Source organism: Paraburkholderia sp. BR13439 (genome assembly GCF_040948805.1).
In the GTDB taxonomy this organism is placed as follows: domain Bacteria; phylum Pseudomonadota; class Gammaproteobacteria; order Burkholderiales; family Burkholderiaceae; genus Paraburkholderia; species Paraburkholderia youngii.
On sequence record NZ_JBFPKN010000021.1, the window covers coordinates 115,344 to 161,358 of the forward strand.

Sequence of the window (46,015 nt, forward strand, 5' to 3'; positions counted from 1 at the left end):
CTGGGGGTGTTCGCGTGCCAGGAATTGGGCGACGTGCAGGCGGCCAGCAAGCATCTGGCGCAGGAACTGCGCGTGATCCGGCAACTGGGTGCGCGCCGCTTCCAGGCGCAGAACCTGGAGATGCAGGGACGCCTGTTACTGGACCAGGGATGCCGCAGTGAAGCGGTGATGGCGCTGCGCGAAGCACTCGCCATCTCACGCGAGGTGGGCAGTCAGTTTTCCGGGCCAAAGACCTTGAGCGCGCTGAGCCGCGCGGTTGACGACAAAGACGAGCGGACGCGGCTACTGGCTGAAGGCGAGGCGCTGCTGCGCCTTGGCGCGGTCGGCCACAATCACCTGTGGTTTTACCGCGACGCCATCGAAGCGATGCTGGGGGCGGGCGATCCTGCCGGCATGCTGCACTACGTGGACGCACTCGAGGCCTATACGCAGCGCGAACCGTTGCCGTGGTCCGAGCTTTTCGCGGCGCGTGGCCGTGCGCTTGCGCTCGCGCTTCAGGCGCCGCTCACCGACACCACGCGACATGAACTGCTGCGGCTGCTCGAGGCGCTACAGCAGGCCGGCTTTCGCAACTACGTGAGCGCGGTCGAAACGGCCCTTGTGGCTTGAAACAGGCGCGGAGCAGATCGTCAGCGTGGCGCGGAGTCGTCGCGGGGCGGGTCCTTGTGGACCACCTCCATGTCGATGGTGCGGCCGTCGTCGTCGGGTGTGTCCGTGTGAACGACCTCCATGTCGACGGTGCGGCCGTCGTCGCCATACGCGGCCGCCTGCCGGCGCAACTTGCGCATCTTCCACCACAGATAGCCGACCACGACCGTGCCGACCGCGAACAGCACGGCGAACAGCACGATCGACAGCGTCGCGGCCACCACGAACAGGATCGCGCTCAGGGCGACGGTCAGCAACCGACCGAACCAGCCTGAGCCACCGATCCGGATCCCTTTCTCATATGTCACCCGCCGCGGCGGCGGTCTGTCGTTTTGCATCGTTCATCTCCCGGCCGCCGTCCGGCGGCTGATGCGGGTAAGTCCTAATCCGTCGTCATTATGCGGGATGTGAACCGCGAGCGTCGCCCGCGCGGGGCGGCTCGGCGTATAGTCGACTGATGCCGTTAAAGAAGGCCGCGCGTTTGCTCGTTTAACTTCGGTAGTAAGTTGCCGCTCGCCAAGAGTGACCGAGCGGCGTGGTTTTCAGTTACCCCGGTTGCCCGCGTGATCATGCGACGCCTGCATCTGCTCGAAATCGAAGACCAGCCGTGGTGCCCACGGGCCCTCCGTGACGGCGGGACGGATTGGCTGCATTTTCTGGCCAATTCCCACAAGGGCTTCAACGTGATCGCGGGTAAGCTGCGCGAGGCGATGCGCCGGGTCGGCAGCGACCGGATCGTCGATCTGTGCTCGGGCGGCGGCGGGCCATGGCAGACGCTTGCACCGTTGCTCGCGCTGTCCGGCCGCGTGATGGTGCAGTTGACGGACTTCTATCCCAATCGCGCCGCGTACGAGCGGATTTCAGCCGGGTCGACCAACTGTGTCACCTATGTGAGCGAACCGGTGGACGCGATGAACGTGCCATCGAGATTCGACGGCGTGCGCACGATGTTCAACTCGTTCCACCATTTTCGGCCGGACGATGCGCGCGCGATCCTCGCCGACGCTGTGACGAAACGCCGCGCGATCGTCGTCGTCGAGGGTGCGGATCACCGGCTGCTCGGCATCGTGTTCATCCTGGTGATGCCGCTGATGATGCTCGCGCTGACCCCGCTGATCCGACCGTTTCGCTGGTCGCGGCTAGCGCTCACCTATGTGCTGCCGGCGATCCCGCTGCTGTGTCTGTTCGACGGCATCGTGTCGATGCTGCGCATCTACAACCCGGACGAATTGCGTGAGATGGTCGCGAGTATTCCGGATCAGCAGAGCTTCGATTGGGACATCGGCACGTTGCCGGTGCAGGGCTCGCCGCTCGGTCTGACTTATCTTGTCGGCGTTCCGCGGCAAGCCGCAGGCTTGAACGCAAGCGCGCGCCGTCGGCAGCGGCGCGCGGATCACTTGCCGGCCAGATGCTCGGGTGCCTGGGTGTTGCCCGGCGGCAACTCGCCCATCGCCTGAAACAGCGTCGCCGTATCGGCCAGGCGCCGGCCGATCAGGCGGATTTCTTCCAGCCTCGCTGCTTCGTACTGCTGCTCGCCGCCGCGAGCGGATGCCGCGGGCAGTGCGCCGAGCCGGTGGCGTGACGTGGCATCGTCGAACGTCTCGCGTGCGTCGCGGGCGGCGCCGCTCGCGGCTTCGAGCGCCTGCGCGTCGTGCTCGAGCGACGCAAGCGTGTCGGCGACGTTCTCGAACGCGGCCAGCACGGTCTGCTTGTACTCGAACACGGCGGCCTCGTAGGTGTCGATTGCCGCGCGCCGCTGCGCGACGAGCGCGCCGCCATGAAACAGCGCTTGCGACATCGTCGCGGCGATGCTCCAGATCGCGCCGGCGCCCGACAGCGCGAGCGGCCAGCTGAACCCGCCTTGTCCCATCGAGGCGTTCAGCGTCAGGCTCGGAAAGAGTTGTGCGGTGGCGACGCCGACATCGTTCGCGGCGGCTTTCAGCGCCGCCTCGGCGGCCGCGATATCGGGCCTTGAGCGCAACAGGTCCGATGGCAGCACGACGGGCAGGTCTTGCGGCAAATGCAGGCTCGCCAGATCGGGCTCGGGCGGCGCCGCGTCGGGCGTGCGGCCGAGCAGCACCGCAAGCGCGTGTCGGGTCACGGTCAGCCGTTGCCGCAGATCGGCCACGCTGACCTGGAGCGCGGCGATGCTTTGCCGCGCATTCGACACGTCGCCGCGCGTGAGCGACCCGAGCTGGTAATGCCGTTCGGTATCGTGGGCCTGATCGCCCGCCAGCACGATCAGGCGCTCGGTCGCATCGATCTCGGCGCGCAGCATCGCCGCCTCGATCGTCGCCGTGACGATGTTGGTGGCCAGCGCGCGGCGCGCGGCTTCGCGTTGATACGCATCGATGTCGACCCGCGCGGAGCGCGCCGCGTTGGCCTTGCGCACCGCGCCGAACAGGTCGAACGTGTATTGCGCCTGGACCACGCCGATGAACTCGTTGTAAAGCAGCGTATTCGGCGCGCCGGGAACCGGAATGCCGAGATCGCGCCCGCGCGAGGCCTGCGCGACCAGATCGACCGACGGCAGCAGCGTGGCGCCGATCTGCGCGCGCAGTTGTTCGTGCGCGGCGGCCAGGTGCTTGTCGGCGGCGGCGAGCGTCGGGCTGTTGCGCAGGCCTTCTTCGACGAGGTCGTTCAATGTCGTCGAGCCGAACAGCCGCCACCATTGCGGCACCGGCTGCGCGCCGGTGGTGAAGCGCTGTGCGACACCGACCGCCTCGACCGTTTGCGCGGGCTGCGGCTCGGCGCCGTAATGGGCGGGCGAGGGCATCGCCGGCGGCTCGCCGCCAGGACCGAACGAGCATGCGCCAAGCGCGATCGTCGCGGCCGCGCCGAACGCCGCGCACCAGCGATGGCTCGCCACGGCCCGCGCTCGACGCGGCGCGAAAGTGAAATGCGGCGCGCTCGCCGGCCCGTCGATAGCGTTGCAGTCTGTGCGCACGATCAGCTCCACGTGTATTCGATTGTCGAGGACGCGGTTCGCACACCGCGTTCGAAGTGCCGCACCTTGAACGCGGTTGCGTAGAGCGCGGGAACGAAGAACAGCGTCAGCACGGTGGCGCCGGTGATGCCGCCCATCAGTGCGGTCGCCATCGGTCCGAAGAAGGCCGATTGCAGCAGCGGGATCAGCGCGAGCACGGCGGCCGCGGCGGTCAGCATGATCGGGCGGAAGCGCCGGACCGTGGCGCTTACGATCGCATCGAAGCGCCCCTGGCCCGCGGCGATATTGCGTTCGATCTGATCGACGAGAATCACCGAGTTGCGCATGATGATTCCGGACATCGCAATCACGCCGAGCATCGCGACGAAGCCGAACGGCTTGCCGAACAGCAGCAGTGCGGCGACCACGCCGATCAGCCCCAGCGGCGCGGTGAGCACGACCATCAGCACGCGCGCGAAGCTGCGCAGTTGAATCATCAGCAGCGTCAGCACCACCACGAGCATCAGCGGCAGCTGCGCGATCACCGACGCCTGCGCCTTGCCGCTGATCTCGCCCGCGCCGCCGGTCTCGATCCGGTAGCCGATCGGCAGCGACGCGCGCAGCGGCGCAAGCGTCCGATCGATCGCCTGGGTCACGTCGAGGTCCAGCGCGTTGCCGCGCACCTCGGCTTGGACCGTGATCGTCGGTTGACGGTCGCGGTCCCAGATCACCCCGTATTCGAGTTCGTTGTGCAGGTGCGCGAGCGTGCCGAGCGGAACCGGGCCGTTCGGCGTCGGCATCGCGAGGTTGACGATCTCGGCGGGATCGACCCGCTCACGCTGGGGCGCGCGCAGGTCGACGCTGATCAACCGGTCGCGCACCCGGTACTGCGTGAACGTATAGCCCGATAGCGTCATCGCGAGGAAGCTCGCCACGTCTTCCGACGTGACACCGAGCTCGCGCGCCTTCTGCTGGTCGATCTCGAAGCGCACCGAGCGTTCGCCGGGTTCGTCCCAATCGAAATGCACGCCCGTCGTGCGGGCATCGGCCTTCATCGTCGCCGCGACTTTTTCCGCGATTTCCCGCACGGTGGCGAGGTCGTTTCCGCTGACGCGAAACTGCACCGGATAGCCGACCGAGGGTCCCGTCTGCAGTGGCGAAACGCGCGCACGTACGGCGGGAAAGCTGTTTTGCAGCGTGCTCGCGAGCCAGCGTTCGAGCTTTTCGCGGTCGTCGACGGACCTGGCGGTGATCACGAGCTGCGCGAAGTTCGGCTGGGGCATCTGGACGTCGAGCGGCAGATAGAAGCGCGGCGCGCCCGTGCCGACGAAATCGACCAGATGATCGATCTCGGGCCGGCCGGCTAGCGTCTTTTCGAGGCGCGCGGCTTCGCGCAGCGTCGCTTCGAACGACGCGCCTTCGGGCAGCCGCAGGTCGACGAGCAGTTCGGGCCGCTCGGAGCTCGGGAAGAACTGTTGCGGCACGAGCGCGAAGCCGGCCAACGCGACGACGAACAGCGCAGCCGTGATGCCAATCACGACGAGGCGGCGCTTCACGCACCACGCGATGCAGTCGCGCAGGCGGTCATGAAAGCGGGGCGCGCGCGGCGCCGCCAGCGGGGCGCGGCGCGTCTGCGCGTCGTCGCGCCGGCGCAGCTTGCGAAGCGCGCGCCGGGGCGGTGTCTCGCGCGCGATGTCCTTGCGTTCGGGCAGCAGGTGATAGCCGAGCAACGGAATCAGCACGACCGCCGCGAACCACGAAGCAACCAGCGCAATCGCGGATACCTGAAAGATCGAGCGCGTGTATTCGCCAGTGGCCGATTTCGCCAGCGCGATCGGCAGGAATCCCGCCACCGTGACCAGGGTTCCCGTCAGCATCGGAAACGCGGTGCTGCTGTAGGCGAACGCCGCGGCCCTCGCGCGGCCCCATCCCTGTTCGAGCTTCACTGCCATCATCTCGACCGCGATGATCGCATCGTCGACGAGCAGCCCCAGTGCGAGGACCAGCGTGCCGAGCGAGATCTTGTGCAGGCCGATATCGAACCCATTCATGCATAGCGCGGTGACCGCGAGCACGACCGGGATCGAGATCGCCACCACCACGCCGGCGCGCCAGCCCAATGAGATGAGGCTCACGGCCAGCACGATCACGATCGCTTCGGCGGCGGCGCGCAGAAAGCCGTTGACCGAGTGCGAGACCGCGTGCGGCATGCTCGACACCTGGACGAGTTCGAGCCCCGCGGGCAGACGCGCGCGCAATTCGGCCGTCTTCGCGTCGAGCAGCTTGCCGAGCTGAATCACATCGCCGCCAGTCTGCATCGTGATGCCGATGGCGAGCACCGGGCGGCCGTTGGTGCGAACCTGCGAGACCGGCGGATCGTCGTAGCCGCGCTTGATCGTCGCAATGTCGCCAAGACGAACGAGGCGGTGATTGATGTCGATCAGCGTGTCGCTCATCGCCGTCAGGTCGGTGAACTGGCCGCTCGGACGCACGAACACGCGATCGAACACGGTGGTGAGCGTGCCGCTCGGCGTAACCGCGTTTTGCGCGTTGATCGCCCGCGCGAGCTGTTGCGGCGTGATGCTGAGCCGCGTCAATTGCGCGTTGGGAATCTCGATCGTGATGTGCTCGTCGGGGTCGCCGAAATAATCGACTTTCGCGACACCGGGCACACGGAGCAGCACGCCGCGCAGTTCGTCCGCATAGTCGTGCAGTTGGGCCGGCGAGAAGCCGTCGCCGGCTAGCGTATAGATGTTCGTGTAGACGTCGCCGAATTCGTCGTCGAAGTACGGCCCGCGCACGCCGGGCGGCAGCGTATCCGCGATGTCGCCGATTTTCTTGCGCACCTCGTACCACGTGTCGCGCACCTCGCGCACCGGCGCGGAGTCTTTCATCGTGAAGACGATCAGCGATTCGCCGGGACGCGAGTAACTGCGCAGATAGTCGAGATGCGGCGTCTCCTGCAGCTTGCGGCCGATCCGGTCGGTCACCTGCTCCTCGACCTGGCGCGCGGTCGCGCCGGGCCAGAAGGTGCGGATCACCATCGCGCGGAACGTGAACGGCGGGTCCTCGGATTGACCGAGCCGGGAATAGGCGAGCACGCCGAACAGCGTCGCGAGCACGACGGCGAAAAAGACGAGCGCCTGGTTGCGGATCGCCCACGCGGACAGATTGAAGCGGCCGGTGTCGTCCGCTGCTGGCCGCCGCGGTCCACCCGGTTCACCGGGGCCGCCCGCTCCGTCGGGCCCCTGGCCAAACAGCGCTCTCATGATGCGAAGTCCTCGGGATGCAACGGCGCGACCGCGCGCACGGTTTCGCCGGCGCTGACTGTGTGCACGCCTTGCAGCACGACGCGCTCGCCATCGGTGAGGCCTCGCGCGACGGAGATCGTGCGGTCGTCATAGCGGCCCACCTGGACCCGGCGCAGTTCCAGCGCCTCGTCGCCGGGCCGCACGACCCAGACGGCCGGCGCGTTGCCGTCGTGAAAGAGCGCGCTGGCGGGCAGCGTGATCGGGTCGTCCGCTTGCGCCTCGCCGGACGCGTCGGCGAAGGTGATGGTGGCCGTCATGCCGAGGCGGACTTCGGGGTCTGGCGCATCGAGCGTCAGTTTCGCGCGATAGGTGCGGCTGCCGGGGTCTGCTGCCGGCGACAGCTCCCGGACGTGCGCGGTGAAGCGTCGGTCCGTGACGGCCGGCAGCGATACCCTAGCCGCGCTGCCGACCGCCAGCGCGTTCAGCAGGCTCTCGGGCACGTCGCAGAGGATATCGACCTCGCCGGACCACGCGAGGTGGTAGACCGGCTGTCCCGCCGCGACGTTCTGCCCGGTATCGGCGTCTTCGGCGGTGACGACGCCGGCATGGTCCGCGGTGAGTACCGTGTATTGGGTCTGATTCTTCAGCAGCGCGAACTGCTGTACCGCCTGATCGCGCTGCGCGGCGGCCGCCACATACGCATCCTGGGTCTGCTCCAGCTGCGCCGTCGAGATCAGCTGTTCCTGCGCCTGCGCCCGGTCGCGATCGAGTTGCTGCTCGGCGAAGGTGAGCCGATGCTGCGCCGCCATCAATTGGGCCTGCGCGCTCGCGAGGCTGCGCTGCGCGTCGTCGGCATCGAGCCGCGCGATCACCTGGCCGGCCGTGACCGTATCGCCGAGCCGCACCTTCCGCTCGACCAGCTTGCCGGCGATGCGAAACGACAGCGGCGTCGCATAGCGTGCGTTGACTTCGCCCGGTAGCGTCGCGAGCACGGGCTTGCTGTCCCGATGCACGACCACGGCGATGACCGGGCGCGGCAGCGTCACCTCGGTTTCTTCCGCGTGACAGGCGGCGAGCGCGAGCGCGCCCGACACCGTCAGCATGATCTCGCGCCAGCGCATGCTCACGAGTGTTCCTCCAGCTCGCCGGCTTCGAACTGCGCCTTGGTCCGGCGGCGCTGCACCTTGCCGCTCGAAGTCCGCGGCAAGCTGCCCGCCTGCACGATCGCGACGTGACCGACCTGCAGGCCCGCGCATTCGGCGACCTTCTGCGCGATCGCACGGCGCAGCGCCGTGGCCTCCGCGGGCTTGCCCTCGGCGCAGACGACCAGCGTCTCCTCGCCGTCGCGCATCACGCTGAACGCGATCACGCCGCGGCTTTGCACGCTCGGCAACTCGGCCACCGCCCATTCGATGTCCTGCGGATAGAGGTTCGAGCCGTGAATCACGATCAGGTCCTTGCTGCGGCCGCAGATATAAAGCTGGTCGCCCGCGACGTAGCCGAGATCGCCGGTCTGCAGCCAGCCGTCGCGGTACGCATCGGCGCTCGCTTCGGTGAGGCCGTAATAGCCCACGGTGATGCTGGGCCCGCGCGTGACGATCTCGCCGACGCAGCGTTCGGGCAACGCCCGCCCGGATTCGTCGACGATCCGCAACTCGTGTCCGGGAAAGCAATGGCCGCAGCCGACCAGTTCGATCGTGCGCAAGCTGGTATCACGCGCGGCCGGTATCGCTCGACCGAGCCCGAGCGGAGCCGCATAGACGACGTCGGTGACGATCGGCTGGCCGTGGTCGTGAAACGTGATCGCGAGCGTTGCTTCGGCCATCCCGTAGCACGGCAGCAGCGCTTCGGCGCGAAAACCGGCCGGCTCGAAGCGCGCGGAGAACTGGCGCAGCGCTTCTGCGTTGATCGGCTCGGCACCGCAGCCGGCCACGCGCAGCCGACTCAGGTCGAGGCCCTCGAGGTCCTGGTCGCGGGTGCGGCGCGCGGCGAGCGCGTACGCGAAGTTCGGCGCGAAGCTGATCGTGCCGCGGTACTTCGCGATCGCCTCCATCCAGAGACCAGGCCGGCGCACGAATGCTTCGGTTGCTAGCAGCACGCTCGGCAAGTCGCAGATCAGCGCGCCCAGCACGCTGATGAGTCCCATGTCGTGGTGCAGCGGCAGCCAGCTCACATAGACGTCCTGCTCGTGCAGATCGATGCCGCGCGGTCCGAGGAACGCTGTCGCATTCGCGATCAGATTGCGATGCGTGACCATCACGCCTTTCGGCAGCGACGTGCTGCCCGACGTGTATTGCAGAAAGCACAGGTCATCGGGATGCAGCGTGGGTAAATCGCAGGCGGGCGGCTCGCCGTCGAGCAGCGCTTCGACGCTCACGATGCATTCGAGGCCGGTGTCGGCGGCCAGCACGTCCTCGATAGTCTCGCGTGTCGAGTTCGACGTCAGCAGCATCCGCGCGCCTGCCGAGCGCACGATGTGACTGACGGTTTCGGCGTAACGTGCGCGGGTTCTGAAGTTCAGGCTTCCGCGCGGAAAGATCGGGACGGGCACCAGGCCGGCGAACGACGCGCCGAGGAAACTCAGGATGAACGCTTCCGGGTCGAGGATCACGAGCGCGATACGGTCGCCCTTGTTCAGGCCGAGTGCCACGAGCTTTTGCGCACGCTTGCGTGCCTCGCGCTCGAGCGCCTCATACGGATAATAGTGCTCGTCGCCGTGCGAGGAGACAAAACGAAGGCCTCGAGCGTCGCCGCGCGGCAGCGCTGAAACGGCATCGACTAGCGTCAGGTTCATGGTGACGGCTCCCCGCTTACTTGGTCGAGATTCCGTGATCGAGCGAAGCAGCGGGCGACCAGTCGCGGATCGGCTGCAGACGGCGACGCAAGAGCGCGATCACCTCGTCGTCGCTGCGCACCGGCGCGCCCGGCAAGCGCACGAAATGCCTGGCGAGCTTGCGGTGCTGATGCGTGACGAGCAGCAGCCAGATCTGCGCGATGTCGATTCGATCGAACACGACCGCATCCTCCTGACCGTACTTCTCGAGATTCGCGGCGAACTCCTTCGTGAGCTCGCTGAAGTGCGTGCCTTTGCGGACGTGGTGGTAGATGTGATAACCGGCGTTGAAGACGCGCGCATTGAAACGCGAGTCGATCGTATTGGTGCTGCTCGTGTACGGGTTGTCTGGATGATCGGGGTCGATGAACGCGTGCTGGACCCAGTTGCCGATCATCATCATCAGCCGCACGAATACGAACGGAAACACGAACACGACGAGCGTCGCCCGCAGGTTCCAATATGCGGCGGCGGCAATCGCTGCGTAGAATGCGATTTCACCGACCAGCAGTTGCCGCATCAGCTTCGTATTGCGCGAGCGCCACAGATAGACGCTGAGCTCGACTGGCACCAGCGCGGCGAAGCGCAGGTAGTAATGCAGAAAGCCGATGACGCTATCGCGCTGAAACCGCATCGTCGAACTCAGGTCGCGTGGCAGGTTGTCGTCGATGTGATGCATGCCCATGTGATGGACATAGAACGTGCCCGGCGTCTGGCCGAAGAACGGGCACAGCACCCAGTCGAGCAGGATTTCGAGCGCGCGGTACTGCTTCCTGAAGAGGCGCCGATGCAGCGTGCAGTGGTAACTCATCGTGAAGCGGTCGCCGAACATATTCCAGACGAGCACATAGGCCACGCCCGCCCACCAGGGAAAGTGGCCGAGCCAATACAGCATGGCTGCGGCGGGGATGAATATCAGCGCGCACTCGATGTAGAGCCACAGATGCGGCAGGTCGCGACGATCGTTGAGCAGGCGGTACATGGCAGTTTCCTTCAGGGGCGGTTGCAGTGGTCAGTCAGGAAGTAGGGATTCGTTTCAGGTCGGCTCGGGCAGTTCGATCACGCCGCTATGGCCATCGACCTTGAGTTGCATTCCCGACTGCACGCGCGTGGTGAGGCCCGGAATCTGCACGACGGTCGGGATGCCGATTTCGCGTGCGACGATCGCGGCATGGGTCAGCGGACTGCCGCGCTCGATCAGCAGGCCGGTCGCCGACGCGAATACCGGGACCCAGCCGGGGTCGGTCCGATAGGTGACGAGGATGCCGCCGTCGAATTCGTTCGCTTCGCGCACGACCTTCGCGCGCCCTTCGGCGAAGCCCGGCGAGCAGGGCGTGCCGCGCAGCGTCGCGCCGGCCGCATGGGCGGGCGCCGCGTGCAGCGCGGCGAGGTTCGCCGGCTTGCTGAGCCAGGCCGCTACGGGGCCATGCGTGACGAAGCGTGGCGGCAGGTCATCCATCGCGCGATAGCTCGCGTCGTCGCGCTTGCGCTGCTCGATGAGCGGGCGCAGTTCGCGGTGGGACACGGTGCCTTCGAAGCAGCCGCGAATTTCGTCGAGACGCAGATGGAAGATGTCGCGGCCTGTGGCCAGCACGCCGTCGGCGGCGAGACCCTCGCCGATCGCGCGGAACATCCGGCGCGCGACCCCGAACGCGCGCGAACGGCAAAAGCGCACGGTCTCACGCGCCCGGATCGCGGCGCGCACGCGGCCGCGCGCGCGGGCAAAAATCCAGCGCTGCCGTGGATTAAGCCGCTCACGCAACAACGCGTCGATGCGCGTTTCGGTGGCGCTGCGATCGATTGTCGCGGCGCCATGCGCGAGCGAGGCCTTCAACATATCGAACAGCACGCCCGGGTCTTCGCGCAGATCGGGTTCTTCGAGCTTCAGCTCGTTGTTGCTGCGGTACGCGAAGTCGGCGAGGTAGCGCTCGACGTCGGCGACGATCTCGGGCGCGCCGCATTCGCGCAGCGCCGCATACGCTTCGGCTGACGGCGTGTTGCGGATCAGCGCTTCGACCCGCGGCTTCGACCGCACGGCTTCCGCCAGCGCGGCCAGCCTGCGGACCGGCTCGATCGACTCGATGTCGTCCATGCCGCCGATCACCGCCACTTCGAGCCAGTCGGGCGCATCGGGAATCCACCGCTTGATCAGGCGCCGGAGCACGCCGTAACTGAGACCGATCGCCGATTCGAGCACGATCATCATGCCCCAGCGTGCCAGCAGCGCCCGCTCGAAGCGGCAGTAGTGCGCATAGACGGCATCGGCGGGAAGCGAGCGATAGTCGAGCGCGTTGAACTCGTCGTAGACCGGATAGAAGAACGCGCGGAAGCGCTCCACGTTGCGCTCCAGCCGCGCGAAGTGCCACGCGAACTTCGTGCCGCTCACGGCGCGGATGCACGCGAGCCCAGCGCGCGAGCCGGCCTTGTACGGCGCGATCAGCTCGGCGAAGCTCGCCAGATCGAGCGGCTCGTCGACGCCCATCTGGACTTCCATCATCTTGCGTCCGAGGTCCTGGAACGGCGCGAGCCCGGACAGCTTGTACCAGTGCAGCAGGTTGTAGTACACGCGCCCGTTCAGGAACGCGAGCGTCGAGCCGAGGAAGCCGTCCATCTCGCGCCGCTGCTTGTGCGGAATCGCGAGCAGCCGGCAGAACTCGCGGAACACCTGCGCATAGACGTGCTGCGCGAAGGTGAAGGTCAGTTGCGTGGTCACGCCGGGATAGTTCTCGACGATGTTGGAGTTGTCCCACAGCTGGAATTCGCCGGTCCGCGATGCGGCCGGTGCGACCGGCGTGGTCACCGGGCGCGCCTGCAGAATCCACAACTGGTGCTCCGCGATACACCATTCGATGTCGAGCGGCTCGCCGAACCTGCTTTCGAGCGTGCGGGCCGCTGCCACGACGCGCTCGATCTCGTCGTTGGAAAGGGCCGCAGCATCGCGCAGCGCGGCCGGCACCTCGCGGATGTGGCGGCCGTCATGACGCTCGCGTTTTTCACCGATCACCACCTGCTTGTGCTGCCCGGTGTGGCGGTCCACGGTGATCGTGTCAGCGTCGACCGCGCCCGACACGAGTCCTTCGCCGAGCCCGTAGACGGCGCTCAGCACCAGCTCGTCGCGGTTGCCGTTGGCGGGGTTGATCGTGAACACGACGCCGCTCGTGTCCGCCTGAACGAGGCGCTGCAGGATCACGGCCATGCCGGCGCCGGCCATGTCGAGTCCGTGCTGATGCCGGTAGCGCAGCGAGCGCTCGGAATACGCGGAGGCCCAGCACCGGCGCACGTGTTCGAGTGTCGAGTCGAGCCCGCGTACATCGAGGAACGTGTCGAACTGGCCTGCGAACGAGAAGCTCGCGCTGTCTTCTTCGACACCTGACGAACGCACCGCGAGCGGTCCGTCTCCGATCGCTTCGTGCGCGCGTGCAATGTCGGCGCGCAACGCAGCGCTGATGTCGCACGTCAGCACGGCCTCGCAGATCCTGCTCGCGATCGCGGCGGCGTTGGCGGGCGTGAAGTCGCAGAGCAGCGTGGCGATGGTTTGATCGAGGCCGCCGTCGCGGCGGAACTCCGCAAAGCAGTCGGTGCCGAGGATCGCCCAGTGCGGCACCGCTACACCGAGGTTCGCCAGCCGATGGAGCGATCGTCCCTTGTTGCCGGCGAGCCGCTCGATGGCTTCGGCGGGACTTGCCGCGGTGAGGATCAAACGTGGCGATGCTGTTGGGCCGGCGCTGCTGCTTGCGTCGAAGCTCTCGTGCTGTGCGTAGCTCTTGCCCGCTTCGAATTCGCCGCATGCGCGCGCAATGGTGTCGAAATTCATTGAGGTCCCCGTTGCTCAGGTGCTCGACGAAGCGAGCAGGTCTCTTGCTTCCTCGGCGGTACCGCGCCCGCCGTGAGCGGTCTGCGGAAAGCGCGCGTGCAGATGCGCACCGAGGTTGATCCAGTCGTAGGCGGCGTGGATCGTGCCGCGCCAGCCCGACGCCGTATCGAAGCTCGCCGGAAACTGCGGGTCGCCGCCGAGGTTACGCAGACGCTGCGCGAGCTCATCGGCCAGCGCGACGTAACGCTCGGCATCCGGTGCCGATCCGATCGAGCACTGTTCGAGTTCGCGGATGCCGTCGATCAGCGCCGCATCGAGAGGCAGCAGCCGGATCGCGTCGAGCGTCGCTTCTTCCATCGTCGACTGCGGCGTCACGCCATGCGCGCCGAGCGTGACCATGCAGGCGGTTTGCATCATCCGTTGCAGCGCGTACTCGAGCACCTTCCATTGGCCGCGCCGCAGTGCGCCCTGGGCGTCCTCGCGCGCATTTTCGAGGCCGATGTTGGCCCAGACCATCTCGAGGCCCGCTTCGGCGAAGCGCCCGGCAGGCATCGGCAGCAACTGGGCACCGCTCGCGCGGCCGGCCGCGAGGCGTGCGCCGTCGATCGAGATCAACGGCGCACGGGACACCGGCGTCGAAGTCGCCTGCTGTCGTGCGTGGATTTCTCCGCTGCCCTTCCAGCGCAGGCTGACGAGACCCAGCCGGCTGAAGTCCGCGATCAGCGCGCGCTGCCGGCTCGCCGCCTGCGCGTCGCCACGGCTGGCGATGGCTGCGCATGGGGTGTCGAAGGTGATCGCACGCCAGGCCTGGGCGGCTTCGTCGTCGAGCGCAAAGACGTCGCTGCCTCGCAGCACATGGACCCGTTCGCCGATCTGCCAGGTCGTCGCGTCCTTGCCTGGGCCGATCAGCACGTTCTCCGCCACGAGGCTCACACCGCCGACGCCGAACTCGCGGAGCAGCGCGAGCCCCGCCGCGAGGAACGCGCTTTCGGCGCCATGCTCGCGCGGCGCGTGCAGCAGGTTCCACAGACGGCCGGCGAGACCCGCGTCGACAGCCGCGCGTTCGAGTTGCAGCGACAGCCATTTCGGGCTCATGTAGCACTCGCCGAGCCGCGCCACATGACTCTTCGCCGCATGAAACGCGGCGGTTCTGATCCAGGCGCGGGCGTAGTCGGGCTCGCCGAGCGCGAACATCGCGACCGCATAGCGGCCGGTCTGGCGCGCGAAATCCTCGAACCAAAGCGCCACCGCCTCGCAGAGCGCGTCGCGGCCAAGCTCCGCTTGCAGCGTTTCGATCAATGCCGGGTTGTCGATCGGCAGCGCGCCGATGAAGCGCTGGCACCGTTCGAGCAGATTCCACGACAGGCGCGCGACCGCGCGACGCCCTTTGCCGAGCGCTGCGCGAACCTGCGCGAGCTCGCGGCGCAGACGCGCCGGACTCAGCAACCTGACTTCGATGCGGCGGCCGTCGATGAACAGGATGTACGGCATCGTGGCCGGCTCCAGCCCGCTATCGACGATCGCGACGAAGTCGACATCGGAGCGCTCGTTGCCGAAACCTTCGGCGATCGAGCCTTCGAGAAAGACGGCGCTCGGTGCCCGCTGTTCGAACTGGGCGCTCAACGCGGTGCGCGCTTTTTGCCAAAGCTCGGCGAGCATCGGATCGGTCATCAACATGGTTAGGCTCCCTGAGCGTCAAGCCGTGCGCGGCACGAAGTAGCCCGCCGCGATCCCATAACGGAAGATCCTGCGCAGCAGCGTTTTGCCCGTCGCGCGAGGCAGGGCCGGCAGGATCGCGGCGGTCGCGTCGCGTGCGAAGCGCACCTGGCGCGTCAGGTACGACTCGTACAGCTTCACGACCTCGTCGTAGTAGCGCCGCTCGAGCGGCTTCATCGCGGCGGCGTCGAACACATGCCGCGGCACATAGCGAGGCACGTGAAACGACGGGAACTCCGCGCAGACGTCGTTGATTTCGCGCAGCGTGGTCGGCGCGCCCGAGGTCAGATGCAGCGTGCGTCCGCGCACCAGCGGGAACTTCACCAGTGCCTCGACGACGCAGTCGGCGACCCAGTCGATCGGCACGATGTTCAGCGTCGCGCCGTAGTCGCCGGGCATCGTGCGCACGAGTCCCGCGGCCGTCAGGCGCACGACGGTGTAGAGCGTGTCGAACTTGCGGATCACGCCGCTCGCCGAGTCGCCCACGATGATCGACGGGCGCAGCACCGCGGCCGGCAGACCGCTGCGCATCGCCGCTCGCACCGACTGTTCCGCGCGGTACTTGCTCTGCTCATACGGGTTGCCCAGCCGCTGGCCGAGGTCCAGATCGTCCTCGCTGAACACGCCGGGGCGCTCGCCGCAGACATAGGCGGTGCTCACGTAGAGCAGCGGAATCGGCGCGTCGTCGCGAGGTTGCGCGAACTCGACGATGCGCTCGGTGCCGCGAAAGTTGATCGCGTCGTAGACCTCGGGCTTGCGGCCGAAGCTGGTGAGCGCGGCACAGTGGACGATCGCGCCCGTCGTCGCGCGCAGCGCCTCGTAGGTGTGCGGGTCGAGCCCAAGGTGGGGTTCGGCGACGTCGCCCCGCACACATGCGAAGGTTCCGGCTGCAGGCGTGTGGCCGTCGTACGTGGTTGCCGCGAGCGGCGTGCCGTCGTTGCGGACAACCGGTCCTTCTGAGCGCAAGAATGCGACGACCGGGTAGCCCATTGCCGTGAGCCGGGCGATCACTTCGGCGCCCAACAGACCTCGCGCACCGGTGACGAGAACATGCTTATTCATCGTGGGTGACCATCCAGGGTTGCGTGTCATTTGAGGAGAATCTCGGCCAGCAGTCCGAGCTCGACGGCGACGATGAAGCGCGTGCCCGCCCAGCGTGGCCGGCCCGGCCTGCGCGCGGGGCCCGGCCAGCTCGCGTTGAGCCAGGCAAGCCATACGAGTGGCAGCGTCGCCGCATAGATCGAATAGGTTTGCGACAGGCCTGCGAGGCGCGACAGCGACACGTTGATGCCGAGCGCCAGCATCAGCAGGACATTCAGCGCGACGCGGATTTCGCGCGCCGACAGGTGATAGGGCTGCGGTGCGGTGGCGCCGACTTTGCGCGAGAACTTCCAGAATTCGTAGCCGGTCCACATCGAGCCCGCTACGCACATCACGACATAGAAGCTCAGTTCGCGGCCAGCCATGTCGCGCCACCAGAAATAGCCGTACATGAAGACCGCGAAGGGCGCCCCCTCGAATGCGGGAAAGCACAGCAGCGGGCGGCTCGGGAGCAGCCGCTTGAATACGAACGGCGCGGCGAAGGCGAGGGCGGTGGCGGCAGCGGCGGCCGTCCTCGCGTGCCCCACGCCGGTGTTCAGCGCAACGAGCAGCAGCGCGCTGGTCGCGAGGCTGGCGACGAGACGTGTGCGTCGTGCCTCGCGGCGCGCCAACTGCGCGTGCCCGGCGGGATAGTCGCGTTCGAGATCGTCGAGATCGTCGATCAAGCGAAGCTGAACGAACAGCAGGAGAAAGGACACGAGGCCGGCCAGCACACGCCAGCCCGGTTCAACGGCGACGCCGGCGATCCGTCCGTACAGCAGCAGCGAGCAGACGAACGCGCCGGCGATCGGCAGCGCCTCGGCGGCCAGCGGCAAGCCGCCGATCGTGCTGCCGAGCGCAGCTGCCGCGGCCGCAAGCCGGCCACGTCTTGCATGCGCGGTGGCCAGCGAAAGGCGCGGGCTCATGTGCGCATCCCCTCGTTGACGTCCACGCGGATGGCGGCGTGCCGGATGCACAGGTCCACGAGCGAGCCGACCGTGAAATACGTTTCGGCGTGTTCTTCGTTCAACGCTTCTAGCGGCAGACGCTCGATGCCGAACGCCTGCTCGACCGCGACCACCGCTTCGACGAGCGATAGCGAGTCGAGGCCGAGATCGGCGATCAGCGAACTCTCGAGGTGAATCTCTGCGTTGAAGTCGCGCTGATGCTCGCGGCAGACGCGCAGCAACTGCGTACGTACGATGCCGAATACGGTGTTGTGCAGCGACGCATTTTTCGATGTGCTGGCCATGCTGGGTTCCTTTCCGTTCACGCGTTGCTCGGCGCGGCGTAGCGCCACGGCAGAGTCTGGCCACCGGCCAGGATGCCCTGGGGATGCGCGAGCGCGACCGGCTCGATCGCCAGTTGCAGGCGGACGAGTGCGAGCGGTCGCTCCAACGCTTCTTCCCAGCGGTATGAGAGGGGAATGCGCGCGCGCTTGCCACGCAGCCAGGCGCGGTGCAGAAAACGATGGACCCAGAAGTTCGGCCACCACGGCGCGGTCAACGCGGTGCCGAGCAGACCGACGATGCGCGCGCGCATCGGTTCGAGGCCGCAGTCGAAGGCGAGAAGCGAGGTCTCGCCGGCCCAGTCCTGTCCATAGCCCGTCAACACGTGCAGCAGGTCATGAATGCAGCCGCTGCGCTCGATGAACCACTGACGGTCCGGGCCCGGGAGGATTTCTTCGAGACCGGCAGCCAGCCGGCTTGCTTGCAGCAGACCATCGGCGCTGTAGCCGCTGCGCTCCATCATCGCCATGTAGGCGCGGCCGAACGAGCCGGGCGGCAAGCGCAGCAGCGTGTCGGAATCAGCGAGCGTGTCGAGCAGCGACGGCTGCTCCGCCAGCAGCGCGCCGGCGCCCGGCTCGCTCAGAAAGCGCTGGTACATCGTCTCCATCTGACCGCCGTCGAGCGCGATCATCACTTCGTAGGCATGCTGAATATCGTCTACGTTCTCCCTCAACGCCTTGATCGCTCGCAACGCGCGCGGCCAATCGATGTGGCGTCGCGCCAGCGCGTCGTCCTTCAAAGTTGCTGTCATCTGCGGCTCCCGGCAAAGATCAAGAGGGCGGGTCACGAGTGGCGATCGACCGGTGCCACTTCTTGCGGACGCTTTTTGCAGGGTTCATGCCAGTCATCCGTTGGCACCACGCAAGTCGTCCTCATCCCCTGCAAGAACGGAACGAAGTGCCCAGATCTCAAAAGGCGGGGCGGGTATCGCGCGGATTGAAGCGGTGTCGGCGCATTGCCGACGCACGTTGGAGGAAAACCCCTCGCAGCTCTTGAATGTCGGTGCCGGGCCAACATCCGAAGGAGATCTGTTTGTTGCAGCTCGACTGCACGACGTCTGATACCGGCCCGGTTCACATGCCAACGTCCAAACATCTAAACGTTCGGATATATCGCCCGGCCTTTTGAAATCTGGCGGCCTGCTTGCGTCATTGCCTCTGACGGGGACTCACTTCGCGCAGCAAAAGAACGCCTGGCACGAACAGTGCACCAGGAGCGCGAACAACGGGTGGTGCCCTTTGGAATTCCTGGAACTCACGAGGACGGAGGTAGAGCAATGAATCAGGCCTGGAAGGCGAAAGCGGGGCAGTTCCTGCCGGGGGCGAATCTGACTGTGCTGCCGCACTGGGAGCGCGACGCGGTGCCGAGCTACGATCGTGCCGAAGTCTCGGTGCCAGGGCGCCTTCACTTCGCCGTATTCGACTTCATGCAAATGATGCCCGGCTTCGGCGGCGGCGGACTCGGCGTATCGACGAGCACGGTCGGACACCGGATCACCGTCACGAAGACGAACAACGGCGAAGGCGGCTGCGACGTGCCGAGCGGGCGGCACATGCTCGAGTTGTTCAAGCGAACGGTCGGCTACGCACGCGACGACATCCGTGTCGATCGGCTGCGCAGCATCCAGCATCAGCACAGCGGCTTCGGCTCGAATGTGTCGTTCAACACCGCGACGCTCGCCGGCTTGAACGCGTTGTTCGGCTCACCGTTTTCGCCGCACGACATGTGGGAAATGATCACCCGCAACTACGTCGAGACCGCGAAGGATGACGAGCACGTGTATTTCGGCCTCGAGACCGGCGTCGGTGAAGCGTGCCTGTTCTTCGGCGGGCTGGTCTGGGTCGACGAGAAACACGGCAACGGCCGTTTCCTCGGCAACCTGAGTTCGGAAAACCTGTGGGTGACCACCGCCGTTGGCAACTACGACACGCTATCGACCGAAGCGCTGCGTGCGCATGGCGAAGGCGCGGACATGTCCGGCACCACCGAGGCCGGTTTCGTGCCGACGCATTTCGTCGAGTGGCAGAAGCGCTATGGCACCGCGTGGCGCAACTTCATCGAACAGAAACTGCGGCCGGCGCTGCATCGTAACGACCTGTTCGCGTTTCTGAAGCACGGCTGGGAACTCAACAGCATGAGCAACATGAAGGTGCTCGAAGGCATCTTCCGGACCGACGTGATGCGTGAGTTCGACGAGACGATGCAACGCGAGGGCGCGGTGTACGCGGGGATGAGCAGCGCGGGTCCGGGCTTCTATGCGTTTTCCGACTGCGAGGAAAAGGCGAAGCACCTCTCGGCGGTGATGCTACATCGGTTCAGTGAATTCATGAGCGAGATGACGGTGGCCCGCGCGGGCCAGAAGATGTCGATCGACGTCGCCGTCTAGCCGCGCGTTTCTGCGACCCCTTGCGAGCCCTTGCGAACCCTCGCGAAACTTTCCACTGAGACGGATCGAACATGGCCAAGCGCGTCACCTTCGTCAACACGAACCAGATCAAGCCGGCGATTGCGCCGATTGCCTTCGACTATCTGTCGGCGCCGATGGAGCGTGCAGGGTTCGAGCTCAACTTGCTCGACCTGTGCTTCTCCGACGATTGCGAGGCGGCCATTGCCGAGCACTGCCACACCGCCGCGCCGGATTACTGGGGGGTGACGCTGCGAAATACCGACGACGTCTATTTCTCCAGCGGCTACAGCTTTCTCGAGCGCATCAGGGACATCGTCGCGATGCTTCGGCGTGCGCGCGCGGTCCCGATCGTGATGGGCGGCGCGGGCTACTCGGTGATGCCGGAAAAACTGCTTGCGTATCTCGACGCGGACTTCGGCATCGTTCGGGAAGGCGAATTCAGCTTTCCCGAACTGCTGACCTGCCTCGAAGAAGGCAGGAGTTTCACGCACATACCCGGCTTGGTCTACCGCGATACGGCCGGCGTGCAAGCTACGCCGCTCGCGCCCAACACATGCGGACCGTTGGCCAGCATAGGGCCTCACAAACGCGAGCTGGTGAACAACCCGCACTATTTCGCCAAAGGCGGCCAGATCGGCATCGAAACGAAACGCGGCTGCAATCGCTCCTGCATCTATTGCGTCGAGCCGCTGATCAAAGGCCGCTCGGTGCGCATGCGCGAACCCGATGACGTCGTCGCCGAGATGGCATCGCTCGAGGAGCGCGGGGTCAACGTCTTTCACATCAACGACTCGGAATTCAATCTGAGCGTCGCGCATCCGATGGCGCTGTGCGCGGCCATCATCCGGCACGGGCTCGCCGGAAAAATCCAGTGGTATGCGTACGGGATGCCGCGGCCGTTTCCCGACGAACTTGCGGCCGCGATGAAAGCGGCCGGTTGCGTCGGCATGAACTTCGGCGTCGATACCGCCAGCGAAACGATGCTGAAGATACTGCGCCGCACCTTCAGTGCTCCCGACATCGAACATGCGGTCAATACCGCGAAGCGCCACGGCCTCGAGCACATCATCGAACTGCTGTTCGGCGCACCCGGCGAGACGCAGGAGACCGCTCGCGAGACCATCGAGTTCATCAAGCGGGTCGATCCGGAGCGCGTTTCGGTCACGGTCGGGCTGAGGATTTTTCCGGGCACCGAGCTCGAGCAGATGATCCGCCGCGAAGGCCTCCATGCCGGGAATCCGAATCTGCACGGCCATATCGAAGGCAACGACGATCTGCTGCACCCGGTGTTTTATCTGCCGACCGCATTGGGCCCGGACCCGCAGCAGTTCATTGCCGATCTGATCGGCAATGACCGGCGGTTCTTCGGGACCAATGCGAGCCTGTTCAACTACAACGCGAACGACGCGTTGGTCGAAGCGATCGCGCAAGGCGAACGCGGCGCGTATTGGTCGATCCTGAACCGGATCGAGAAACGCTTCGAAGCGGCCCATCACGCGCGCGCTTGTCACCGCGCGTCCGCGGACGGCGGCGATCCGGACTGGACGCCGATCGAGATCGCGCCGATCGAGCAAAGCGCCTGACGCGGGATGTGATGCCCGAGCGGCCAGCCATCCGCTGGCCCGTGTACTTTCAACGCAGGAGGAGTGCATGCTTTTAGAAAACAGCCAGCCTGAGCCGTACAGGATCAAGATGGTCGAGCCGATCAGGCTGATCGACCGCGAGCAACGGCAGGCGCGGCTTGCCGCTGCCGGGTACAACGTGTTTCGCCTCGAAGCCGACGACGTCTATATCGATCTGATGACGGACAGCGGCACCTCCGCGATGAGCGCGAACCAGTGGGCGGGCATCATGACCGGCGACGAGTCGTATGCCGGCTCCCGCAGCTTTACTAAGCTGACGCAGGCGGTGCGGGACATGCTCGGCTTCGAATACGTATTGCCGACTCACCAGGGACGGCCGGCCGAGCACTTCCTGTTCCGGACCCTCGTGCGCCCGGGCCAGGTGGTGCCGTTCAACGCGCCGTTCGATTCGACCGAGGCGCACGTATCGATTGCCGGCGGGACCGCGATATCGTGCGTCGCCGAAATCGGCTACCAACCCTCTGTCGAGCATCCGTTCAAGGGCGACGTGGATGTGCAGAAACTGCGCAACGTGATCGAGAGCGAAGGACGCGACAACGTTCCGCTAATCATGGTCTCGCTGACGAACAACGCGGGCGGCGGACAGCCGGTATCGATGGCGAACCTGCGCGCGGTGAAAGCGTTGGCCGATGAGTTTGCGATTCCCGTGTACTTCGACGCGGCGCGCTGCGCGGAGAATGCTTATTTCATCCAGCAGCGCGAGAGCGGCTATGCGAACCGGTCGGTGGCGGAAATTCTACAGGAGCAGTTTTCCTACGCCGACGGCTGCACGTTCAGTTGCAAAAAGGATGCGCTGGTCAACATCGGCGGCTTGCTCGCGACACGGTCGCGCGCGCTCTACGAGCAGGTCGTGCCGCTGCTCGTGCTGCACGAAGGCTTCGTCACCTACGGAGGGATGGCAGGCCGCGATCTCGAAGCGCTCGCGATCGGTCTGCGCGAGATGGTCGACGACAGATACCTGCAACACCGCGTGGGTCAGGTCGAACGGCTAGGGGACACACTGCTTGCCGGCGGCGTTCCGATCCTGAGGCCGACCGGTGGACACGCGGTGTATGTCGATGCGGCCGCCTTCCTGCCGCACGTGCCGCGCTCGGAGTTCCCAGCGGAGGCGCTGGCTTCCGAGCTTTACCTGGAGGGCGGCGTGCGCGCCGTCGGTCTGGGCTCGTTGGCGTTCCTGAAAGAAGATCCATCGACGGGCGCGGTCAGCGCCCCGAGGCTGGAACTGCTGAGGCTCGCCATTCCTCGCCGCGTCTACACCGATAGCCACCTCGCGGCGGTTGCGGCGGCATTGATCCGGGTCTACCAGCGACGCGACGCGATCCGCGGTATGCGGATCGTCTCGGCGCCGCCGATGCTCAAGCACTTCACCGCGGTGCTCGCACCGATCGAGGCCCGTGACGAGGTGCTTGCGGAGTGTCGCGAAGTGATGGTCTGAGGTGATTTCATGTCGAATGCCGTGTTCGAAGCGCTCGAGCTCAAACCGCATGCTTATCCCGGCGTGCTGGTCACATTGTGCGGCGTGGATGGGGCCGGGAAGTCCTCACTGATGAAAAAGCTCGAAAGCGCGTGTACGCGTGCAGGGCTCAATTGCGTGACGACGTTTACGCCGACCAGTCGCATCCGCAAAGATGCGGTGTTCCGGGATATGGTCGACAGCCACTGGCATACCTCCAAAGCGAGCTCGGAGCCCGACGCAAGCGTACGTCGCGTCGACATGCTGGGCATTCTGCTGTCCATCATGGGCGACCTCGTCCAGCATCTGACCGACACGGTCATACCGGCACTGGAACGCGGCGACGTAGTCTTTTGCGACCGCTACGTGTTCACCTCTCAGGCCGAGATCGGCACGCGTTCCGATCCGGCTGAGACTGCGCCGGTGCTCCGCAGCATCGCTGGCCATGTGCTGCGTCCCGACGTCGCCTTTGGTCTGAACGTTTCCGGCGCGACTTCACACCGCCGCGTGCGCTCAAGGAACGACGTGAACGACCAGCCGCCGCCGATGAGTTTTCTGACGCGTCAGGTGGCGGCCTATCGCGCCGTGTTCGACGTCAATGGCGTCGTCGCGCTGGATGGGGAGCGGAGTATCGACCAGACGTACCGCGCGGCACTCAGTCATATCGCGGCTATCGAACGGGTTGCGGGGCGGTTGGGCCCTATCGCGGCGGAACACGCTGCACGAATCCTGGCGGCATGCTGAGGCTTCGACCTGCGCCGACACGCCGCATTCTGGCGTCGAGGTGTGCGACAAAATGCACGTCGACACGTTTTGGTGAGCATGTCAGTACGGTCTCCGAGTCGATTCACTAGGCCGCCAACGGGACAGCGCCCGTACATTTGATTTCATCGAGGCAAACGCTGGACTTGACCCCGCTCACGCCCGGAATACGCATCAGCGTATCCAGTAGAAACTCCGACAGCGCTTTCAGGTCGTGCGCGACGACTTTGAGCATGTAATCGATATCACCCGTTACGACGAAGCATTCCTGAACCTGGGTGAGTTCCGAGATCATTCGCTTGAACTTCGACAGGTCGCGCACATGGCCTCGCTCCATCGTCACCTGAATGAAAGCCACTACGCCGAAGCCCAGCAACTGCGCGTCGAGCCGCGTCTCGTAGTACTTGATCACGCCCATTTCCTCGAGCCGGCGATGACGCCTCAGCGTTTGCGCGGGCGAAAGCTTGATCGCCTCCGCCAACTCGAGATTGGAGATACGCCCTTGCGACTGAAGAATCTCCAGCAAACGCACGTCGATTCGGTCGATGTCGATTGTATGCACTCTTATTTCCTCATTTCGCGGTGAAATGAAATGTTAATGCACAAATCAGGGTTTGTCTGCGTCCGCTACGAAATCCTATTGCATCGATAAAAAATTAAACTGATTCCAGATGTTGCTGCGACGCGAGCGTGTGTGCTGGGAGGGTGGTCAGATGAGCAGGTGGCTCGAGGGCCTTTCCCTGCGTGACGAATGGGGAAATTTTCTTGCATTTTTCCAACATGCCTCCGCGTCAGTCAGTGCCCGTCGATCGCCACCAATCATTCATCCTCCGCTGAACCTGAGAAATCATGGCCGACCTGTTTGACAATCCAATGCAACTGATGGGCTTCGAATTCGTTGAATTTGCCTCGCCCGTACCCAATGTCCTCGAACCGCTGTTCGAGCAGATGGGCTTCACACTGGTGGCTCGCCACCGTTCGAAAGACGTGCTGCTTTACCGCCAGGGCGAAATCAACTTCATCGTCAATCGTGAGCGCAATAGTCAGGCCGCTTACTTTGCCGCCGAACATGGCCCGAGTGCTTGCGGCATGGCGTTTCGCGTGAAGGATTCGCACAAGGCCTACGCCCGCGCGCTGTCGCTGGGCGCTCAGCCGATCGAAATCGCAACCGGTCCAATGGAGTTGCGATTGCCGGCAATCAAAGGCATTGGCGGCGCGCCGCTTTATCTGATCGACCGCTTCGAAGACGGCAAGTCGATCTACGACATCGATTTCGAGTTCATCGAAGGTGTCGAGCGCCGGCCGGCCGGTCATGGCTTGCGCCTCGTCGATCATCTGACGCACAACGTTTATCGCGGCCGCATGACGTATTGGGCCAACTTCTACGAGACGCTGTTCAACTTCCGGGAGCTACGCTACTTCGACATCGAGGGCGAATACACGGGGCTCACGTCGAAGGCGATGACGGCGCCGGACGGCAAGATCCGCATTCCATTGAACGAGGAGTCCGGCAAGGGGAGCGGCCAGATCGAAGAATTCCTGATGGCCTTCAACGGCGAGGGCATTCAACACATCGCCTTCCTGACCGACGATCTGATCGCGGTGATCGACAACCTGCAGATGGCTGGCGTGCCGCTGATGACCGGGCCGAACAGCTACTACTACGATGCGCTCGAAACGCGCCTGCCAGGCCACGGTCAACCGGTTGGCGAATTGCAGTCGCGCGGCATTCTTCTCGATGGAACGACGGCGGATGGATCGCCGCGCCTGTTGCTGCAGATTTTTTCCAAACCGCTGCTTGGCCCCGTCTTTTTCGAATTCATCCAGCGCAAGGGCGATGAAGGTTTCGGGGAAGGCAATTTCAAGGCTCTGTTCGAGTCGCTCGAACGCGATCAGATCGAGCGGGGCACGCTGAAAGTTTGACGCGCATGCAACCCCTTCATCGCCGCTTCAACCATACCTATCCCAGCAAGACACGGCACCGGCGTCACAAGCGTCGGCTGTGAGGCCTCGGCATATTTCGCCTGCTCTGACCCGAGCAGGCGAAAAAAGCGAAGCGTGGCGTCCAGAACCAACCGCAGGACACAGGAGACAACATCGTGGCACACCAGGAACAGGGCACGCTAAAGCGCGGCCTGAAGAATCGTCACATTCAGTTGATCGCGCTAGGAGGCGCAATCGGCACGGGCCTGTTTCTCGGCATCGCGCAGACCATCAAGACGGCAGGGCCGTCCGTGTTGCTTGGGTACGCGATCGCGGGCATCGTCGCTTTCTTTATCATGCGGCAACTCGGCGAAATGGTCGTCGACGAACCCGTCGCAGGTTCTTTCAGTTACTTCGCAGGAAAGTACTGCGGGCAATTCTCTGGCTTTGTTTCCGGGTGGAATTACTGGGTGCTGTACGTGCTCGTGTCCATGGCGGAACTGTCGGCCGTTGGCATCTACATGCAGTATTGGTGGCCAGGACTGCCAACGTGGGTCTCCGCACTCGTGTGCTTCGGCGTGATCAACGCGATCAACCTCACGAGCGTGAAGTCATACGGCGAACTCGAATTCTGGTTCTCGATCGTCAAGGTCGCGGCGATCGTTGGCATGATCGGCTTCGGCGGCTATCTGCTGATTTCGGGCCATGCGGGTCCTGAGGCGGGTGTGGCCAATCTGTGGCGCCACGGCGGCTTCTTCCCGAACGGCGTGTCGGGTCTCGTGATGGCGATGGCCGTCATCATGTTCTCGTTCGGTGGACTGGAGCTCGTCGGCATTACGGCCGCCGAGGCCGAAGATCCTTCGCACACGATTCCGCGCGCGACCAACCAGGTGATCTACCGGATCCTGATTTTCTACGTCGGCGCACTCGGCGTGCTGCTGTCGCTGTATCCGTGGGAAAAAGTCGTCGCGGGCGGTAGTCCGTTCGTGCTGATCTTTCACGCGATGAATAGCAACTTCGTCGCCAACGTGCTCAATGCGGTGGTGCTCACCGCCGCGCTGTCGGTGTACAACAGCGGTGTCTATTGCAACAGCCGCATGCTTTACGGCCTCGCAGGCCAGGGCAATGCGCCGCGCGCTCTGCTGAAGGTCAACGCGCGCGGGATTCCGCTCGTCGCGCTGGGTGTGTCCGCCGTGGCGACGGCCGCCTGCGTGGTAATCAACTATCTGATGCCGGGCAAGGCATTCGAGCTGCTGATGGGGCTCGTCGTCTCGGCGCTGATCATCAACTGGGCAATGATCAGCATCATTCATTTGCGTTTCCGCGCTGCGAAAGCGCGCGCCGGTGAGACGACCCTATTCCGCAGCCTCGGTTATCCGCTTACCAACTATCTTTGCCTGATCTTCCTTGCCGGCATTCTGGTCGTGATGTGGCTGATACCGGATCTGCGCATGTCGGTCTATCTGATCCCCGTTTGGCTCGTTGCGCTGGGCGTCGGCTATCGCATGCGCAACAGGCGGGCGGGCGCCTCGGTTGGCGTTGGCGTGCCGACGCGCTAGGCACCGCGCTTTTGCAATCTTTTGGCCTGATTCAAGGAACTAGCATGTTTGAACATATCGATGCCTATGCGGGCGACCCGATCCTCACTTTGAACGAAAACTTCGCGAAGGATTCGCGCGACCACAAGGTCAATCTGAGCATCGGCATTTACTATGACGATCAAGGCCGCTTGCCGGTGATGCAAGCGGTACGCGAGGCCGAAGGACAACTGCTCGCCGAGCTCGGTCCCAAGCCATACCTGCCGATGGCGGGCTTCGCCCACTACCGCGATGCCGTGCAATCGCTGGTGTTCGGCGACGACTCGTCGGCGCGTACCGAGGGGCGCATCGCGACCGTGCAGACCTTGGGCGGCTCGGGCGCGCTGAAGGTCGGTGCGGATTTCATCAAGCGCTACTTTGCGGGCTCGCGGGTATGGGTCAGCGATCCGACGTGGGAAAACCACCGCTTCATCTTCGAACGCGCCGGATTCGAAGTCAATGCGTACCCGTACTACGACGAGTCGAGCGGCGGTCTGAAGTTCGAAGAGATGCTATCGGCCATCGACGCTCTGCCTGCGCGCAGCGTCGTCCTGCTGCACGCGTGCTGTCACAACCCGACGGGTGTCGATCTGAACGACGCGCAATGGGTCCAGCTTATCGAGGTCATTGGAAAGCGGAACCTGCTGCCCTTTATCGACATGGCGTACCAAGGCTTCGGCGCTGGTATCGACGCCGACGCATTCGCGATTCGTGAACTGGTGCGCCAGAACGTGCCGGCGTTGGTGGCCAATTCGTTCTCGAAGAACTTCTCGCTGTATGGCGAGCGGTGCGGCGGACTGTCGGTGATTTGCGAGTCGCCGGATATTGCCGCGCGCGTATTGGGTCAATTGACGAGCGCTGTGCGCGCGAACTACAGCAATCCGCCGACGCATGGCGCGAAGATCGTAGCACGCGTGCTGACCACACCGGCGCTGCGGCAATCGTGGGAACAGGAGCTTGCCTCGATGTGCCGGCGCATCATGCGGATGCGCGCGGAGATCCATGAACGCCTGCGCGGCAAGGTGCCGGACACGATGCTCGCGCGCTACCTCGAGCAGCGCGGCATGTTCACGTACACGGGGCTGTCGGCGGACCAGGTCGACACGCTGCGCGAACGGCACGGCGTCTACCTGATCCGGTCCGGGCGCATGTGCGTCGCCGCGCTCAATGACAACAACGTTGCGACGGCGTCGCAGGCTATCGCCAAGGTCATCTCGCGGGCAGGCGATTGACAGCACCGCAGGCTGAGCGCGCCAGCCTGCTACGCGATGTCGTCAAATGCGCCGTCCGTCCATGTCAGTTTCGTCGCGCGCTCGCGTTGCCGCTGTGCTTAAGCGTCGGATCGATCAACGAAGCCTTGACGTCGACGGAAGACGCTTGCCCGAGCTTCGCGTAGCCGCCCTTGAGCCATACGTCGGCGACTTCACGGCCACGCTCGAACAGCGTGCTGAGCAATGACCAGGACGTGCTGCTCTTCGACACGAATCCGAACTTCGCCAGAAATTCGTCGTCGCGAATCAGGTGAAACCTGACGGGCTTGTAGCGGCTCTTGCTCGCCGCTTCCTCGCCGACCGAATCGAGCACGTGGTTGACCGCTTCGATCGCGTTGATCTCCAGCACCACGGACGCGTTGAAACCGATTTCATTGAGCCGTTCGAGAATGCCGCGCGCATCTTTGGGCGGCATATCGTGGCGCACGAACGGATTCGCGAGCACGAGAATCAGGTCCTGGGCATGCTCGATCAACGGCGCCAAAGGCGGGTTGCCCAGATAACCACCATCCCAGTACGGTATGCCGTCCACGCTGACGGTGCGAAACTCGTTCGGTAGGCATGCGGAAGCGCGCAATACGTCAATCGAAATAGCGGGGCGGGTGAAGATTGCGCGTTGGTTGGTTCGTACGTCGGTTGCGCAAATGAATAGTTGCGGGCCGTCGAGCGTCGTATTGAGCGCGGCGAGATCGTGCTCGGGGAGCGCGGAACGGATCACCGGCCCGAGCGGATCGCGGTAGAACGGATTGCCATAAGGCGAAGCGACGAGTCCGACGGCCTCCAGCATGATGGCGGCGGGATTCCAGTCGATATTCCAGCCGCCGAATGGGCCAGGTTCGGAAAAGCCGAGGAGCGCGTTGCCCGCCAGCGCGCCGGCGCGCGATACCGCTTCCCAAAACGCGCGCAGCATGTCGCGTGCTTTCGTTGCCCCGCTGGTTGCGAGACCCGCCGCGCACAGCGTCGCATTGATGCCGCCCGCGCTCGCGCCGCTGATTGCCGCGATATCGAGTGGCATTGCCTGCGACGAGGCCTCCAGCAGACGGTCCAGCACACCCCACGTGAACGCGCCGTGCGAACCGCCGCCTTGCAGGGCAAACGCGACCTTGGGGCCCTTGTGCCGCGTCGAGTTCCGAGGTTCCTCCATCGTCACGGCTCCTTCGCGTCTTGATCGCGTTCCGGCAATCTTACCCGTAAGTGTCACGCGTTTGGTCTAGCCTCGCCAGACGCGGCTGCGGGTTTGTCTCGGTTAAACCGCCGCCCCGCAGCAGGTACAGTGTGAGGCGATTTGCGGCGGGCCGGGGCCCAAACCTCGGCCGATCGATACTATTAATAGTCGCAAGCGACATATCCGATAAAAAACGGGCCATGAGAGAGAAGTTGAATGACATAAGCCAGCGTGCCAGGGCGGCATCGCGGGCTCATCGCGCTTGTCCGGGGGCGCCTCGATGAAACGGGATTTCGACCAGGATTGCCGAGGCGCGATCACGCTAAATGGGCTGGCGCGCAGGCTGGGGCGTACCCGTGGGCAGCTGATGCAGCGCTGGATCGCCGAGACTTCGGAGCAGGGCACGCACCCCGGTGCGGACAGCGGGCAGGGACTGACTGCCTGTTTCGCCTACATGCTGGCCGAGGTATGCGCTTCCTTGCTGGTCGCCGACAGCGACGCGTCTTTAACCGATCACGTAGGTATCGCGCAGCCCGGCAGGTTCTGGCCGGACGACTGGCGGGTCACGGATCTGTTTCGCAACATGGATCTGATGCAGCGCTTTCTGAAGCACGAGATCCGCGCGTATTTCGGTCCCGTTGCCGCTTCCGTCGACGTTCACATGCGGGCGCACGACGTTGTCGAGCGCACCTTTCGCGCGATGATCGAAAACGCGATCGAGGCGTACATGCAACGTCGGGCGGCCGAGGTGGCGGCGGCACAGGACAGCCTGCACACCGCGCTGACCGCGCTGAAGCTCACGGAGGAGCGCCTGCGTGTCGCGACGAGCGCGGCCGGCATCGGCATCTTCGAGTGGTGTGGCGCGTCGCGACAAGGCGTGTGGGAAAACCGCCGGATGTACGAAATCACCGGGCAGCCCGAGGACAGGGGCCCGTTGACGGAAACCGAGTTCATGACGTCGGTCGTTCATCCGGACGATGTCGAACTGCTGCGACGCCATTTCCAGGCCCGGCGGGTCTCCGGCGAACCGGTGCATGTCGCGTTCCGGCTGCACCGCATAAGCGATCGTGCGCTGAGGACCGTCGAAATGTTCGGGTATCTGCGACCGCCCATTCATCAGGACGATTACACGTTCATCGGCAGTTTGTGCGACGTGACGGAGCGGGCCGACGCGGAGGCGAAACTGCGCGACGCCGATCGCCGCAAGGACATCTTTCTGGCCACGCTCGCGCACGAGCTGCGCAATCCGTTGGCGCCCGTGCGCAACGCCGCGCATCTGCTGGGTCACAGCGCGGGAGCGGATCCCGCCAAACGCGAGTGGCTGCGCAATGTGATCGAACGGCAGACCGGTCATCTGTCGCATCTGATCGACGACCTGCTCGATGTATCGAGAATCACCACCGGCAAGATCGAGTTGAAGCGCGAGGTCTTCGATATCAGGCTGGCACTCGACCACGCTCTCGAGATCACGATGCCGGCTGCGTCGCAGCGGCATCACGACATCGTGCGTCTGCCGCTGGAGCACCCGGTGTACGTGCACGGCGACCCGGCGCGGATCACGCAGACATTTTCGAATCTGCTCGATAACGCGATCAAATACACCGACGACGGCGGCAGGATCGTCGTAAGCGCGACGCTCGTCGGCCGGGAAGTCTCCGTGACGGTGTCGGACACCGGCACGGGCATTTCGGACGACGCACTGCCTCACGTGTTCGATCTGTTCGTACAGGGTTCCTGCCACGGCGAGCCATCGAGGGGCGGTCTTGGGATCGGATTGTCGGTGTGCAAGACGCTGACCGAGATGCACGGCGGGACCATTGCCGCGAGGAGCGCAGGCAAGAACAGAGGCAGTGAATTCGAAATACGTCTACCCGTGTGCCAGGGCCGCGATCAGGACGCGAAGGACGGTGCCGAAGCCGGTCTGCCGGCGTCCGACCGTCTGCGGGTTCTGATCGTCGACGATAACAGCGATGCCGCTGTGTCGCTCGCGATGATTCTCGACGCGCACGATGTGCGCACCGCGCACAGCGGCGAAGACGCGCTTCAGATCGCCGCAGCGTTCGAGCCGCAGATCGTGTTCCTCGACCTTGGGCTGCCGGGAATCAGCGGCTATGAGGTGGCGCGTCGGCTGAGGGATCATCAGGCGGCCGGCAAGCGCGTTGAAATCGTCGCCGTCTCGGGATACGGACAGCCTGAGGACGTGGCTCACTCAGCGGAGGCGGGGTGTGATACGCATCTCGTCAAACCCGTCGATATCGAGGAACTGCTTGCGATCATCAGGCGGATGACCGGCGAAAAACGTAAACGCGAGCCGTGACCCGCCGTCAGTACCCATTTCCAATCTGCGACAATAGCCCCGATTCTCGTCCAGGCCGATCGTGAAATGGAACTCAGACAACTACGCTATTTCCTCAGCGTCGTCGAACACGGCAGCATGGGGAAGGCCGCGCTGGAGCTCGGCGTCGTCACTTCCGCGCTGAGTCAGCAGATCAGCCGCCTCGAAGGCGAACTGTCGACGCGCCTTTTGCAGCGCACCTCCAGCGGCGTCGTGCCGACCGATGCCGGTCTCGCGTTCTGGCGTCAGGCGCAACTCGCGCTGCGTCATATCGACGACGCGGCGCTCGCCGCGCGCGCTGCCCGGCTCTCGGGCCACGTCAGCGTCGGCATGGCGCCCAGCACCGCCAGCGTGCTCGGGGTCCCCTTCATGCAGGCCATGCGCGCGCGCTATCCCGACGTGCGGCTGCGCATCGTCGAAAGCCTGTCCGGCTATCTCGCGTCGATGCTGAGCGCACGCCAGATCGATCTTGCCGTGCTGTTTCGCCCGGAGCCCGCGCAGCGCTGGAGCGTCGTGTCGCTGCTCGACGAGCGGCTGTTCGTGATCGGCCGGCACGAGCTCGAAGGCATGCCGTCGGGCGCGAGCGTGCGTCTCGGGCAACTCGGCAAGCTTCCCCTCGTTCTTCCGAGCGGCGCGCACGGCCTGCGCTCGCTGCTGTCCGCCGCGTTCAAGCGGGCCAAATATGAACCGAACATCGCGGCCGAAGTAGACGGCCTCGCGCTGCTGATGGACGTCGTGCGCACGGGCATCGCCGCGACCATCCAGCCCGGCGCCGTACTCGCGCGGCCGGAGAACGCGGTACTGGCTAGCGTGCCCGTGTCCGAAAGCTTCGCCGTGCGGCCCAATATGATCGCGAGCATCTCCGACGACGAGCTTTCACCTGCGGGGCTCGCCGCGCGCGTGGTGCTCGCCGACGTCGCGCGCGAACTGGTGCGCGAAGGCCGCTGGCACGGCGCGCGCCTGCGTCAGTCGGAGGGCTTCACAAAAACTGAAGGCCTGTTGACGGCCCGCTGATGGCGGAGGACGAGCGCGACCTTTAGAGTGCGTCCGAAAGGAGGACCACAAGATGGTCGACGTACTCGTAATCGGAGGAGGCAATGCGGCGCTTTGCGCGGCATTGATGGCGCGCGAAGCCGGCGCGTCGGTTGTGCTCCTCGAATCGGCGCCGCGCGAATGGCGCGGCGGCAATTCCCAACACACCCGCAATTTGCGCTGCATGCACGACGCGCCGCAGGACGTGCTCGTCGATGCCTATCCGGAAGAAGAATTCTGGCAAGACCTGCTGAAGGTCACCGGCGGCATCACGAATGAGCATCTCGCGCGCCTGACGATTCGCGCGTCGTCGTCGTGCCGGCCCTGGATGCAAAAGCACGGCGTGCACTTTCAGCCGCCGCTGTCGGGCGCGCTGCATGTGGCGCGCACCAACGCGTTTTTCATGGGTGGCGGCAAGGCGCTCGTGAATGCGTATTACCGCAGTGCCGAGGCGCTGGGCGTCGAGATTCGCTATGACACGCCGGTCGATTCGCTCGAACTGGACGGCGGCCGTTTCGTCGCGGCCAGGAGTGGCAGCCAGCGCTTCGAGGCGCGCGCCTGCGTGCTGGCGGCGGGCGGCTTCGAATCGAACCGCGAATGGCTGCGCGAGGCCTGGGGGCAAAACGAGCGCGGCGAATGGCCCGCCGACAACTTCCTGATCCGCGGCACGCGTTTCAACAAGGGCGTGCTGATCCGCCACATGATGGATGCCGGCGCGGACATGATCGGCGATCCGTCGCAGTCGCACTGCGTGGCCATCGATGCGCGCGCGCCGCTCTATGACGGCGGCATCTGCACGCGCATCGACTGCGTGTCGCTGGGCGTGGTCGTCAATCGCGAGGCCGAGCGCTTCTACGACGAAGGCGAGGACTTCTGGCCGAAACGCTATGCGATCTGGGGACGCCTCGTTGCGCACCAGCCGGGACAGATCGGCTACTCGATCATCGATTCGAAGGCGATCGGCCGCTTCATGCCGCCGGTGTTTCCGGGCGTGAAGGCCGACACGCTGCCCGAACTCGCGCGCCAACTGAAGCTGCCGGAAGCACGCTTCGTGGAGACGCTGTCGCGTTACAACGAGTCATGCCGGGTCGGCACCTTCGATCACACCTCGCTCGACGACTGCCACACGGAAGGCGTCACACCGCCCAAGACGCACTGGGCCCGCCCCATCGACACGCCGCCGTTCTACGGCTACGCATTGCGTCCCGGCATCACGTTCACGTATCTCGGGCTGAAGACCAACGACCGCGCCCAGGTGCACTTCGGCGGCGAGGCGAGCGAGAACCTGTTCGTCGCGGGCGAGATGATGGCGGGCAACGTGCTCGGCAAGGGCTATACAGCGGGTGTCGGTATGTCGATCGGCACGGCGTTCGGGCGCATTGCCGGCACTCAGGCCGCGCGCGCCGCACTGCAGACTACGGAGGTTTCCTGTGCAGCAAACTGACACGCTCGCGTCCGAACGCACGCGCGCCGCGGCGTTCGAATCGAAGCACGACATGCAACGCACGCGCGGCGGCTCGCGCGTGATTCCGATCGTGCCGCTGACCGCAAGCGAAGGCGAAGTGGCGCGCCAGATGCAGATCTGCAACGCGTGCCGCTATTGCGAAGGCTTCTGCGCGGTGTTCCCGGCGATGACACGGCGCCTCGAATTCGGCAAGGCCGACGTCAACTATCTGGCCAATCTGTGCCATAACTGCGGCGCCTGCTACCACGCATGCCAGTACGCGCCGCCGCACGAATTCGCGGTCAACGTGCCGAAGGCGATGGCGCAAGTGCGCCTCGAAACCTACACCGAATACGCGTGGCCCAAGGCGCTGGGCGGCTTGTACAAGCGCAATGGCGTGACGCTGTCGGTCGCGCTGGCGGCGGGGCTCGCGCTGTTTCTGCTGCTCGGCACCGCAATGCATGGCGGATTGAGCGGCAACGTCGCGCCCGCGAACTTCTACGCGATCTTCCCGCACAACCTGCTGGCGGCGATGTTCGGCGCGGTCTTCCTGTTCGCGATCGTGGCGCTCGGCATCGGCGTGACGCGCTTCTGGCGCGACGTGTCGCCGGGAACCGCGAACGCGAGCACGCCGGCCGTGACGGAAGCGGCGAAAAACGCGCTGACGCTCAAGTATCTCGACGGCGGGCATGGCGATGGCTGCAACGAATCGAACGATGCCTTCACGCTCGCGCGGCGGAAATTTCACCACTTCACGTTCTACGGGTTCATGCTGTGTTTCACGGCAACGGTGGTGGCGACGCTCTATCACTACCTGCTCGGCGAGGAAGCGCCGTATCCGTTCTTCAGCTTACCGGTATTGCTCGGCACGGCGGGCGGGATCGGCCTGATCGTCGGGCCCTTGGGGCTCCTGTGGCTCAACCTGAAGCGCCATCCGGAGCAGGGCGATGCGCGTCAGCGTCCGATGGACCGTGCCTTCATCGCGCTGCTGTTGCTCACCAGCGCGTCGGGCCTCGGGCTGCTGGCTTTGCGCGAAACGGCGGCGATGCCGTGGCTGCTGGCGGTGCATCTTGGCATCGTGATCGCCTTGTTCGCGACGCTTCCGTACGGCAAGTTCGCGCACGGCATTTTCCGCTCGGCGGCGCTGCTCAAATCATCTATCGAAAAGCGCCAGCCCAATACCTTGGGTCTCGGCTCGGACTAGGCGCGACACGCGCCGCATATTTGCATAACAACAGGGGACATATTCATGAACGCTACCGAACCACTAGCCGGCACGCCGGTCGGGGCGCGCTCGTCCAAAGCCGCGGCCGTACTGCGCGTGACGAGCGGCAACTTCCTCGAGCAGTTCGACTTCTTTTTGTTCGGCTTCTACGCCACGTCGATCTCGAAGATTTTCTTTCCGGCGTCGAGCGAGTTCGCGTCGCTGATGCTGACCTTCGCCGTGTTCGGCGCGGGCTTTCTGATGCGTCCGTTGGGCGCGATCTTTCTCGGCGCCTATATCGACAAGGTGGGGCGGCGTACCGGCCTGATCGTCACGCTGTCGATCATGGCGAGCGGCACGATCCTGATCGCGTGCGTGCCCGGTTACGCGACCATCGGCCTGCTCGCGCCCGCGCTCGTTCTGCTCGGGCGGCTGTTGCAGGGCTTCTCGGCGGGCGCCGAGCTGGGCGGCGTGTCGGTGTATCTCGCGGAAATGGCCACGCCCGGCGCAAGGGGCTTCTACACGAGCTGGCAGTCGGCCAGCCAGCAGGTCGCGATCGTGATGGCGGCGGCGCTCGGCTACGGATTGAATCACTGGATGAGCGCGCAGCAGATCGGCGCGTGGGGCTGGCGCATTCCGTTCTTCATCGGCTGCGCGATCGTGCCGTTCCTGTTCATGCTGCGCCGCTCGCTGCAGGAAACCGCCGCGTTCGAGGCGCGCCGGCATCATCCGCAGACGCGCGAAATCTTCGCGATGCTGCTCAGCAACTGGCGCACGGTGATCGCGGGCATGCTGCTCACCGCGATGACGACGACCACGTTCTATCTGATCACCGTCTACACGCCAACCTTCGGCAAATCCGTTCTCAAACTGTCGACGTCCGATAGCCTGATGGTGACGTTGCTGGTGGGCGTGTCGAACTTCATCTGGCTGCCGATCGGCGGCGCGCTGTCGGACCGGATCGGCCGCAAGCCGATTCTGCTGACCATTGCCCTGCTGGCGATCTTCACCGCGTATCCGGCGCTGTCGTGGCTCGCCGCGGCGCCGAGCTTCGGCCGCATGCTGAGCGTGCTGCTGTGGTTCTCGTTCTTCTTCGGCATGTATAACGGCGCGATGGTCGCCGCGCTCACCGAGGTCATGCCGGCGGAGGTGCGCGTCGCGGGTTTTTCGCTGGCGTTCAGTCTCGCGACGGCGCTGTTCGGCGGCTTCACGCCGGCCGTGTCGACCTTCCTGATCGAAACCACGCACGACAAGGCCGCGCCCGGCTACTGGCTCAGCTTCGCCGCGCTGTGCGGGCTTGGCGCGACGCTTGGGCTCTATCGGCGGCGAGCGGAGCGGGCGGCTTCTTCGTCGGCGTGAGGCCTTTAGCGCGTTGCCGTTGACGTGCTGGGCTGTATGGAGAGGGCGCCGCCACGGCTGGCGGCGCCCTCTCGCTCATTCCCGATACGCGGATCGATCCGATCCAGCTTGCGCAGCAGCGCCGGCCATTCCATCACACCGTACGGGCGACGCGTCTGCGGTTGATAGTTCATGTAGCTCTCTTCGAGCACGTCTTTGGGCACCGGATTCAACTCCGTGTTGCAGGCCATCGCCGCGAGCTGCGCCTTGCACGACAGCTCCAGCCGATGCATCGCGTTGAATGTTTCGGGTATCGTCCGGCCGATGGTCAGCAAGCCGTGGTTGCGCAGGATCAGCGCGTTGTTGTCGCCGAGATCGCGCACCAGCGATTCGCGTTCGGAAAGATCGAGCACGACGCCGCAGTAATCGTGATAGCCGATTTTGTAGAAGCGCATCGCCGTTTGCGTGAGGGGCAGCAGTCCGCATTTCACGGGTTGAAGGCCATTCGGCTGACGGACGAATGGGCACGGCGCCAGTATCGACGCCGGGCCGTTCATCGTAACAAAGCGATTTCGTCTGCTTTATGGCTTCATTCCATCTGCGCTGCGTCTGTCCAGGAACCTCACGGGTGCCTTCGTCAGCGAGACCCGAAGGAATGTCCTCACCTTTGTGTGAGGTGACGTACAAATGGCTACGTTGGCGCGCGCGTATGCTTGTAAAAAAAATGACATATAGCACTATGAGACCGAAAGCGTCCTCGAATAGAGCTGCGCGACAGCTTCCTCGAGACACGTAAATTTCGGTGAACAGAACAATTCGAGAATACCTTGCGTGGAGGGTTCCAAATTCCAAATCAACCTTCCGAGGTTTCGATGACTGTCAGCGACCGGATGAACACTGGCATTTCGCTAGTGCGTCTGTGGGGTGTGTGGCTTATTGCGACCGGGGTTGCGTCGGTGCCATTCCTCGTCACGCTATATCCGCCTCTTGGGCAACACTTCTACAATATCGTCAGGGTCGATATCCTTTCTCATCCGGCTTCGTATGCGAGAAACTTTGTGGTTCATTGGGATGCCGTGCCTGACCTTGCCATGGACTTGACCCTCCCGTGGTTCACGAAGCTCATACCGGCAGAATGGGCCGCCTGGCTATTTACCCTCGCTGAACTCGGGCTATTGACGTCGGGCTGCCTGGTGTTGAGCCGTGTTGCCAATGGTCGCTGGTCATGGTTGCCGCTCGTCAGCTTCCTGCTACTCTATAACTGGATACTCATCCGCGGCTACGATAACTTTCTGTTCGGCCTTGGCATTTCCCTTTGGGCGATCGCCGCGCACGTGGCGCTGCGCAGAGCCACCCTCGCGCGGATCGTGGTCTCCTGCTGCAGTGCCCTTGTTATTTATTTTTGCCATCTGTTTCCACTCGCCGTTTTCGCTCTGGTCGTAGGCACGTGGGAACTTGGCTGTCTTCTTCGCGAGGGGAAGATCTCGAGTCAATCAATTGCTCGCCACGCGGCCGCGAGCGTCGTTCCGTTGCTGCTTCCTCTTGCACTGTTGGTCCGCAGCACCACCGGTGGCCTTCACGGGTCAACTCACTTCGGCCTTATCCACGTACTTTCGAAGCTCGCTTTCTGCATCGATGTCTTCTCGGTGGGCAATCGTGCGGGCGATGTGGCGATCGTGGCGGGTTTGAGCCTGTTCGTGTCCATTGGTCTCGTTCTGAAATGGTGGACGTGCGAGCCAGAGTTCCGGATAACCGTGTTTTCACTTCCACTGGTAGTCCTACTCGCACCGTTTGACGCATTTGCTTCCTATGGTGTGATCGAGCGATGTGCGATCAGCTTCGCGTTTTTGCTGACTGCGTTGGTCGGCATACGGCCCTCGGTGGCGCCACGTTTTCAACGTATCGGCGCAGTCGCGCTCACGCTTGTCTTCGTTTTCCGGATCATGACTGTGACTGAAGACTGGCGTGGCGGCAGGCCTGTCATTCAGGCTTACCGCGATACGTTCGCTTCGCTGAAGGCCGGTTCCGTGTTGTTCCAGTACAAGCAGGACACCGCCGACCGGTCTCCATGGAAAGACCCCCACCGCTGGAATCCATATCTGGACAAGGTGGTGGCGCTCGCAACGGTGAATGGCGTTCTGGTGCCGGATTTGTATCTCAAAGCGGGGCAGCAACCCGTGCTTTACCGGAGCGAGAACGTAGCATTGAGGGAGTTCCAGGACGACAGCTCCACCCGGAAACCGAATGTCTTAGCAGATGGCGAGATGTTGCGCGCCTGGTCGACTGAACTGCTGGATCGTTTCCCGGACCTTCAAAGCCGGTTCACGACGGTCTATCTTGCGGTGCTCGACCCGTACCGGCGTCTACCCGAGACGCTTGATGGTTGGCAACTGGTTGCGACTTTGCCGGAACATCGGCTCTATGAATTGCGCCCCCGCTGAGCTCGAATCTTGACGGCAGGCCACCACGACGGATGAGCGTTATACGGTCTCTACCAGGCATCATACGACGGTTTGCATCGAGCAGACTATCGTTGTTCCTTGATCTCTTCAGGTAGTAGGCCATCCTCAAAAGGATGCGATGAAATTGTGCAGTAGAAGTTGTCGGTGAAAGTAAGGGTCGTGAAATGTGGCACATCCAATGGACCATGCTGATTTCCGATGGGACCAGCTCGATATTCTTACAAGACAATGAACAGCATCGATTCATCTATCGAAACATATCTATCCAACATCCACTTCGGGAATCTCACGACCCAAACCATAGAGGTCATTGCAGACCTCTACACGTTCAAAGGGCTCGTACTCATACCGTTGCTGTGGTGGATGTGGTTTCAGCGTGGCGATCGCCGCGAATGGCGGCGGGAAATGGTGCTCGCAACGCTTCTCAGCGGCCTCCTGGCGCTCTTCGTCGGAAGGCTGCTGACTCACTGGTTACCGTTCCGAGTGCGTCCCGTCTTTAGCAGCGAGTTGCATCTGCGCTTCGCGGGTCGCGTCATCGACGACGCACAGCTGTCGACATGGAGTTCCTTCCCAAGCGATCACGCAATGCTATGGATGGCGATCGCGACTGGCATCTTCCTCGTGTGGCGGGCCATCGGTGTGCTGGTGCTTATCTATGCGGTGCTGGTCATTTGCGTGCCGCGCGCCTATCTCGGCTTTCACTATCCGTCCGACTTGCTGGTGGGCGCGCTCATCGGCACCGGAATCACCTATCTAATGACGCGAGATGCGATTCGCGTGCGCTACGCTACTCCGGCGCTGCGTTGGATGGAGCGTTACCCGGGACCGTCAGCATCGCTGGCGTTCATGCTGTGCCTCGAACTCGCCACGCAGTTCGACGAACTGCGCAAGCTGGCCGGCAGTGTGATCAGACACCTATGAATTACCCATCCTGATTCAATCGGCAATGCGTTTGAAACTGGCAGAGTAATCGTCGGCGTAGTAGCAGGCGTCTGGCAGTGTGGCGAGCAGCATGGAGTTGAAAGCGGTTACGACGCTGCGCAGTCACCGCCCGCAAGCGTTGCTGATCGCCACGTCCAGCCCAGAACAGCCGGATATCAGAACGCGGTGCGAAGGCCAACTCGTGCAATGGCTTGCGACGTCGTGCTAGACGATCCGTTGGGACCCATGATGCCGTTGATGGCAGCCTGCGAACCTGCGCTCGCCTTCTGATAAACGCCCTCCGCATAAACCATGCTCCGCTTGGAGAGCGAATAGTTCAGCGTTGCACCAAGCTGATGCGCGTGGTTGTTGTTGAGTTCCTCGTTACCCTTCAGGTACATATAGTTCCCGCCGAACGACCACGCGGGAGTGATCTGGCAACTGGCGCCGACTTGCGCGGTAAAGGCCGCGGCGAGTAATGAACCGATCGATCCAATACGGTAGAAAAGGGGGCGAAGCGGTATTCTTTTAGAATGGAAACCACACCAGGTTCCCCCGGAGGGCGGCACGTCGCGCGAGCGTCTGGGCTGGTATCTGAAGAAGACAGGGGAGGTGTTCCAGCACCGCGAGAACTTCCTGCGTGCGCAACGAAGGCCGCGACTATATGCGCGAGATGATCCGCAGCGCGTTCAGCGCTGAAGGCGACGCCGCGGCGTCAGCGGTCGCCGACGAACTGGCGTATTTCGGCATGCTCGGCTTCGACGGCGCTTTCGTCTCCTTTCAATCTGGCGACAACAGATCGATGGAAACGCATATGGCGCAGCTCACCGATGCGCTGATTGCGCTAGGCGAAGCGCGTGCCGCGTCGTTTCGGAAGGAGACCCAGGCGGCGGGCCGCAAGCGCGAGGCTAAACCGGCGAAGGACTCTGTCCGGCTGGCGGAGAAGCGGCAGAAAGGCAAAGCGGTGCAAAAGGGCGGTATCGCTGGCTAACTCAGCCTCGCGGGGCCACGTTGAACGGGCAGAGCGGGCGTTGCGCGAGTCCCCGCGCGCAGCGCCTCTGATCGATGCTTACAGGTTCGCGCCCCGCAGATCGACGACGCGTTTCGCCTTGCCGGTGGCGGTCATTGGAATATGTCCGGCAAGCGCGACCGAGACCGTCGTCGAGACGCCGACCATCGTCTTGATGCGATGCTGCAGTTCGCGCGCGAGCGCTGTCCGATCGTGGTCGCTCAACGACTCGCCGACCTCCGGCCGCGCTTCGACGCACACCGCCAGAGAATCCAGATGCCCGTCGCGTTTGACCGTCAATTGATATTGCGCGCTCAGCTTGGGAATCGCGAGAATCAGCTCTTCGATCTGGCTCGGAAACACGTTGACGCCCCGGATGATCAGCATGTCGTCCGAGCGTCCGGTGATCTTCGCCAGCCGGCGCATCGCGCGGGAAGTCGGGGGCAACAGCGAGGTCAGATCGCGCGTGCGATAGCGGATGACCGGCATGGCTTCCTTCGTCAGCGAAGTAAAGACCAGTTCGCCTTCGCTTCCATCCGGCAGCACCTCACCGGTAACGGGATCGATGATTTCCGGGTAGAAGTGGTCTTCCCAGATCACCGGACCGTCCTTGCTTTCGATGCACTCCGCCGCGACGCCAGGGCCCATCACTTCTGAGAGGCCGTAAATGTCGACCGCGTCGATTCCCGCCCGCGTTTCGATTTCACTACGCATGGCCTGGGTCCAGGGCTCGCCGCCGAAGACACCGACCTTCAGCGACGATTCGGCCGGATTCATCCCTTGGCGCGTCATCTCGTCGATCAGGTTAAGCATGTACGACGGCGTGACCAGAATGATCGACGGTTCGAAGTCGCGGATCAACTGAACCTGCTTTTCCGTTTGGCCGCCGGACATCGGCACCACCATGCAGCCGAGCCGCTCCGCACCGTAGTGAATGCCCAGCCCGCCCGTGAACAGGCCATAGCCGAATGCGTTGTGCAGCGTGTCGCCGCGACGGCCGCCGGCAGCGCGGATCGAACGCGCGACGATGTCGGCCCAGGTATCGATGTCGCGTGCGGTGTAGCCCACGACCGTCGGCTTGCCCGTGGTCCCGCTGGATGCATGCACACGCACCACCTGGTCGCGAGGTACGGCGAAAAGACCGAACGGATAGTTGTCGCGCAGGTCCTTCTTCGTCATGGTCGGAAACCTGGCCAGATCGGACAGTTCCTTCAGATCGTCCGGATGCACGCCAGCGGCATCGAACGCCTTGCGGTAATGCGCCACGTTGTCGTAGGCATGGCGGACCGACCATTTGAGGCGAGTCAGTTGCAGAGCCTGCAGCTCGTCGCGGCTGGCGCGTTCGATCGGTTCGAGTTCGTCGGATTGAGGGGTGCGTCGGACCATGGGAGTCTCCGGAATACTGGAATTGGATTGATTCGAGTCAGGCTGCGCTGTCGATGGCAGCGCGGGCATGCCATGACGCACGCGACCACGAAAGTGCGGCTAGTAGCGGTGAAACGCGGTACCGGTCTTCACCGTAATGGGTGCAGAGATTGCTCAGTACCGTAGAGAACAGAGCGACGCCCGCGTTATCCGCCCACTGCAGCGGGCCCAACGGATAGTTGACGCCTTTTTCCATCGCCAGGTCGAGATCCGCGGCCGTGCACACGCCCTGATTGACTGCATCGGCCGCTTCGTTCATCAGCATCGCGACGGTCCGCATCACGATCATGCCGGCCACGTCGGCCATCGGCACGACCGAGTAGCCGGCCGCCTGCATCGCGCCGACGACGGCCGCATAGGCCGAATCACTGCATTGCCGCGCACGGGCGAGCGCGACCGTGCTGCAGCCGGCGTAGTCGAGTGCGAGGTCGACGAGCACCACGTTGTCGTGATCCATGTCGTGAGCGCATTGAGTTGCCGTGCGCCCGTCGGTCAGTCGCAGCAGCGCGTCGTCGATTTGCGCGACCACACCGTCGACGCGTTCGGTTTCTGGCATCGTCGCCGTAACGAGCCCGGCATCCAGCAGCCTTTGTTGAAGCCGCGCGATCACGCCGGACTGCGGAAACAGTTTGACGACCCGCGGAGAATCCGCGGGTGGCGCAAGCCGCGGGCTCGGGCGCGCGGCGTTCGGGCCATATTCGTAGAAACCACGTCCCGATTTGCGGCCCAGAAAACCCGCATTGACCAGCTCCTGCTGAATCAACGACGGCGTGAACCGGGGATCGTTGAAATACGCACGAAACACCGACTCGGTGACCGCGAAATTGACGTCGTGTCCGATCAGGTCCATGAGCTCGAACGGTCCCATCCGGAAGCCGCCCGCCTCGCGGATCACCTCGTCGATCGACGCCGCACTCGCTGCCTGCTCGTTCAGAAGCCGCAGACCTTCGGCGTAAAACGGACGTGCCACGCGGTTCACGATGAAGCCGGGCGTCGAGCGCGCGTAGACGGGCGTCTTGCCCCACGCGGCGGCCGTTTCGTACACGCAGGTCGCGACGTCCGGCGATGTGGCGAGGCCGCCGACCACTTCGACCAGCGCCATCACGGGCGCGGGATTGAAGAAGTGCATGCCCACGAGGCGCGACGGAATCTTCAGCGTCGCACCGATCGCCGTGACGGAAATCGACGAAGTGTTGGTCGCGAGAATGCAGGCGTCGTCCACGTGCTCTTCGAGCTCGGCAAAAATCTTGCGCTTCACTTCCAGCCGTTCGGCGACGGCTTCGATGACGAGCCCCGCATCGCGCATCGCGGCCAACTGGTCGACCGCAAACAGCCTTCCGTTCGCTTGAGCGGCAGCCGTCGCGTCGAGGCGGCCTTTGTCGACGAGCCTCGCGAGATTCGCGGCGATGCCCTTAATGGCCTTTGCGACCGTAGCGGCATCGAGATCGAACAGGGCGACCCGGTGTCCGGCGAGCGCGGCCACCTGGGCGATGCCCGCACCCATCGCGCCCGCGCCGACGATGCCGACGATCGTGGAAGTCTTCAATACGTTCGACATGCTGGTGGCTCCGCTCAAACGCGCTCGATCGCAATCGCGATGCCCTGGCCAACGCCGATGCACATCGTGCAAAGCGCGAAGCGTGCGTTGCGGCGTTCGAGTTCGTAGGTCGCCGTCGTGACCAGCCGGGCACCCGAAGCGCCGAGCGGATGGCCCAACGCGATCGCACCGCCGTTCGGATTGACGCGGGGATCGTCTTGCGCGACGCCGAGACGGCGCAGCACCGCGATACCCTGCGACGCGAACGCTTCGTTCAGCTCGATCACGTCGAACTGGTCGAGCGTCATGCCGAGGCGCGCAAGCAGCTTCTCGGTGGCCGGTGCTGGTCCGATGCCCATGATGCGCGGCTCGACGCCCGCCGTAGCCATGCCCAGGATGCGGGCGCGCGGCGTCAGATGGTTGCGCTTCGCTGCCTCTTCGCCTGCGATCAGCAGCGCGCAAGCGCCGTCGTTGACACCCGAAGCGTTGCCCGCCGTCACCGTGCCGTTGGGGCGCACCACACCTTTGAGTTTCGCCAGCGCCTCGAGCGAGGTCTCGCGCGGATGCTCGTCGCGATCGACCACGAGGGGTTCGCCCTTCTTTTGGGGAATGCGCACCGCGGTGATTTCCTGGGCCAGCGTGCCGTCCGCCTGAGCGCGCGCGGCGCGTTGCTGGCTGCGCAGCGCAAAGCGGTCTTGCGAGTCGCGGTCCACGCCGAAGTCGTCGGCCACGTTTTCCGCCGTTTCGGGCATCGAGTCGACGCCGTACTGGCTGCGCATCAGCGAATTGACGAAGCGCCAGCCGATCGTCGTGTCATGGATTTCGGCCGAGCGCGAGAACGCCGTCGCCGACTTGCCGACCACGAAAGGTGCGCGCGTCATGCTTTCGACGCCGCCCGCAATGTAAAGGTCGCCATCGCCCGCCCGGATCGCGCGCGCGGCGCTGCCCACCGCGTCCATCCCCGAGCCGCACAGGCGGTTGATCGTGGAGCCGGGGACGTCGATCGGCAAGCCCGCGAGCAAAGCGGACATGCGTGCGACGTTGCGATTGTCCTCGCCGGCCTGGTTCGCGCATCCGTAGAGGACGTCCGCGACCTGCTGCCAGTCCACCGACGGATTGCGCTGCATCAGCGCGTGAATCGGCACGGCGCCGAGGTCGTCCGCGCGAACATCCTTCAGCACGCCTGCATAACGTCCGAACGGAGTGCGAATGGCATCACAGATAAAGGCTTCGGTCATGGTGTTTTCCGGTAGAGATATTGAACGATTCAGGCGTTGCATCCGCAACAGGGTTGCGCGGTGCGATCAGACATGGGCGGCTTCGCGCGGCGGCACGTGACGCCGTACCTACCGTCGGTGCTTGTTGAACAGTGAATGAGACATGAGATGGAACTTTGATCGAAGACGGGGTGTGATGCGCTTGCGCTCATCGTTCGTCGTAACTGACGACGACCTTCTCGCTCACCGGATGACACTGACACGTCAGCACGAACCCGTCGCGGACCTCGTGTTCTTCGAGCGTGTAGTTCTTTTCCATCTTCACTTCGCCCT

Annotated in this window: 35 protein-coding genes and 2 pseudogenes (1 of these 37 running past the window's edge); 17 read left to right on the forward strand and 20 right to left on the reverse strand. The window is 64.3% G+C overall.

Annotated elements, in window-relative coordinates; all coding sequences use genetic code 11:
- Positions 1-609 carry the 3' end of an adenylate/guanylate cyclase domain-containing protein gene (locus tag AB3X96_RS32515; protein WP_368592871.1) on the forward strand. Its footprint begins 2,685 nt before the window's first position, so only the last 609 of its 3,294 coding nucleotides appear in the window; its start codon lies beyond the left edge, outside the window; it ends in the stop codon at positions 607-609.
- A gap of 20 nt (positions 610-629) precedes the next feature.
- Here AB3X96_RS32515 and AB3X96_RS32520 read toward each other — a convergent pair whose 3' ends face one another.
- Positions 630-986 carry a hypothetical protein gene (locus AB3X96_RS32520; RefSeq protein ID WP_368592872.1) on the reverse strand — a complete coding sequence of 119 codons (357 nt, stop codon included), beginning with the start codon at positions 984-986 and terminating at the stop codon, positions 630-632.
- Positions 987-1,217: 231 nt separating this feature from the next.
- On the opposite strand from AB3X96_RS32520, the gene AB3X96_RS32525 reads away from it, so the two are divergent.
- Positions 1,218-2,105, forward strand: a complete 888-nt coding sequence (locus AB3X96_RS32525; protein WP_368592873.1) for a class I SAM-dependent methyltransferase — start codon at positions 1,218-1,220, stop codon at positions 2,103-2,105.
- Here AB3X96_RS32525 and AB3X96_RS32530 read toward each other — a convergent pair.
- The 11 genes from AB3X96_RS32530 to AB3X96_RS32580 are packed head-to-tail and all read right to left on the reverse strand — an operon-like array spanning position 2,042 to position 18,308.
- Complete coding sequence (locus AB3X96_RS32530) at positions 2,042-3,595, reverse strand: efflux transporter outer membrane subunit (protein WP_368592874.1); 1,554 nt, start codon at positions 3,593-3,595, stop codon at positions 2,042-2,044. The genes AB3X96_RS32525 and AB3X96_RS32530 overlap by 64 nt on opposite strands.
- A 2-nt stretch (positions 3,596-3,597) precedes the next feature.
- A complete protein-coding gene (locus tag AB3X96_RS32535; RefSeq protein WP_368592875.1) occupies positions 3,598-6,843 on the reverse strand; it encodes an efflux RND transporter permease subunit in 3,246 nt (1,081 codons plus the stop codon).
- Entirely contained in the window at positions 6,840-7,946 is a 1,107-nt protein-coding gene (locus AB3X96_RS32540; protein WP_368592905.1) for an efflux RND transporter periplasmic adaptor subunit, read from the reverse strand. Before AB3X96_RS32540 ends, AB3X96_RS32535 begins: the two co-directional genes overlap by 4 nt.
- Positions 7,947-7,948: 2 nt before the next feature.
- Complete coding sequence (locus tag AB3X96_RS32545) at positions 7,949-9,619, reverse strand: fatty acyl-AMP ligase (protein WP_368592876.1); 1,671 nt, start codon at positions 9,617-9,619, stop codon at positions 7,949-7,951.
- A gap of 16 nt (positions 9,620-9,635) precedes the next feature.
- The gene (locus AB3X96_RS32550) at positions 9,636-10,640 is read right to left on the reverse strand and encodes a fatty acid desaturase (RefSeq protein WP_368592877.1); all 1,005 of its coding nucleotides are present in this window, start codon (positions 10,638-10,640) and stop codon (positions 9,636-9,638) included.
- Positions 10,641-10,694: 54 nt separating this feature from the next.
- Positions 10,695-13,472, reverse strand: coding sequence for a phosphoenolpyruvate synthase (locus tag AB3X96_RS32555; protein ID WP_368592878.1), 2,778 nt, complete (start codon positions 13,470-13,472; stop codon positions 10,695-10,697).
- A gap of 15 nt (positions 13,473-13,487) precedes the next feature.
- Positions 13,488-15,149 (reverse strand): nucleotidyltransferase domain-containing protein, encoded by a 1,662-nt coding sequence (locus AB3X96_RS32560; RefSeq protein WP_368592879.1) that lies wholly within the window; start codon positions 15,147-15,149, stop codon positions 13,488-13,490.
- 18 nt (positions 15,150-15,167) lie between these two features.
- Positions 15,168-16,250, reverse strand: a complete 1,083-nt coding sequence (locus AB3X96_RS32565; RefSeq protein ID WP_368592880.1) for an SDR family oxidoreductase — start codon at positions 16,248-16,250, stop codon at positions 15,168-15,170.
- Between the two features lie 26 nt (positions 16,251-16,276).
- The gene (locus AB3X96_RS32570; protein WP_368592881.1) at positions 16,277-17,194 is read right to left on the reverse strand and encodes a hypothetical protein; all 918 of its coding nucleotides are present in this window, start codon (positions 17,192-17,194) and stop codon (positions 16,277-16,279) included.
- The gene (locus AB3X96_RS32575; protein WP_368592882.1) at positions 17,191-17,520 is read right to left on the reverse strand and encodes a phosphopantetheine-binding protein; all 330 of its coding nucleotides are present in this window, start codon (positions 17,518-17,520) and stop codon (positions 17,191-17,193) included. The genes AB3X96_RS32570 and AB3X96_RS32575 overlap by 4 nt, the downstream gene beginning before the upstream one ends.
- 17 nt (positions 17,521-17,537) lie before the next feature.
- Positions 17,538-18,308 (reverse strand): Coq4 family protein, encoded by a 771-nt coding sequence (locus AB3X96_RS32580; RefSeq protein ID WP_368592883.1) that lies wholly within the window; start codon positions 18,306-18,308, stop codon positions 17,538-17,540.
- Positions 18,309-18,833: 525 nt separating this feature from the next.
- Between AB3X96_RS32580 and AB3X96_RS32585 the strand changes: the two genes are divergently transcribed.
- From AB3X96_RS32585 to AB3X96_RS32600, 4 genes are all read left to right on the forward strand, one after another.
- The gene (locus AB3X96_RS32585; RefSeq protein WP_176383361.1) at positions 18,834-19,943 is read left to right on the forward strand and encodes a hypothetical protein; all 1,110 of its coding nucleotides are present in this window, start codon (positions 18,834-18,836) and stop codon (positions 19,941-19,943) included.
- A gap of 71 nt (positions 19,944-20,014) precedes the next feature.
- Entirely contained in the window at positions 20,015-21,547 is a 1,533-nt protein-coding gene (locus AB3X96_RS32590; protein WP_368592884.1) for a radical SAM protein, read from the forward strand.
- A gap of 67 nt (positions 21,548-21,614) precedes the next feature.
- On the forward strand, positions 21,615-23,042 hold the full coding sequence (locus AB3X96_RS32595; RefSeq protein WP_368592885.1) for a tryptophanase: 1,428 nt from the start codon (positions 21,615-21,617) through the stop codon (positions 23,040-23,042).
- A gap of 9 nt (positions 23,043-23,051) precedes the next feature.
- Positions 23,052-23,804 carry a dTMP kinase gene (locus tag AB3X96_RS32600; RefSeq protein ID WP_368592886.1) on the forward strand — a complete coding sequence of 251 codons (753 nt, stop codon included), beginning with the start codon at positions 23,052-23,054 and terminating at the stop codon, positions 23,802-23,804.
- 106 nt (positions 23,805-23,910) lie between these two features.
- Here the strand turns inward: AB3X96_RS32600 and AB3X96_RS32605 are convergent, their stop codons facing one another.
- Positions 23,911-24,384, reverse strand: coding sequence for an Lrp/AsnC family transcriptional regulator (locus AB3X96_RS32605; protein ID WP_368592887.1), 474 nt, complete (start codon positions 24,382-24,384; stop codon positions 23,911-23,913).
- 287 nt (positions 24,385-24,671) lie between these two features.
- Here AB3X96_RS32605 and hppD point away from each other — a divergent pair, with 287 nt between their 5' ends.
- The 3 genes from hppD to AB3X96_RS32620 all read left to right on the forward strand — a co-directional run bounded on the left by hppD (position 24,672) and on the right by AB3X96_RS32620 (position 28,554).
- Positions 24,672-25,745 (forward strand): 4-hydroxyphenylpyruvate dioxygenase, encoded by a 1,074-nt coding sequence (gene hppD / locus AB3X96_RS32610; RefSeq protein WP_368592888.1) that lies wholly within the window; start codon positions 24,672-24,674, stop codon positions 25,743-25,745.
- A 173-nt stretch (positions 25,746-25,918) separates the two neighbouring features.
- Positions 25,919-27,304 (forward strand): amino acid permease, encoded by a 1,386-nt coding sequence (locus tag AB3X96_RS32615; protein WP_368592906.1) that lies wholly within the window; start codon positions 25,919-25,921, stop codon positions 27,302-27,304.
- Positions 27,305-27,348: 44 nt separating this feature from the next.
- Positions 27,349-28,554 (forward strand): amino acid aminotransferase, encoded by a 1,206-nt coding sequence (locus tag AB3X96_RS32620; protein ID WP_368592889.1) that lies wholly within the window; start codon positions 27,349-27,351, stop codon positions 28,552-28,554.
- A gap of 64 nt (positions 28,555-28,618) precedes the next feature.
- On the opposite strand, the gene AB3X96_RS32625 is transcribed toward AB3X96_RS32620, so the two are convergent.
- Positions 28,619-29,737 carry a patatin-like phospholipase family protein gene (locus tag AB3X96_RS32625; protein ID WP_368592890.1) on the reverse strand — a complete coding sequence of 373 codons (1,119 nt, stop codon included), beginning with the start codon at positions 29,735-29,737 and terminating at the stop codon, positions 28,619-28,621.
- Between the two features lie 301 nt (positions 29,738-30,038).
- On the opposite strand from AB3X96_RS32625, the gene AB3X96_RS32630 reads away from it, so the two are divergent.
- The 5 genes from AB3X96_RS32630 to AB3X96_RS32650 all read left to right on the forward strand — a co-directional run bounded on the left by AB3X96_RS32630 (position 30,039) and on the right by AB3X96_RS32650 (position 37,132).
- Entirely contained in the window at positions 30,039-32,075 is a 2,037-nt protein-coding gene (locus AB3X96_RS32630) for an ATP-binding protein (RefSeq protein WP_368592891.1), read from the forward strand.
- 66 nt (positions 32,076-32,141) lie between these two features.
- Positions 32,142-33,107 carry a LysR family transcriptional regulator gene (locus tag AB3X96_RS32635; protein WP_368592892.1) on the forward strand — a complete coding sequence of 322 codons (966 nt, stop codon included), beginning with the start codon at positions 32,142-32,144 and terminating at the stop codon, positions 33,105-33,107.
- Positions 33,108-33,159: 52 nt separating this feature from the next.
- Positions 33,160-34,569 (forward strand): FAD-dependent tricarballylate dehydrogenase TcuA, encoded by a 1,410-nt coding sequence (tcuA, locus tag AB3X96_RS32640; protein ID WP_368592893.1) that lies wholly within the window; start codon positions 33,160-33,162, stop codon positions 34,567-34,569.
- Positions 34,556-35,773, forward strand: coding sequence for a tricarballylate utilization 4Fe-4S protein TcuB (tcuB, locus tag AB3X96_RS32645; RefSeq protein ID WP_368592894.1), 1,218 nt, complete (start codon positions 34,556-34,558; stop codon positions 35,771-35,773). Before tcuA ends, tcuB begins: the two co-directional genes overlap by 14 nt.
- A gap of 45 nt (positions 35,774-35,818) precedes the next feature.
- Complete coding sequence (locus AB3X96_RS32650; RefSeq protein WP_368592895.1) at positions 35,819-37,132, forward strand: MFS transporter; 1,314 nt, start codon at positions 35,819-35,821, stop codon at positions 37,130-37,132.
- A 77-nt stretch (positions 37,133-37,209) separates the two neighbouring features.
- Here AB3X96_RS32650 and AB3X96_RS32655 read toward each other — a convergent pair.
- Positions 37,210-37,602, reverse strand: a pseudogene (locus AB3X96_RS32655) (class II aldolase/adducin family protein); the annotation flags it as partial.
- A gap of 381 nt (positions 37,603-37,983) precedes the next feature.
- On the opposite strand from AB3X96_RS32655, the gene AB3X96_RS32660 reads away from it, so the two are divergent.
- Together AB3X96_RS32660 and AB3X96_RS32665 are read left to right on the forward strand one after the other, a co-directional pair.
- A complete protein-coding gene (locus AB3X96_RS32660; protein ID WP_368592896.1) occupies positions 37,984-39,552 on the forward strand; it encodes a hypothetical protein in 1,569 nt (522 codons plus the stop codon).
- A 249-nt stretch (positions 39,553-39,801) separates the two neighbouring features.
- Entirely contained in the window at positions 39,802-40,494 is a 693-nt protein-coding gene (locus tag AB3X96_RS32665; RefSeq protein ID WP_368592897.1) for a phosphatase PAP2 family protein, read from the forward strand.
- Positions 40,495-40,670: 176 nt separating this feature from the next.
- Here the strand turns inward: AB3X96_RS32665 and AB3X96_RS32670 are convergent, their stop codons facing one another.
- On the reverse strand, positions 40,671-41,063 hold the full coding sequence (locus tag AB3X96_RS32670) for a porin (RefSeq protein ID WP_368592898.1): 393 nt from the start codon (positions 41,061-41,063) through the stop codon (positions 40,671-40,673).
- Between the two features lie 71 nt (positions 41,064-41,134).
- On the opposite strand from AB3X96_RS32670, the gene AB3X96_RS32675 reads away from it, so the two are divergent.
- Positions 41,135-41,485 carry a hypothetical protein gene (locus AB3X96_RS32675; protein WP_368592899.1) on the forward strand — a complete coding sequence of 117 codons (351 nt, stop codon included), beginning with the start codon at positions 41,135-41,137 and terminating at the stop codon, positions 41,483-41,485.
- 78 nt (positions 41,486-41,563) lie between these two features.
- Here AB3X96_RS32675 and paaK read toward each other — a convergent pair whose 3' ends face one another.
- The 4 genes and pseudogenes from paaK to AB3X96_RS32695 all read right to left on the reverse strand — a co-directional run.
- Positions 41,564-42,889 carry a phenylacetate--CoA ligase PaaK gene (gene paaK / locus AB3X96_RS32680; protein ID WP_176368656.1) on the reverse strand — a complete coding sequence of 442 codons (1,326 nt, stop codon included), beginning with the start codon at positions 42,887-42,889 and terminating at the stop codon, positions 41,564-41,566.
- A gap of 37 nt (positions 42,890-42,926) precedes the next feature.
- Positions 42,927-44,486, reverse strand: coding sequence for a 3-hydroxyacyl-CoA dehydrogenase PaaH (paaH, locus tag AB3X96_RS32685; protein ID WP_368592900.1), 1,560 nt, complete (start codon positions 44,484-44,486; stop codon positions 42,927-42,929).
- Positions 44,487-44,500: 14 nt separating this feature from the next.
- Positions 44,501-45,703 (reverse strand): 3-oxoadipyl-CoA thiolase, encoded by a 1,203-nt coding sequence (gene pcaF / locus AB3X96_RS32690; RefSeq protein ID WP_368592901.1) that lies wholly within the window; start codon positions 45,701-45,703, stop codon positions 44,501-44,503.
- Positions 45,704-45,890: 187 nt separating this feature from the next.
- Positions 45,891-46,015: pseudogene (locus AB3X96_RS32695) on the reverse strand (phenylacetic acid degradation protein); the annotation flags it as partial.

Coding starts and splice junctions, on each gene's coding strand:
- AB3X96_RS32555 (WP_368592878.1), bottom strand. CDS start 13,472: ATGAATTTCGACACCATTGCGCGCGCATGCGGCGAATTCGAAGCGGGC.
- AB3X96_RS32620 (WP_368592889.1), top strand. CDS start 27,349: ATGTTTGAACATATCGATGCCTATGCGGGCGACCCGATCCTCACTTTG.
- AB3X96_RS32565 (WP_368592880.1), bottom strand. CDS start 16,250: ATGAATAAGCATGTTCTCGTCACCGGTGCGCGAGGTCTGTTGGGCGCC.
- AB3X96_RS32595 (WP_368592885.1), top strand. CDS start 21,615: ATGCTTTTAGAAAACAGCCAGCCTGAGCCGTACAGGATCAAGATGGTC.
- AB3X96_RS32525 (WP_368592873.1), top strand. CDS start 1,218: ATGCGACGCCTGCATCTGCTCGAAATCGAAGACCAGCCGTGGTGCCCA.
- AB3X96_RS32535 (WP_368592875.1), bottom strand. CDS start 6,843: ATGAGAGCGCTGTTTGGCCAGGGGCCCGACGGAGCGGGCGGCCCCGGT.
- AB3X96_RS32575 (WP_368592882.1), bottom strand. CDS start 17,520: ATGGCCAGCACATCGAAAAATGCGTCGCTGCACAACACCGTATTCGGC.
- AB3X96_RS32590 (WP_368592884.1), top strand. CDS start 20,015: ATGGCCAAGCGCGTCACCTTCGTCAACACGAACCAGATCAAGCCGGCG.
- AB3X96_RS32560 (WP_368592879.1), bottom strand. CDS start 15,149: ATGTTGATGACCGATCCGATGCTCGCCGAGCTTTGGCAAAAAGCGCGC.
- AB3X96_RS32650 (WP_368592895.1), top strand. CDS start 35,819: ATGAACGCTACCGAACCACTAGCCGGCACGCCGGTCGGGGCGCGCTCG.
- AB3X96_RS32545 (WP_368592876.1), bottom strand. CDS start 9,619: ATGAACCTGACGCTAGTCGATGCCGTTTCAGCGCTGCCGCGCGGCGAC.
- AB3X96_RS32625 (WP_368592890.1), bottom strand. CDS start 29,737: ATGGAGGAACCTCGGAACTCGACGCGGCACAAGGGCCCCAAGGTCGCG.
- AB3X96_RS32585 (WP_176383361.1), top strand. CDS start 18,834: ATGAATCAGGCCTGGAAGGCGAAAGCGGGGCAGTTCCTGCCGGGGGCG.
- paaH (WP_368592900.1), bottom strand. CDS start 44,486: ATGTCGAACGTATTGAAGACTTCCACGATCGTCGGCATCGTCGGCGCG.
- AB3X96_RS32540 (WP_368592905.1), bottom strand. CDS start 7,946: ATGCGCTGGCGCGAGATCATGCTGACGGTGTCGGGCGCGCTCGCGCTC.
- AB3X96_RS32520 (WP_368592872.1), bottom strand. CDS start 986: ATGCAAAACGACAGACCGCCGCCGCGGCGGGTGACATATGAGAAAGGG.
- AB3X96_RS32630 (WP_368592891.1), top strand. CDS start 30,039: ATGAAACGGGATTTCGACCAGGATTGCCGAGGCGCGATCACGCTAAAT.
- pcaF (WP_368592901.1), bottom strand. CDS start 45,703: ATGACCGAAGCCTTTATCTGTGATGCCATTCGCACTCCGTTCGGACGT.
- hppD (WP_368592888.1), top strand. CDS start 24,672: ATGGCCGACCTGTTTGACAATCCAATGCAACTGATGGGCTTCGAATTC.
- paaK (WP_176368656.1), bottom strand. CDS start 42,889: ATGGTCCGACGCACCCCTCAATCCGACGAACTCGAACCGATCGAACGC.
- tcuA (WP_368592893.1), top strand. CDS start 33,160: ATGGTCGACGTACTCGTAATCGGAGGAGGCAATGCGGCGCTTTGCGCG.
- AB3X96_RS32665 (WP_368592897.1), top strand. CDS start 39,802: ATGAACAGCATCGATTCATCTATCGAAACATATCTATCCAACATCCAC.
- AB3X96_RS32600 (WP_368592886.1), top strand. CDS start 23,052: ATGTCGAATGCCGTGTTCGAAGCGCTCGAGCTCAAACCGCATGCTTAT.
- AB3X96_RS32580 (WP_368592883.1), bottom strand. CDS start 18,308: ATGACAGCAACTTTGAAGGACGACGCGCTGGCGCGACGCCACATCGAT.
- AB3X96_RS32570 (WP_368592881.1), bottom strand. CDS start 17,194: ATGAGCCCGCGCCTTTCGCTGGCCACCGCGCATGCAAGACGTGGCCGG.
- AB3X96_RS32660 (WP_368592896.1), top strand. CDS start 37,984: ATGACTGTCAGCGACCGGATGAACACTGGCATTTCGCTAGTGCGTCTG.
- AB3X96_RS32550 (WP_368592877.1), bottom strand. CDS start 10,640: ATGTACCGCCTGCTCAACGATCGTCGCGACCTGCCGCATCTGTGGCTC.
- AB3X96_RS32635 (WP_368592892.1), top strand. CDS start 32,142: ATGGAACTCAGACAACTACGCTATTTCCTCAGCGTCGTCGAACACGGC.